This is a genomic window from Cryobacterium sp. MP_M3, assembly GCF_015752155.1.
In the GTDB taxonomy this organism is placed as follows: Bacteria; Actinomycetota; Actinomycetes; order Actinomycetales; family Microbacteriaceae; genus Cryobacterium.
The window spans coordinates 1-56673 of the sequence record NZ_JADOVI010000015.1 but is presented as its reverse complement, the minus strand read 5'-3'; the positions used below and the strand labels follow the sequence as shown (position 1 = coordinate 56673).

General features: G+C 69.2%; 51 protein-coding genes and 1 tRNA gene (1 of these 52 only partly in view). 38 read left to right on the top strand and 14 right to left on the bottom strand.

Annotated features, from left to right (window positions below):
• The 12 genes from IWX89_RS15150 to IWX89_RS15095 form a co-directional block, all read left to right on the top strand.
• On the top strand, positions 1-49 hold the 3' portion of the coding sequence (locus IWX89_RS15150; protein ID WP_196904376.1) for an MraY family glycosyltransferase. 1172 nt of this gene lie to the left of the window's left edge; 49 of the gene's 1221 nt are visible here — the last part of the coding sequence; its start codon lies off the left edge, out of view; the stop codon is at positions 47-49.
• Positions 46-519 (top strand): hypothetical protein, encoded by a 474-nt coding sequence (locus IWX89_RS15145; RefSeq protein WP_134510797.1) that lies wholly within the window; start codon positions 46-48, stop codon positions 517-519. The genes IWX89_RS15150 and IWX89_RS15145 overlap by 4 nt, the downstream gene beginning before the upstream one ends.
• A 175-nt stretch (positions 520-694) precedes the next feature.
• Positions 695-1483 carry a F0F1 ATP synthase subunit A gene (atpB, locus tag IWX89_RS15140; RefSeq protein WP_196904375.1) on the top strand — a complete coding sequence of 263 codons (789 nt, stop codon included), beginning with the start codon at positions 695-697 and terminating at the stop codon, positions 1481-1483.
• A gap of 48 nt (positions 1484-1531) precedes the next feature.
• A complete protein-coding gene (gene atpE / locus IWX89_RS15135) occupies positions 1532-1765 on the top strand; it encodes an ATP synthase F0 subunit C (protein WP_134510799.1) in 234 nt (77 codons plus the stop codon).
• A 29-nt stretch (positions 1766-1794) separates the two neighbouring features.
• On the top strand, positions 1795-2346 hold the full coding sequence (locus tag IWX89_RS15130) for a F0F1 ATP synthase subunit B (protein WP_134538035.1): 552 nt from the start codon (positions 1795-1797) through the stop codon (positions 2344-2346).
• Positions 2346-3143, top strand: a complete 798-nt coding sequence (locus IWX89_RS15125) for a F0F1 ATP synthase subunit delta (protein ID WP_196904374.1) — start codon at positions 2346-2348, stop codon at positions 3141-3143. Before IWX89_RS15130 ends, IWX89_RS15125 begins: the two co-directional genes overlap by 1 nt.
• 87 nt (positions 3144-3230) lie before the next feature.
• Positions 3231-4868 (top strand): F0F1 ATP synthase subunit alpha, encoded by a 1638-nt coding sequence (gene atpA, locus IWX89_RS15120; protein ID WP_196904373.1) that lies wholly within the window; start codon positions 3231-3233, stop codon positions 4866-4868.
• Positions 4869-4946: 78 nt separating this feature from the next.
• On the top strand, positions 4947-5849 hold the full coding sequence (locus IWX89_RS15115; protein ID WP_196904372.1) for a F0F1 ATP synthase subunit gamma: 903 nt from the start codon (positions 4947-4949) through the stop codon (positions 5847-5849).
• An 18-nt stretch (positions 5850-5867) separates the two neighbouring features.
• On the top strand, positions 5868-7331 hold the full coding sequence (gene atpD / locus IWX89_RS15110; protein WP_196904371.1) for a F0F1 ATP synthase subunit beta: 1464 nt from the start codon (positions 5868-5870) through the stop codon (positions 7329-7331).
• A gap of 2 nt (positions 7332-7333) precedes the next feature.
• Positions 7334-7597 (top strand): F0F1 ATP synthase subunit epsilon, encoded by a 264-nt coding sequence (locus tag IWX89_RS15105; RefSeq protein ID WP_196904370.1) that lies wholly within the window; start codon positions 7334-7336, stop codon positions 7595-7597.
• Positions 7598-7601: 4 nt separating this feature from the next.
• Positions 7602-8369: a YaaA family protein gene (locus IWX89_RS15100; protein ID WP_196904369.1), complete on the top strand. Its 768-nt coding sequence runs from the start codon at positions 7602-7604 to the stop codon at positions 8367-8369.
• Between the two features lie 46 nt (positions 8370-8415).
• Positions 8416-9387: a malate dehydrogenase gene (locus tag IWX89_RS15095; RefSeq protein WP_196904399.1), complete on the top strand. Its 972-nt coding sequence runs from the start codon at positions 8416-8418 to the stop codon at positions 9385-9387.
• 36 nt (positions 9388-9423) lie between these two features.
• On the opposite strand, the gene IWX89_RS15090 is transcribed toward IWX89_RS15095, so the two are convergent.
• From IWX89_RS15090 to IWX89_RS15080, 3 genes are all read right to left on the bottom strand, one after another.
• Positions 9424-10002: a DNA-3-methyladenine glycosylase I gene (locus tag IWX89_RS15090; RefSeq protein ID WP_196904368.1), complete on the bottom strand. Its 579-nt coding sequence runs from the start codon at positions 10000-10002 to the stop codon at positions 9424-9426.
• Positions 9999-10559: a methylated-DNA--[protein]-cysteine S-methyltransferase gene (locus tag IWX89_RS15085; RefSeq protein WP_196904367.1), complete on the bottom strand. Its 561-nt coding sequence runs from the start codon at positions 10557-10559 to the stop codon at positions 9999-10001. The genes IWX89_RS15090 and IWX89_RS15085 overlap by 4 nt, the downstream gene beginning before the upstream one ends.
• Before the next feature lie 102 nt (positions 10560-10661).
• The gene (locus tag IWX89_RS15080; RefSeq protein ID WP_196904366.1) at positions 10662-11780 is read right to left on the bottom strand and encodes a N(5)-(carboxyethyl)ornithine synthase; all 1119 of its coding nucleotides are present in this window, start codon (positions 11778-11780) and stop codon (positions 10662-10664) included.
• Between the two features lie 81 nt (positions 11781-11861).
• Here IWX89_RS15080 and IWX89_RS15075 point away from each other — a divergent pair, with 81 nt between their 5' ends.
• The 4 genes from IWX89_RS15075 to IWX89_RS15060 are packed head-to-tail and all read left to right on the top strand — an operon-like array spanning position 11862 to position 17207.
• Positions 11862-12824, top strand: coding sequence for an aldo/keto reductase (locus IWX89_RS15075; RefSeq protein WP_196904365.1), 963 nt, complete (start codon positions 11862-11864; stop codon positions 12822-12824).
• A gap of 43 nt (positions 12825-12867) precedes the next feature.
• Entirely contained in the window at positions 12868-13488 is a 621-nt protein-coding gene (locus IWX89_RS15070) for a TetR/AcrR family transcriptional regulator (protein ID WP_196904364.1), read from the top strand.
• Positions 13489-13497: 9 nt separating this feature from the next.
• Entirely contained in the window at positions 13498-15231 is a 1734-nt protein-coding gene (locus IWX89_RS15065) for an ABC transporter ATP-binding protein (protein ID WP_196904363.1), read from the top strand.
• On the top strand, positions 15228-17207 hold the full coding sequence (locus tag IWX89_RS15060) for an ABC transporter ATP-binding protein (protein ID WP_196904362.1): 1980 nt from the start codon (positions 15228-15230) through the stop codon (positions 17205-17207). Before IWX89_RS15065 ends, IWX89_RS15060 begins: the two co-directional genes overlap by 4 nt.
• Before the next feature lie 32 nt (positions 17208-17239).
• Here the strand turns inward: IWX89_RS15060 and IWX89_RS15055 are convergent, their stop codons facing one another.
• Positions 17240-17632, bottom strand: a complete 393-nt coding sequence (locus IWX89_RS15055; RefSeq protein WP_196904361.1) for a TraR/DksA family transcriptional regulator — start codon at positions 17630-17632, stop codon at positions 17240-17242.
• 119 nt (positions 17633-17751) lie between these two features.
• Positions 17752-19320: a molybdopterin-dependent oxidoreductase gene (locus tag IWX89_RS15050; RefSeq protein ID WP_196904360.1), complete on the bottom strand. Its 1569-nt coding sequence runs from the start codon at positions 19318-19320 to the stop codon at positions 17752-17754.
• Between the two features lie 191 nt (positions 19321-19511).
• On the opposite strand from IWX89_RS15050, the gene IWX89_RS15045 reads away from it, so the two are divergent.
• Together IWX89_RS15045 and IWX89_RS15040 are read left to right on the top strand one after the other, a co-directional pair.
• Entirely contained in the window at positions 19512-22025 is a 2514-nt protein-coding gene (locus tag IWX89_RS15045; RefSeq protein WP_196904359.1) for an RNA helicase, read from the top strand.
• A gap of 42 nt (positions 22026-22067) precedes the next feature.
• Entirely contained in the window at positions 22068-23117 is a 1050-nt protein-coding gene (locus tag IWX89_RS15040; protein ID WP_196904358.1) for a Gfo/Idh/MocA family oxidoreductase, read from the top strand.
• A gap of 37 nt (positions 23118-23154) precedes the next feature.
• Here IWX89_RS15040 and IWX89_RS15035 read toward each other — a convergent pair whose 3' ends face one another.
• The 3 genes from IWX89_RS15035 to IWX89_RS15025 form a co-directional block, all read right to left on the bottom strand.
• Positions 23155-23736, bottom strand: a complete 582-nt coding sequence (locus IWX89_RS15035; protein WP_196904357.1) for a LysM peptidoglycan-binding domain-containing protein — start codon at positions 23734-23736, stop codon at positions 23155-23157.
• Between the two features lie 119 nt (positions 23737-23855).
• Complete coding sequence (locus tag IWX89_RS15030) at positions 23856-25232, bottom strand: L-serine ammonia-lyase (RefSeq protein WP_196904356.1); 1377 nt, start codon at positions 25230-25232, stop codon at positions 23856-23858.
• A 63-nt stretch (positions 25233-25295) separates the two neighbouring features.
• Positions 25296-25916 carry a CoA-binding protein gene (locus IWX89_RS15025; protein WP_196904355.1) on the bottom strand — a complete coding sequence of 207 codons (621 nt, stop codon included), beginning with the start codon at positions 25914-25916 and terminating at the stop codon, positions 25296-25298.
• A gap of 122 nt (positions 25917-26038) precedes the next feature.
• Here IWX89_RS15025 and IWX89_RS15020 point away from each other — a divergent pair, with 122 nt between their 5' ends.
• Positions 26039-27214, top strand: a complete 1176-nt coding sequence (locus IWX89_RS15020; protein WP_196904354.1) for an FAD-dependent oxidoreductase — start codon at positions 26039-26041, stop codon at positions 27212-27214.
• Between the two features lie 41 nt (positions 27215-27255).
• Here the strand turns inward: IWX89_RS15020 and IWX89_RS15015 are convergent, their stop codons facing one another.
• From IWX89_RS15015 to IWX89_RS15005, 3 genes are all read right to left on the bottom strand, one after another.
• Complete coding sequence (locus IWX89_RS15015) at positions 27256-28245, bottom strand: YeiH family protein (RefSeq protein WP_196904353.1); 990 nt, start codon at positions 28243-28245, stop codon at positions 27256-27258.
• A 161-nt stretch (positions 28246-28406) separates the two neighbouring features.
• Positions 28407-29507: an acyl-CoA desaturase gene (locus IWX89_RS15010; protein ID WP_196904352.1), complete on the bottom strand. Its 1101-nt coding sequence runs from the start codon at positions 29505-29507 to the stop codon at positions 28407-28409.
• 203 nt (positions 29508-29710) lie between these two features.
• Positions 29711-31279, bottom strand: a complete 1569-nt coding sequence (locus IWX89_RS15005) for a phospholipid carrier-dependent glycosyltransferase (protein ID WP_307836583.1) — start codon at positions 31277-31279, stop codon at positions 29711-29713.
• 39 nt (positions 31280-31318) lie between these two features.
• On the opposite strand from IWX89_RS15005, the gene rsmI reads away from it, so the two are divergent.
• The 10 genes from rsmI (at position 31319) to IWX89_RS14955 (ending at position 43298) form a co-directional block, all read left to right on the top strand.
• On the top strand, positions 31319-32185 hold the full coding sequence (gene rsmI / locus IWX89_RS15000; protein WP_196904350.1) for a 16S rRNA (cytidine(1402)-2'-O)-methyltransferase: 867 nt from the start codon (positions 31319-31321) through the stop codon (positions 32183-32185).
• 115 nt (positions 32186-32300) lie between these two features.
• The gene (gene metG / locus IWX89_RS14995) at positions 32301-33863 is read left to right on the top strand and encodes a methionine--tRNA ligase (protein ID WP_196904349.1); all 1563 of its coding nucleotides are present in this window, start codon (positions 32301-32303) and stop codon (positions 33861-33863) included.
• 31 nt (positions 33864-33894) lie between these two features.
• Positions 33895-34851 carry a TatD family hydrolase gene (locus tag IWX89_RS14990; protein WP_196904398.1) on the top strand — a complete coding sequence of 319 codons (957 nt, stop codon included), beginning with the start codon at positions 33895-33897 and terminating at the stop codon, positions 34849-34851.
• A 311-nt stretch (positions 34852-35162) separates the two neighbouring features.
• The gene (rsmA, locus tag IWX89_RS14985) at positions 35163-35990 is read left to right on the top strand and encodes a 16S rRNA (adenine(1518)-N(6)/adenine(1519)-N(6))-dimethyltransferase RsmA (protein ID WP_231383365.1); all 828 of its coding nucleotides are present in this window, start codon (positions 35163-35165) and stop codon (positions 35988-35990) included.
• 4 nt (positions 35991-35994) lie between these two features.
• On the top strand, positions 35995-36930 hold the full coding sequence (locus IWX89_RS14980; protein ID WP_196904348.1) for a 4-(cytidine 5'-diphospho)-2-C-methyl-D-erythritol kinase: 936 nt from the start codon (positions 35995-35997) through the stop codon (positions 36928-36930).
• A gap of 143 nt (positions 36931-37073) precedes the next feature.
• On the top strand, positions 37074-38879 hold the full coding sequence (locus tag IWX89_RS14975) for an ABC-F family ATP-binding cassette domain-containing protein (protein ID WP_196904347.1): 1806 nt from the start codon (positions 37074-37076) through the stop codon (positions 38877-38879).
• A 177-nt stretch (positions 38880-39056) separates the two neighbouring features.
• A complete protein-coding gene (locus IWX89_RS14970; protein WP_196904346.1) occupies positions 39057-39956 on the top strand; it encodes a MetQ/NlpA family ABC transporter substrate-binding protein in 900 nt (299 codons plus the stop codon).
• 59 nt (positions 39957-40015) lie between these two features.
• Positions 40016-41062, top strand: coding sequence for a methionine ABC transporter ATP-binding protein (locus IWX89_RS14965; protein WP_196904345.1), 1047 nt, complete (start codon positions 40016-40018; stop codon positions 41060-41062).
• A complete protein-coding gene (locus tag IWX89_RS14960; protein ID WP_196904344.1) occupies positions 41062-41721 on the top strand; it encodes a methionine ABC transporter permease in 660 nt (219 codons plus the stop codon). Before IWX89_RS14965 ends, IWX89_RS14960 begins: the two co-directional genes overlap by 1 nt.
• Before the next feature lie 56 nt (positions 41722-41777).
• Complete coding sequence (locus IWX89_RS14955) at positions 41778-43298, top strand: CYTH and CHAD domain-containing protein (protein WP_196904343.1); 1521 nt, start codon at positions 41778-41780, stop codon at positions 43296-43298.
• 248 nt (positions 43299-43546) lie between these two features.
• Here the strand turns inward: IWX89_RS14955 and IWX89_RS14950 are convergent, their stop codons facing one another.
• Positions 43547-44041, bottom strand: coding sequence for a MarR family winged helix-turn-helix transcriptional regulator (locus IWX89_RS14950; protein WP_134510846.1), 495 nt, complete (start codon positions 44039-44041; stop codon positions 43547-43549).
• 100 nt (positions 44042-44141) lie between these two features.
• Here IWX89_RS14950 and IWX89_RS14945 point away from each other — a divergent pair.
• The 3 genes from IWX89_RS14945 to IWX89_RS14935 all read left to right on the top strand — a co-directional run bounded on the left by IWX89_RS14945 (position 44142) and on the right by IWX89_RS14935 (position 46687).
• Positions 44142-44213 (top strand) — tRNA-Gln (locus IWX89_RS14945).
• 71 nt (positions 44214-44284) lie between these two features.
• Entirely contained in the window at positions 44285-45709 is a 1425-nt protein-coding gene (glmU, locus tag IWX89_RS14940) for a bifunctional UDP-N-acetylglucosamine diphosphorylase/glucosamine-1-phosphate N-acetyltransferase GlmU (RefSeq protein ID WP_196904342.1), read from the top strand.
• Positions 45710-46687, top strand: a complete 978-nt coding sequence (locus IWX89_RS14935) for a ribose-phosphate diphosphokinase (protein WP_134510848.1) — start codon at positions 45710-45712, stop codon at positions 46685-46687.
• 134 nt (positions 46688-46821) lie between these two features.
• On the opposite strand, the gene IWX89_RS14930 is transcribed toward IWX89_RS14935, so the two are convergent.
• Positions 46822-47187 carry a hypothetical protein gene (locus tag IWX89_RS14930; protein WP_196904341.1) on the bottom strand — a complete coding sequence of 122 codons (366 nt, stop codon included), beginning with the start codon at positions 47185-47187 and terminating at the stop codon, positions 46822-46824.
• Positions 47188-47414: 227 nt separating this feature from the next.
• Here IWX89_RS14930 and IWX89_RS14925 point away from each other — a divergent pair, with 227 nt between their 5' ends.
• Entirely contained in the window at positions 47415-48374 is a 960-nt protein-coding gene (locus IWX89_RS14925) for a hypothetical protein (protein WP_196904340.1), read from the top strand.
• Between the two features lie 40 nt (positions 48375-48414).
• Here IWX89_RS14925 and gndA read toward each other — a convergent pair whose 3' ends face one another.
• The gene (gndA, locus tag IWX89_RS14920; RefSeq protein ID WP_231383361.1) at positions 48415-49818 is read right to left on the bottom strand and encodes an NADP-dependent phosphogluconate dehydrogenase; all 1404 of its coding nucleotides are present in this window, start codon (positions 49816-49818) and stop codon (positions 48415-48417) included.
• A 386-nt stretch (positions 49819-50204) separates the two neighbouring features.
• Between gndA and IWX89_RS14915 the strand changes: the two genes are divergently transcribed.
• The 5 genes from IWX89_RS14915 (at position 50205) to IWX89_RS14895 (ending at position 56582) form a co-directional block, all read left to right on the top strand.
• Positions 50205-50825 (top strand): 50S ribosomal protein L25/general stress protein Ctc, encoded by a 621-nt coding sequence (locus tag IWX89_RS14915; protein ID WP_196904338.1) that lies wholly within the window; start codon positions 50205-50207, stop codon positions 50823-50825.
• A gap of 38 nt (positions 50826-50863) precedes the next feature.
• A complete protein-coding gene (gene pth, locus IWX89_RS14910) occupies positions 50864-51445 on the top strand; it encodes an aminoacyl-tRNA hydrolase (RefSeq protein ID WP_196904396.1) in 582 nt (193 codons plus the stop codon).
• Positions 51446-51492: 47 nt separating this feature from the next.
• Positions 51493-55131, top strand: a complete 3639-nt coding sequence (gene mfd / locus IWX89_RS14905) for a transcription-repair coupling factor (protein WP_196904337.1) — start codon at positions 51493-51495, stop codon at positions 55129-55131.
• 47 nt (positions 55132-55178) lie between these two features.
• A complete protein-coding gene (locus IWX89_RS14900) occupies positions 55179-55943 on the top strand; it encodes a MazG family protein (protein WP_196904336.1) in 765 nt (254 codons plus the stop codon).
• A 105-nt stretch (positions 55944-56048) separates the two neighbouring features.
• Positions 56049-56582, top strand: coding sequence for a ferritin (locus tag IWX89_RS14895; protein ID WP_196904335.1), 534 nt, complete (start codon positions 56049-56051; stop codon positions 56580-56582).
• Positions 56583-56673 lie beyond the last annotated feature (91 nt).

Sequence of the window (56673 nt, the reverse complement as noted above, 5' to 3'; positions counted from 1 at the left end):
GCTCGACCCTCTCGACGAGGCGTCGGTCACGGCAGAGGAGAACGCATGAGCATCACGCCGCCCCGATCCACCCAGCCGACCTCGGTCCCCGTGTTCCGGCGGATCCTCGTGCTCGGCGGTTTCCTCGCCGGCGGCATCGGCGTGGTCGGGGCCGTGGTCGGCGGCCTGGTCGCCGGCGGCACGGGAGTCGTGAGCGCGCTCATCGGCACCGCGATGGCCGTGGTCTTCATGGGAATCACGGCAGGGAGCATCCTGCTCGCCAACCGCTTCGCCGGCAGCCAGGGGGCCGTCGGCGCGTTCTTCGCCATCGTCCTCGGTGGCTGGCTGGTGAAGTTCGTCGTCTTCCTCGTGCTCGTCGTGCTGCTCAAGGACCAGCCGTGGATCGCTCCCGTGGTGCTGTTCCTCAGCATCATCGCGGGGGTGATCGGTTCCCTCGCCGTCGACGCGATCGTGGTGCTGAAGAGCCGGATGAGCTATGCCAGCGACGTGACCCTGCCGGCCGCGTCCACCGAGGACTGAAATGTGCCGCCACGATTAGCCCGCCGGCCCCATTCCTTGGTAGGGTAATGACCGGTTCGCCCCGCGTTGCTCGTGCCTTCGTGCTGGGCAGCCCAGCCCACCATTCGTCATCGCGAGAGCAGAGCTCCCCGCCCCGAACCAGGAGAAAGCGCTGCTAGAAACCGCCGTAAGCCTGATGCTCCCGTCTGCCACCGGTGACGGTGAGTTCCACGGTCCGTCGATCAACGAATTCTTCCCTGAAGCTGTTCTGTTCGCGGGTTCCCCCTTCGAAATCAACCGCATCATGCTCATCCGCTTCCTCGCGGTGGCCGTGCTGCTCCTCGTCTTCTGGCTCGGCACCCGCCGGATGACGGTCATCCCGACCCGATTCCAGAGCATCGTCGAACTGGGCCTCAACTTCGCCCGGGTCAACATTGCCGAGGACATCCTCGGCAAGAAGGACGGCAAGCGTTTCCTGCCGCTGATCACGACGATCTTCTTCATGGTGCTGTTCATGAACATCACCGGCCCGCTGCCGTTCCTCAACATCGCCGGGACCAGCGTGATCGGCGTGCCGCTCGTGCTGGCCGTCATCGCCTACGTCGCGTTCATCTACGCCGGCGTCAAGAAGAACCCGGGCAACTTCTTCCGCAACGCCCTGTTCCCCCCAGGCGTGCCCCCGTTCCTGTACATCATCGTGACCCCGATCGAGTTCATCTCGACGTTCCTGGTCCGCCCGGTCACGCTGACGCTGCGACTGCTGATGAACATGATCGTCGGACACCTCCTCCTGGTGCTCTTCTTCAGCGCCACCCAGTTCTTCTTCTTCACCGCAGACGGCGGCTTCAAGCTCTTCGGAGCCGGCACCCTTGTCTTCGGGTTCGCGTTCACGCTCTTCGAAGTGCTGATCGCCCTCCTCCAGGCTTACATTTTCGCTCTGCTCACCGCTGTCTACATCCAGCTCGCGCTGGCTGAGGAACACTAAACCCGAATTCGGCACTCGCTGTTTTTGGCACTACGGAAGGAAACATACGTGGACGCAACATCCGTTCTCGCGGCAATCAACGGAAACATCGCGACCGTCGGTTATGGCCTCGCGGCCATCGGCCCGGCAATCGGCGTCGGCATCGTCGTCGGCAAGACCATCGAGGGCGTTGCTCGTCAGCCCGAACTGGCCGGCCAGCTCCAGGTCCTGATGTACATCGGTATCGCTTTCACCGAGGCGCTCGCCTTCATCGGTATCGCGACCTACTTCATCTTCGTTTAGTCCTCTTTTCTCTCTAGTCAGGAGGCACGATGTTTAACGCAGTGATTGCAGCTGCAGCGGAGACCGAGACGCGCAACCCGCTTCTCCCGGAGCTCTACGACATAATCTGGTCCGGTCTGATCTTCGTCGTGATTCTGTTCTTCTTCTGGAAGCTCGTTCTTCCGAGGATGCAGAAACTCCTCGACGAGCGCGCCGAAGCCATCGAAGGCAACATCGCCAAGGCAGACGACGCGCAGCGAAAGGCTGAAGCCGCTCTCGAGCAGTACACGGCCCAGCTTGCCGACGCTCGCGCCGAGGCCGGCAAGATCCGTGAGGTCGCCCGTGCGGACGGCCAGAAGATCGTCGCAGAGCACCGCGAACAGGCCGTTGCCGAAGCCGCCCGCGTCACCGCGAGCGCCAAGGTCCAGATCGAAGCAGAGCGTCAGGCGGCCGTCGTGTCCCTGCGTTCCGAAGTCGGTACCCTGGCCATCGACCTCGCGTCGGGTGTCATCGGCGAGAGCCTGACCGACGACGCGAAGGCCAGCGCCATTGTCGACCGTTTCCTGGCCGACCTTGAGGCCTCGGAGAAAGCAGCTAAGTAATGGGAAGCGCCACCAGAGAAGCTTTGGCCTCGTCGCGAGCGGCACTGGCCGCCCACGGCGGCACGGCCGATCTGGCGACCGGGGAAAGCCTGTTGAACGCGGGCCGCGTCATCGGAGAGTCCTCGCAGCTCCTGTCGGCGCTCGTCGACCTGGCAGCGGATGCCGCACCCAAGGCGGCCCTCGTCGCCCAGGTGTTCGGCCCCGCGGTCACGCCTTTCGCACTCGACCTGCTGCAAGCCGTGACCGCGGCGCGCTGGTCCAGTCACACTGACCTGCTCGCCGGGATCGAAGACCTGGGCCTGCGGTGCGCCGCATCCTCGGCCGCCGTCGCCGGAGTGGTCGAGGCCGAACTCTTCTCGTTCGGTGCGACCGTCGCCGCGAACGCGGAACTCGAGCTGGCTCTCGCGAGCAAGCTCGGCGCGCCGCGTGCCAAGGTCGGGCTCGTCGACTCCATCCTCACCGGCAAGGTGACCGACCAGACCCTCGTGATCGTGCGGCACCTCGTGCAGCAGCCGCGCGGACGCCGGATCGGCGAGTTGCTCCGGTACGCGGCATCCGTGGTGGCCGACCAGTCGGGCGCCTCGATCGCGACCGTCACGTCGGCGACTTCGCTGGCGCCGGCCCAGCTCGACCGGCTGCGCACCAACCTGTCCACGCGTTACGGGCGCAAGCTCACGATCAACCTGGTCGTGGACCCGTCGCTCGTCGGCGGGGTGCGCGTGCAGATCGGCGACGATGTCATCGATGGCAGCATCGCCACCCGCCTCAAGGATTTGAGACTCCAGCTTGCCGGCTGACCTACGGTCAACCGGAACGAAAACCTCGAAGCGGCAACGTTTCGTTTCAGACAGAACCTGTACACCCCGTACGGGAAAGGGAAGATGATGGCAGAACTAACGATCAGCCCCGATGAGATCCGCGACGCTCTCCAGGACTTCGTCAAGTCCTACGAGCCGAGCAAGACCGCCACGAACGAGGTTGGCTACGTCACCACGGCCGGCGACGGGATCGCCCACGTCGAGGGTCTTCCCAGCGTGATGGCGAACGAGCTCATCAAGTTCGCCGACGGCACCCTGGGCCTCGCCCTGAACCTCGACGAAGACGAGATCGGCGTCGTCGTTCTCGGCGAGTTCGCCGGAATCGTCGAAGGCATGGAGGTGCACCGCACTGGTGAGGTGCTCTCCGTTCCGATCGGTGACGGTTACCTCGGTCGCGTCGTCGACCCGCTCGGCGCCCCGATCGACGGCCTCGGCCCGATCGCGTCGGAAGGCCGCCGCGCGCTCGAACTGCAGGCTCCCGGGGTCATGGACCGCAAGAGCGTGCACGAGCCGATGCAGACGGGCATCAAGGCCATCGACGCGATGATCCCGATCGGCCGCGGCCAGCGACAGCTGATCATCGGGGACCGCCAGACGGGCAAGACCGCCATCGCGATCGACACGATCATCAACCAGAAGGCCAACTGGGCTTCCGGCGACGTGAACAAGCAGGTTCGCTGCATCTATGTCGCCATCGGTCAGAAGGGTTCCACGATCGCCGCCGTCAAGGGCGCGCTCGAGGACGCCGGAGTCATGGAGTTCACGACGATCGTCGCGTCCCCGGCCTCCGACCCGGCCGGCTTCAAGTACCTCGCCCCGTACACCGGCTCGGCCATCGGCCAGCACTGGATGTACCAGGGCAAGCACGTGCTCGTGGTCTTCGACGACCTGTCCAAGCAGGCCGAGGCCTACCGAGCCGTGTCGCTGCTGCTGCGCCGCCCGCCGGGACGCGAAGCGTACCCCGGCGACGTGTTCTACCTGCACTCCCGCCTGCTCGAGCGTTGCGCCAAGCTGTCCGACGCGCTCGGCGCCGGATCGATGACCGGTCTGCCGATCATCGAGACCAAGGCGAACGACGTCTCGGCGTACATCCCGACCAACGTGATCTCGATCACCGACGGCCAAATCTTCCTCCAGTCCGACCTCTTCAACGCCAACCAGCGCCCCGCCGTCGACGTGGGCATCTCGGTGTCGCGGGTCGGCGGCGACGCCCAGGTCAAGTCGATCAAGAAGGTCTCCGGAACGCTGAAGCTCGAACTGGCGCAGTACCGTTCGCTCGAGGCCTTCGCGATGTTCGCGTCGGACCTGGACGCGACAAGTCGTCGCCAGCTCGCGCGCGGCGCCCGCCTGACCGAACTGCTCAAGCAGCCGCAGTACTCGCCGTACCCGGTCGAAGACCAGGTCGTCTCGATCTGGGCCGGAACGAAGGGTAAGTTCGACGAGGTCCCGGTCGAAGACGTGCTCCGGTTCGAACGCGGCCTGCTCGACCACCTCGGTCGCAGCACCGACGTCCTGAAGACGCTGCGCGAGACGAACGTGCTCGACGACGCCACCGTCGCGACCCTCGAGCTCGAGGTCGACAAGTTCAAGCGCGAATTCCAGACCGGCGAGGGCAAGCCGCTCGCCTCGGTCGGCAAGGAAGAGTTCGAGGCGATTGCCGCCGAAGACGTCAACCAGGAAAAGATCGTGAAGCACCGGCGCTAAGCAGACTGGGGCCCTCCGGGGCCCCACGAACGGCCGCACCGGCACATTCACCCACAGACAAGGAAGCACAGGAGACACATGGGAGCGCAACTTCGGGTCTACCGGCAGAAGATCAAGGCTGCCCAGACGACCAAGAAGATCACTCGGGCCATGGAGTTGATCTCGGCCTCGCGCATCCAGAAGGCCAAGGCGCGAGTCGCGGCGTCCACCCCGTTCGCCCGATCGATCACCCAGGCGGTATCGGCCGTCGCAACGTACACCAACGTCGCGCACGTGCTCACCACCGAGCCGGAAAAAATCGAACGGGCCGCGGTGGTCATCTTCGCGTCCGACCGCGGACTTGCCGGGGCGTTCAGCTCTCAGGCCCTGCGCGAAGCCGAGTCCCTGACCCAGCTCCTGCTGGCCCAGGGCAAGGATGTCGTCTACTTCCTGGTCGGGCGCAAGGCTTCGGCCTATTTCAACTTCCGCCGCCGCCCGTCGGAACGGGTCTGGACCGGTTCCACCGACCAGCCTCAGTTCGAGACGGCCAAGGAGATCAGCGACGCACTGCTGGAAGCGTTCCTCAGGGACGCCGACGACGGCGGCGTCGATGAGATCCACGTGGTCTACAACCGGTTCGTGAGCATGGTCACCCAGGTGCCAGAAGTCGTCCGCCTGTTGCCGCTCGAGGTCGTCGAAGGTGTGGAGGAACCCAGCGAAGGCCAGGTCCTGCCGCTGTACGAGTTCGAACCCGACGTGGAAACGGTGCTCGACGCGCTGCTTCCCGTCTACATCGAGAGCCGCATCTTCAACGCCATGCTTCAGTCCGCCGCGGCGGAGCACGCCTCGCGCCAGAAGGCCATGCAGTCGGCCTCCGACAACGCGGACAAGCTCATCAAGGACTTCACCCGGTTGTCGAACAACGCCAGGCAGACCGAGATCACCTCGCAGATTTCCGAGATCGTGGGTGGAGCCGAAGCGCTCTCATCCGCCAAGAACTAACCCAGAGAAGAGAGAGCAATGACTGACACCGCAACCGCGCCAGTCCACGCACCGGTTGAGACCGTCGCCATAGGCCGGATCGCCCGCGTCACGGGCCCGGTCGTCGACATCGAGTTCCCGCACGACTCGATCCCGGGCATGTACAACGCGCTGAAGACCACCATCGTCATCGGCGATGTCTCCACCGTGATCACGCTCGAAGTTGCCCTGCACCTCGGTGACGACCTCGTCCGCGCCATCGCGCTGAACCCCACCGACGGCCTCGTCCGCGGCCAGGAGGTCCGGGACACCGGCTCACCCATCACCGTGCCCGTCGGAGACGTCACCAAGGGTCGCGTCTTCAACGCCATCGGCGAGGTGCTCAACGCCGAGCCCGGTGAGAAGATCGAGATCACCGAGCGCTGGCCCATCCACCGCAAGCCGCCGCCCTTCGACCAGCTCGAGTCCAAGACCCAGCTGTTCGAAACCGGCATCAAGGTCATCGACCTGCTCACCCCGTACGTCCTCGGCGGCAAGATCGGACTCTTCGGTGGAGCCGGCGTCGGCAAGACCGTGCTGATCCAGGAAATGATCCAGCGCGTCGCGCAGGACCACGGTGGAGTGTCCGTGTTCGCCGGTGTCGGCGAGCGCACCCGTGAGGGCAACGACCTCATCCACGAGATGGAAGAGGCGGGCGTCTTCGACAAGACGGCCCTCGTCTTCGGCCAGATGGACGAGCCGCCGGGAACGCGTCTGCGCGTCGCGCTCTCCGCGCTGACGATGGCGGAGTATTTCCGTGACGTCGCCAAGCAGGACGTGTTGCTCTTCATCGACAACATCTTCCGCTTCACCCAGGCCGGCTCCGAGGTGTCGACGCTTCTCGGCCGGATGCCGAGCGCCGTGGGCTACCAGCCGACCCTGGCCGACGAGATGGGCATCCTCCAGGAACGCATCACCTCGACCCGTGGCCACTCGATCACCTCGCTCCAGGCCATCTACGTGCCCGCCGACGACTACACCGACCCGGCCCCGGCGACCACGTTCGCCCACCTCGACGCGACGACTGAGCTGTCCCGCGAGATCGCGTCGAAGGGCCTCTACCCGGCCGTCGACCCGCTCACCTCGACCAGCCGCATCCTCGACCCCCGCTACCTGGGCGCCGACCACTACAACACGGCCGTGCGCGTCAAGGCGATCCTGCAGAAGAACAAGGAACTCCAGGAGATCATCGCGATCCTCGGTGTTGACGAACTCTCCGAGGAGGACAAGGTCACGGTTTCCCGTGCCCGCCGGATCCAGCAGTTCCTCTCGCAGAACACCTACATGGCGAAGAAGTTCACCGGCGTCGAGGGTTCGACCGTTCCGCTCAAGGACACCATCGAATCCTTCACCGCCATCGCCAACGGTGACTTCGACCACGTGGCCGAGCAGGCCTTCTTCAACGTCGGCGGCATCGCCGACGTCGAAGAGAAGTGGGCGAAGATCCAGAAGGAGAACGACTAACCATGGCTGCGGCCCTCAACGTCAGCGTCGTCTCGGCGGACCAGGAAGTCTGGTCCGGCGAGGCAACCATGGTCGTTGCCCGCACCGTGGAGGGTGAGATCGGCATCCTCGCCGGCCACGAGCCGATGCTGGCCATCCTGGCCAGCGGCGAGGTCCGCCTGACCCTGCCCGATGGGAAGAAGATCGTCGCCCAGGCGGCGGACGGCTTCCTCTCGGTGGCCAACAATGTGGTCACCATCGTCGCCCGCAAGGCGGGGCTCGTCTAACCGATTGCTAGTCCTGCTGCCGCCGTCCGAGACCAAGCGTCTCGGCGGCACCGGCGCACCGCTTGACCTGCGCACCCTCATGTACCCGTCGCTGCACTCCAGCCGGCGGGTACTTGTGCGTGCGCTGGTGGGTCTGGCGAAGCATCCGGATGCCATGATGGCCGCCCTCAAGCTCGGCCGCACCCAGGCGGCGGAGGTCGGTCGCAACCGCACCCTCGCGACGTCGGCGACGATGCCGGTGCTCGACCGGTACACCGGCGTGCTCTACGACGCCCTGGACTCCGCGACCCTGACCCCGTCCGCGCGGGCCTGGGCTGGGGAGCATGTGCGGGTGCAGTCCGCACTGTTCGGCCCGGTCGGCGCCCTCGACCTGATCCCCGCCTACCGGTTGTCGCACGATTCCCGGCTGCCGGAGCTCTCCCTGAAGAATCACTGGAGCGGGCCGGTCGGGAAGGCGCTGCGCGGTGACGGGCTCCTGCTCGACCTCCGCTCGGCCGGGTACGCGGCCCTCGGCCCGGCCCCGGTGCGGTCGGACTCGCTCTACCTGCGGGTCGTCACCCAGGCATCCGACGGCCGCACCCGGGCGCTCAACCACTTCAACAAGACCGCGAAGGGCGCGTTCAGCCGCGCCCTGATCGAGCAATCGGAGTCGTTCGACAGCGTGTCGGCGCTGCTCGACTGGGCCGAGTCGGCGGGCTTCACGCTGCGTCCCGGCGCGGCCGGGGAACTCGACCTGGTCGTCGACCAGCTGATCGGCGCGTCCCAGGGCTGACGGAGGCGCCATCCGGCCATAGGCTGGCATCGTGCCCACACCAGCGATGAACGTCACCGTCACCGGCGCAGCCGGCCAGATCGGCTATGCCCTGCTCTTCCGCATCGCGTCCGGACAGTTGCTCGGGCCGACGACTCCGGTCAACCTGACCATGCTGGAGATCCCCGAGGGGCTCGCCGCAGCGGAGGGCACCGCCCTCGAGTTGCAGGACTGCGCCTTCCCATTGCTGCGCGCCGTCACCGTCACCGCCGACCCCGTGCGGGCATTCGACGGGGTCAACATCGCCCTGCTGGTCGGCTCCCGGCCGCGGGCCGTCGGGATGGAACGGGTCGGCCTGCTCGAGAGCAACGGGCGCATCTTCGGCCCGCAGGGGACAGCCTTGAACGCCGGCGCGGCCGCCGACGTGCGGGTGCTCGTCGTCGGCAACCCCGCCAACACGAACGCGCTCGTCGCGAGCGCGTTCGCTCCCGACATCCCGGCCGAGCGGTTCACCGCGATGACCCGGCTCGACCACAACCGCGGGGTCGCGCAACTCGCGGTGAAACTGGGCGTGCATGTCGACCAGATCCGCGGGCTGAGCGTCTGGGGCAACCACTCCGCCCTGCAGTACCCGGACGTCAACCATGCGACCGTGGCCGGTACACCGGTCAGGGACCTCGTCGACCTGGCCTGGCTGGTGGACGAGTTCATCCCGCGGGTCGCGGGTCGCGGCTACGAGATCATCAAGGCCCGTGGGGCGTCGTCGGCGGCCAGCGCCGCGAGCGCCGCCCTCGACCACGTCTACGACTGGGTGAACGGCACGGGCGACCAGTGGACCTCGGCCGCGATTGTCTCCGACGGTTCCTACGGCGTTCCCGCCGGGCTGTTCTCCTCATTCCCCGTGCGCGCCGTCGACGGCCGCTGGGAGATCGTGCAGGGGCTGTCGATCAACGAGTTCGCCCGGGCCCGGATCGACGCGTCCGTCGCCGAACTGATCGAGGAGCGCGAACACGTGCGGGCGCTCGGACTGCTGCCCTGACCGAGGGCCGGTGCTCGACGGACCACCGCCGGGGGATCAGCCGGCGGCGCGGTGGCAGCCGATGACGTGGTCGTCGACCAGGCCGGCGGACTGCATGAGGGCGTAGACGGTGGTCGGCCCGACGAAGCGGTAGCCGCGGGCGCGCAGTTCCCGGCTGAGCGCCGTGGACTCCGGTGTGACCGCGGGGATGTCGCCGAGCCCGGACAACCTCTCGGTGCGGGGCGCGGGCGCGAAACTCCAGATCAGCGTGGCGAGGCTCTCGCCGAGGTCACGGGTGACCCTGGCGTTCCCGATGGTCGCCTCGATTTTGCCCCGATGGCGGATGATGCCGGCGTCGGTGACGAGTCGGGCGACATCCGCTTCGTCCATCGCGGCGACCCGGTCGACGTCGAAGTCGAAGAAGGCGGCGCGGAAGGCCGGGCGTCGCCGCAGGATGGTGAGCCAGGACAGGCCCGCCTGGAAACCCTCCAGGCAGAGCTTCTCGAACAGGAGCCGGTCGTCCCGGAGCGGGCGGCCCCACTCCTCGTCGTGGTACCGGCGGTACTCCGGGTCGGAACCGGCCCAGCCGCACCGGGGGAGCCCGTCGTCGACGACGGCGGGCGTGGGAGCGGTCATGCGTCGGTCTCCGAGGCGAGGGCGACGGTTCCCGGGGTCCCGGCTCCCACGGGCCCGGCTCCCACATGCGGGATGCCCTCATGGTCGAGCAGCCACGCCTTTGTCGGGATGCCGTTGCCGCCGCTGTAGCCCGTGATCCGCCCGTTGGAGGCGAGCACCCGGTGGCAGCCGATCAGGATCGGCACCGGATTGGCGCCGACTGCGCCGCCGATGGCCCGGCCGGAGCCCGGCCGCCCGATCGACGCACCCAGCTCGCCGTAGGAGATGACCTCGCCGAACCCGAGCCTGGCCAGTCCCTGCCACACACTCCGCTGGAAGGCGGTGCCGCCGGTGAGGCGAATCGGAAGGTCGAAGCCGGTGCGGGTGCCGGCGAAATACTCCGCGAGCTCGGTCGCCGCGCGCTCGAGCAGCGGTGACGGTGACTCCGGCGACTGCTCGAGCGGAAGGTGGCCGGCGCGTTCGATCGAGAGCGAGAGGATGCTCTCGGAATCGCCGGTGAGTTCGAGCCAGCCGATCGGGCTGGGGAGACGAATCAACGAGGGTGCGATGCTGGTCATGTCTCGACTGTAGTCGGCGCCGCCGACCTGTTCTGGCGGGTTTCGGACACGGCGGGAACGCGCCCGGGCCGGGCCTGGGGAGGGATGGCCGTCGCCGGGTGGTCAGTCCAGGAGCGGATGCGGGTAGTCACCGGAACGCCGCTGGAAGGCCAGGATGTCGGGGTTCTGGATGACCCCCTCGCGGATCTCGATCGCCCGCCGCAGGGTCTCGTTCGCGTCCCAGGCCGCGGCACCGCCGAGGAGTTCCGGGAGGTAGGGGAGCAGTGCCTCGCTGATCTCCCAGGTGGCGGAGTTCCACAGGTAGGAGGGACTGTGGTCGACGGCGTAGTAGGTCACGTTGTCACCGACCGGGAAGGTCGGGTGGTCGAACGACGTGGGCTTCGCCCAGGAGAAGCCCATGCCGGAGTCGCAGGAGACGTCGATGATCAGGGAGCCGGGCATGAGCAGCGGCAGGTCGTCGTCGGTCAGGAAGACGAGCGGGGCGTTCGGGTCCTGGAGCACGCAGTTGACGATGATGTCGTAGCCGGCGAGGTACTGCGGCAGGGGAACCCGGGCGCCATCGGGCAGGGCTGAGTTCTCGTGCGGGCCCGAGCCGTGTTCGAGCTGCACGATCTGCGCGGAGTGGATCGGGGAACTGACCGCAGTGACGTCGCGACTGGTCAGCACGGTCACGTCGTAGACGCCGAGGGCGTTCAGCGCCGTCACCGCGCCCCGGGCCGTTGCGCCGAAGCCGATCACCGCGGCCCGGAGCCGGCGGCCGTAGTCGCCGGTCGACCCGGTCAGCGCCAGGGCGTGCAGCACGGAGGAGTAGCCGGCCAGCTCGTTGTTCTTGTGCAGCACGTGCAGGTGGAAGTCGCCGCCGCCGGTCCAGTGGTTCATCGCCTCGAACGCGATCAGGGTCAGCCGCTTGTCGATGGCCAGCTGGGTGAGCGCGGCATCCTGCACGCAGTGCGGCCAGCCCCAGAGCACCTGCCCGTCGCGCAGCTCGGCGACATCGCGCAGCAGCGGCTTGGCCAGGAGGATGACGTCGCAGTCCCGGATGAGCTCGTCCCGGGTGCGCAGGCCGCCCACCAGCGGCGCGAGGTGGGCGTCGGACACGCCGAACAGCTCGCCGTAGCCGGCCTCGAGGAAGATCTGCCGGCGCACGGCAGGATCGATCCGCTCCAGGTGCTGCGGGTGCAGGGGCAGCCGGCGCTCGTTTGGCTTGCCGGAACGAGACATTACTCCGAGCGTGAGTGGACTCACTGGCACCCCTTTGATTGTTTCCTGTTTAGCACAGGCGTGCGGCCCTAGTCTGGGGTGATGGCAGAGATCGAGTACCGCTCCCTCGGAAAGTCCGGACTAATGGTGTCCACGATCGGCCTCGGCTGCAACAACTTCGGCCGGGCCGGAACCGCCACGGCCGGGCAGGCCGGCACCACCGCGGTGGTCGATGCCGCCATCGCGGCGGGCGTCACCCTGTTCGACACGGCCGACATCTACGGTGCCGAGCGGGGCCTCAGCGAGACCCTGATGGGCCACGCCCTGCGCGGCAACCGGGACAAGATCGTGCTCGCCACCAAGTTCGGGATGGACATGAACGGCCAGAACGGGCCGGACTGGAACGCCAGGGGCTCCCGCCGCTACATCCGCCGCGCCGTGGAGGGGTCGCTGCGGCGCCTGCAGACGGACTGGATCGACCTGTATCAGCTGCACCAGCCCGACCCGAATACGCCGATCGAGGAGACCCTCGACACCCTCGACGACCTGATCGTCGAGGGCAAGGTGCGCTACATCGGCCACTCCAACCTGGCCGGCTGGCAGATCGCCGAGGCCGAGTTCACGGCCCGGCTCGCGCAGCATCCGCGGTTCATCTCCGCCCAGAACGAATACAGCCTCCTGGTGCGTGACGCGGAGGACGAGGTGCTGCCGGCCGTCAACGCGTACGGCTTGGGGTTCCTGCCGTTCTTCCCGCTCTACAACGGGCTGCTCACCGGCAAGTTCTCCCGCGACGGGGGCCCGGCCGACAGCCGGATCATGATGATCCGGCGTCACCTGGTCGACGACGCCCCGTGGGACCTGATCGAGGCCTACCGGGACTGGTGTGACGAGAGGGACGTGACCATGCTCGCGGCCACCCTGGCCTGGCTGCTCGCCCAGCCCGGGCTGAGCAGCGTCATCGCGGGCGCCACCAGGCCGGAGCAGATCGAGCAGAACGCGGATGCCGCGACCGCCTGGCAGCCCAGCGCGGCCGAGGTCTCCTGGATCTCCGACCTTTTCGCCTGATCCAACCTTGTGAGTGAGCGCTCACTCATCTAAGATCGAGGGCATGGTCGTCAAACCCGCACGAGCGAAAGCGCTGTCCGTCGAGGACCGCCAGGCCATGCTGATCGACGCCGTCACGCCGCTCCTGCTCGAGCACGGGCAGGCCGTCACCACCCGGCAGATCGCGGACTGCGCAGGGATCGCCGAGGGCACCATCTTCCGCGCCTTCGGCAGCAAGGACGAGCTGATCCAGGCCGCCGTCGCCCGCCACCTCGACCCCGAGCCGTTCCGGCGGCAGTTGCGGGCGATCGACCCGCTCCTGCCGCTCGAGGACCGGCTCCGGGCGATCGTCGCCGTGATGCGCGCCCGGTTCACGACGCTGTTCACCCTGATGACCGCGCTCGGCCGGCACGGTCCCCCGCCCGGGCACGAGAAGGGGCACCACGTGGCCGGCGAATTCGCCGGGATCCTGGCCGGCATCCTCGCCGACGACCTCGAGCGGTTCCGGGTTCCGGCCGAACGGGTCGGCCAGATCGTCCGGATGGTGACGCTCGCGGCATCCGTGCCCCAGATCCGCGACGGCCCCGACTTCGACGACGCGGAGATCACCGCCCTGATCCTGCACGGCATCATGGGCGCGCCCGTCCAGCACCACTCCACCACGACCCCGCACCACGCCCCCTAGGAGAGCCCGATGTTGTGGAAACTGCTCGTGAAATACCTGCGGCCGTACCGCCGCCTGCTGGCGGCGGTCGTCGTCTTCCAGCTGGCGCAGTCGATCGCGTCGCTCTACCTGCCCACCCTCAACGCCGACATCATCGACGAGGGGGTCGCCAAGGGCGACACCGGCTACATCCTCCGCGTCGGCGGGATGATGCTGCTGATCACCTTCGCCCAGATCGTGTGCTCGATCATCGCGGTCTACTTCGGCGCGAAGGCGGCGATGGCGCTCGGGCGTGACCTGCGCGGAGCCGTCTTCTCCCGGGTCGGCGAGTACTCCGAGCAGGAGGTCACCCGGTTCGGTGCCCCGTCGCTGATCACCCGCTCCACCAACGATGTGCAGCAGGTGCAGATGCTCGTGCTGATGACCTCCACCCTGATGGTCTCCGCGCCCATCCTCTCCATCGGCGGGGTGATCATGGCGATCCGCCAGGACGTGCAACTCTCCTGGCTGATCGCGGTGAGCGTGCCCGTGCTCCTGATCGCCGTCGGCCTGATCATCGTGCGGATGGTGCCCCTGTTCCGGGTGATGCAGACGAAGATCGACACCATCAACCGGGTGCTGCGCGAACAGCTCACCGGCATCCGGGTCATCCGCGCGTTCGTGCGCGAGGACCGCGAGCAGGCCCGCTTCGCCGTGGCCAACGAGGACGTCACGGACTACGCGCTGCGCGCCGGCCGGCTGATGGCGCTCATGTTCCCGATCGTGATGCTCGTGCTCAACGTCTCCAGCGTGGCCGTGATCTGGTTCGGGGCGTTCCGGATCCAGGACGGTTCGATGCAGGTCGGCACCCTGATCGCCTTCCTGTCCTACCTGATGCAGATCCTGATGGCCGTGATGATGGCCACTTTCATGGCCGTGATGATTCCGCGGGCGACCGTCTCCGCCGACCGGATCAGCGAGGTGCTCAGCACAGCCTCGAGCGTGGTTCCCCCGGCCAACCCGGTGAACGCGACCGTCGGCCACGGTGAACTCGCCCTGCTCGACGTGGGCTTCGCCTACCCGGGAGCCGAGCAGCCGGTGCTGCGCAATGTGAGCTTCCTGGCCCGCTCCGGCCAGACCACCGCGATCATCGGCAGCACCGGCTCCGGCAAGACCACCCTGGTCAACCTGCTGCCGCGGCTCTTCGACGCCACGAGCGGCTCGGTGCTCGTCGACGGCGTCGACGTGCGCGAGCTTAACCCCGACCTGCTCTGGGGGCACATCGGCCTCGTGCCGCAGAAACCGTACCTGTTCTCCGGCACCGTGCGCAGCAACCTGGAATACGGCAAGCCCGACGCCACCGAGGAGGAACTCTGGCGGGCGCTCACCATCGCCCAGGCGAAGGACTTCGTCTCGGAGATGCCGGACGGACTCGACTCCCCGATCGCACAGGGCGGCACCAACGTGTCCGGCGGCCAGCGACAGCGACTCGCGATCGCGCGCGCCCTGGTCAAACGCCCGGAGATCTACATCTTCGACGACTCGTTCTCCTCCCTCGACCTGGCAACGGATGCCCGGCTGCGCGCCGCCCTCAAGACCGGCACCGACGGGGCGACGATGATCATCGTCGCGCAGCGCGTGTCGACCATCATCGACGCCGACCAGATCCTCGTGCTCGAAGACGGCCGCATCGTCGGCGCGGGCACCCACCAGGAGCTGCTCGACAGCAGCAGGACCTACCAGGAAATCGTGTCATCACAGCTCACAGCGGAGGAAGCAGCATGAGCGAGGCAACCAGGGAACGGCCCGCCGCGGACCGGCCGCCGGCCCGCGGACCCGGTGGCGGGCACGGCCCGTTCGGCGGCATGAGCGCCCCCGCCGAGAAGGCGATGAACTTCGGGCCCTCGGCCCGACGGCTGATCGGCAAGCTGAGGCCCGAACGGCTCTGGCTCCTGCTCGTGCTGGTGCTCGCCGTGGTCAGCGTCACCTTCTCGGTGATCGGCCCGCGGCTGCTCGGCCAGGGCACGAACCTCATCTTCTCCGGCATCGTGTCCAAGGCGCTCCCCGCCGGCGTCAGCCAGGCCGACGTCATCGCCGGCCTCCGCGCGGCGGGGGACACGGCCAAGGCGGACATGCTCAGCGGCATGACGCTCACCCCGGGGCTCGGCATCGACTTCGCCGCGCTGTCCGCCGTGCTGCTCTGGGCGATGATCCTCTATGTGCTGTCGTCCGCGTTCAGCTGGATCCAGGCCTATGTGCTCAACGGGGTCGTGCAGCGCACGGTGTTCCGCCTGCGGGACGAGATCGAGGCCAAGATCAACCGCCTGCCACTGCGCTACTTCGACTCCGTTCAGCGCGGCGAACTGCTCAGCCGGGTCACCAACGACGTCGACAACGTGTCGCAGAGCCTGCAGCAGTCCCTCAGCCAGATCGTCACCTCCCTGCTGACCGTGATCGGGGTCATCGTGATGATGTTCCTGCTCTCGCCGCTGCTGGCCGTGATCGCCCTGGTCACGGTGCCGCTCACCCTGGTGACCACGATGCTCATCGCCAAGCGCTCGCAGAAACTCTTCGTGGGGCAGTGGAAGAACACCGGCGAGCTCAACGGCCAGATCGAGGAGACCTTCACCGGGCACGCCCTGGTCAAGGTCTTCGGCCGCCAGAAGGAGGTCGAAGAACGCTTCAGGGTCAAGAACGAGGAACTCTACCAGGCCAGCTTCGGCGCCCAGTTCATCAGCGGCATGATCATGCCGGCGATGACGTTCATCGGCAACCTCGTCTACGTCGGCATCGCCGTCGTCGGCGGGCTCCAGGTGGCGTCCGGCGCGATGCAGCTCGGCGATGTGCAGGCCTTCATCCAGTACTCCCGCCAGTTCACCCAGCCGCTCGCCCAGCTCGGGTCGATGGCCAACCTGCTCCAGTCCGGCGTCGCATCCGCCGAGCGCGTCTTCGACCTGCTCGACGCAGAGGAGCAGAGCCCCGACCCGGAACCGGCCGAGACCCCGGCCACCGTGCACGGCCGGCTCGCCTTCGAGGACGTGTCGTTCCGCTACACCGCCGACAAGCCCCTGATCGAGCACATCAGCCTGGTCGCGGAACCGGGCCAGACGGTCGCGATCGTCGGGCCGACCGGCGCGGGCAAGACCACCCTGGTCAACCTGATGATGCGCTTCTATGAGCTGGATTCCGGCCGGATCACCCTCGACGGCGTCGACGTGGCGACGATGACCCGCGACGACCTGCGCGGTCGGATGGGCATGGTGTTGCAGGACACCTGGCTGTTCGGCGGCACCATCCGGGAGAACATCGCCTACGGGCGACCGGATGCCTCGGAGGAGGACATCCAGGCCGCCGCACGGGCGACCTACGTCGACCGGTTCGTGCACTCGTTGCCGGAGGGCTACGACACGGTGCTCGACGACGAGGGCGGCAACGTCAGCGCGGGCGAGAAGCAGCTGCTCACGATCGCCCGGGCGTTCCTGGCCAAGCCGAGCGTGCTCATCCTGGACGAGGCGACCAGCTCCGTCGATACCCGCACCGAGGTGCTCGTGCAGAAGGCCATGAGCGCCCTCCGCGCCGACCGCACCAGTTTCGTCATCGCACACCGCCTGTCGACGATCCGCGACGCTGACCTCATCCTCGTGATGGAGGCCGGCCGGATCGTCGAGCTGGGCACGCACGCGGAACTGCTCGCAGCCGGTGGCGCCTACCACGCGCTCTACAACGCGCAGTTCGCGGCCCCGGTCGCCGACGAGGTGTAGACGGGCCGAGGTAGTGGCGAACGGGTCGGCGGTCAGGCCCGCAGGCGCGCCTCCGCGTCACGGGCGCAGTCGATGCACAACTCGGCGGCGGGCCGGGCCTCGAGCCTGGCCCGCCCGATGGGCTCGCCTCCCCGCACGCACAGTCCGTAACTGCCGTCGCTGATCCGGGCGAGCGCCCGGTCGATCGTGGCCGCCTTCGCCTCGAACTCGCTGTGCACGCCGGAGATCCGCGACCACTCCATCGTGAGCGTCGGACCCTCGGGATCGTGCTCGTCGTCGGCGGTGCCGTTGTTCCGGGCTTCGATCACATCGTCGAGGGTGTGGGTGATCCGGCCGAGGGCGACGTCAAGGTCGCGGCGCTCCTCCAGCAGCAGACCCTCGAAGTGCCGCAGGTCAGCGGGGGAGAGCTTCGTCTGGGTGCGCATGGCTGTCCTTTCGAGCGGCTCGCTGCAGGGGCGGAAATGCCGCGTCGCGAGGATTGTGCTGTTGAGGATACGCCCGGCCGGCCGCCCTGTCGCGGGTCAGGTGGAGGCCCGTGGACAAATCAGCCGATCGTCACCGGCACCTGGTGCAGTCCCGTGGCCCCGTCGGGGATGACATCGCGCACGACCGAGGTCTGCACCAGCCCGGCGGCGTCGGTCGCCCGCACCCGGATGGTGTGCCGGCCGGTGGGGGCGGCCCACTGCCAGCTCCACTGGCGCCAGGTGTCGGCGGAGATCGCGTCGGCCAGGGCCGCGTCGTTCCAGGGGCCGTCGTCGACCTGCACCTGCACCGAACGGATGCCCACGTGCTGCGACCAGGCGACGCCGGCGACCGTGACCGGTCCGGCCGGTGCGCGGGTGCCCGCGCGGGGTACGTCGATCCTGGAGGACAGTTTCACCGGGCCGCGTTCGGTCCAGCCGCGGCTGGTCCAGTAGGCGGTCTCCCGGTCGAACCGGGTGACGTTCAGCTCGACCACCCATTTGGTGGCCGAGACGTAGCCGTAGAGGCCCGGCACGACCATCCGCACCGGATAGCCGTGCTCGAGGGGGAGCGGCACGCCGTTCATGCCGACGGCGAGGATCGCGTTGCGGTCATCGGTGAGGACCTCCAGCGGGGTGCTCGCGGTCCAGCCATCCTCGCTGCGCGAGAGCACCATGTCGGCGCCGGCCTGCGGTTTCGCCCGGGCGAGCAGCAGCCGGATCGGATAGCCCAGCCAGGTGGCGTTGCCGATCAGGTCACCGCCGACGGGGTTGGACACACAGGTGAGCGTCGTCGTGCTCTCCTCCAGCGGCAGGGCGAGGAGCTCCGCGAAGGTCAGCTCGACCTCGTTCTCGACCATCCCGGTGACCTTCAGCGTCCAGGCGGCCGGGTCGATCCGGGGGACCTGCAGCGCCGTGTCGATCCGGTAGAAGCCGAGGTTCGGCGTGATCACGGGGGAGAGGCCCTCGGTCCCGAGGTCGGCTCCCGCCGGGATGGATGCCGGGGCTCCGGCCGGGGCCGGCAGGGTGAACCGGGCGCGGGCGGCATCCGTGGCCCGGGTGCCCGCCGACACCAGCTGTCCGCCGATCACGGCCAGGAGGCCGAGTCCGGCGCTCCCGCCGGTCCAGGCCAGGAACGCCCTGCGGCCGACGCCGGAGGAGCCCGAGTCCGGGTCGATGGTGCGCGGCAGACGGGTGGTGAGCACCGTGAGCAGCACCGCCGCGACCACCATCGCACTGACCGAGGGCAGGGCGTCGAAGGTGGCGGAGCCGGACCGGGTCAGCACCGCGACCACCGCGAGTGCGCCCGCCGCGACGACGAGCGCCCGGCCGAACGGCGGGCGACGGGACTCGAGCACACCGGCGACGGCGGCCAGCACGAACGCCCCCAGGGCGACGCAGACGATCAGCACCGCCTTGTCGCCCGTGCCGAACAGGCCGATGACCAGCTCCTTGACCCAGCCAGGGACGAGATCGATCACGAGGGCACCGACGGCCAGGATCGGGCTGCCCGCCGGGGCGAGGAACGCGGCGACAAGCTCGGCCGCGCCCAGCCCGGCCAGCGCCGCGGCGACACCGGCCGCGGCGGGGCGCCACAGTGCGGACAGGCGCGTGCCGCTGCGGGAACGGAGAGGTTCGTCGGGGCTGGCCATCCGTTCAGCATAGGTTCGAGGGTGCCGGGGCGCGCCGGGGAAGTCCTTACGATTCGCTGCGGCTTTCGGCCGGCCGGCCGCGATCGGCAGCGCAGCGGATGTCTCCCCGCGCGCAGGCCGGGCCGGCGCCGGGCCTGCCGCGGCTCAGGCCGGAGCGGACGCCCAGTGGAATAGGGCAGGATCGAAGGATCATGGCTACTCTCACCGCGCTCCCGCACGTCACCGACCCGGACATCCTGTTCGAGGCGTTCGAACTCTGGGCAGGGGAGCAGGGCCTGACGCTCTACCAGGCCCAGGAAGAGGCCGTGATCGAGATCGTGTCGGGGGCGAACCTCATCCTGAGCACCCCCACCGGCACCGGCAAGTCGCTGGTCGCCGTCGGCGCGCACTTCGCCGCCCTGTCCGCGGGCAAGCGCACCTTCTACACCGCCCCGATCAAGGCGCTCGTCAGTGAGAAGTTCTTCGCCCTCGTCGAGATCTTCGGCGCCGAGAACGTGGGCATGATGACCGGCGACTCCTCGGTGAACTCCGACGCCCCGATCATCTGCTGCACGGCGGAGATCCTCGCGAACCTCGCGCTGCGCAGCGGCGAGGACACCCAGGTGGACCAGGTCGTCATGGACGAATTCCATTTCTACGGCGACCCCGACCGCGGCTGGGCCTGGCAGGTGCCCCTCCTGCTGCTGCCGCGGGTGCAGTTCATCCTGATGTCGGCCACCCTGGGCGACGTCGCGTTCATCGCCGCCGACCTCTCCCGGCGCACCGGTCGGCCCACCGCGGTCGTCACCGGTGTGGAGCGGCCCGTGCCGCTGCACTACTTCTACGAGACCACGCCCGTGCACGAGACCGTGGAAGACCTGCTCAAGACCGGGCAGGCTCCGGTCTACATCGTCCACTTCGCGCAGGCGGCCGCCCTGGAACGCGCGCAGGCGCTGAGCAGCGTGAAGGTGGCCACCAAGGAGCAGAAGGAGGCGATCGCCGAGCTGATCGGTGAGTTCCGCTTCACCACCAGCTTCGGCAAGACCCTGTCCCGGCTGATCCGGATGGGCATCGGCGTGCACCATGCCGGGATGCTGCCCAAGTACCGCCGGCTCGTCGAACAGCTCGCCCAGCGCGGCCTGCTCCGGGTGATCTGCGGCACCGACACGCTCGGCGTCGGCATCAACGTGCCGATCCGCACGGTGCTGTTCACCGCGCTCACCAAGTACGACGGCGTCAAGATGCGCCAGCTGAATGCCCGCGAATTCCACCAGATCGCCGGGCGGGCCGGCCGGGCCGGCTACGACACCGCCGGCACGGTGGCCGTGCAGGCGCCCGACCACGAGACCGACAACCTCAAGGCGACCCTGAAGGCCGGCGACGACCCGAAGAAGAAGCGCAAGATCATCCGCAAGAAGGCGCCGGAGGGCTTCGTCTCCTGGGGCGAGCCGTCGTTCCATCGCCTCGTCGCGGCCGAGCCGGAGACCATGCAGTCGAGCATGCAGATGACCGCGGCGATGCTGATCAACGTGATCGGGCGCGGCGGCGACGCGTACGCCCATGTCCACTCTCTGGTCTTCGACAACCACGAGCCGTGGAAGCGCCAGCTCGCGCACGCCCGGCGGGCGCTGGGGATCTACAAGACGCTGCGCGCGGCGGGAATCGTGGAGCAGAACGTCGACCCGCGGACCGGGCGCACGGACATCCGCCTCACCGTCGACCTGCAGCCGAACTTCGCGCTCAACCAGCCGTTGTCCCCGTTCGCGCTCGCCGCGTTCGACCTGCTCGACGTGGAAGACCCCGGCTATGCGCTGGACATGATCTCGATCGTCGAGGCGACCCTCGACGACCCGCGCCCGGTGCTGATGGGCCAGCAGTTCGCCGCGCGCGGTGAAGCCGTGAACGCGATGAAGCGGGAGGGGATCGAATACGACGAGCGGATGGCGCTGCTCGAGGAGATCACCTGGCCCAAGCCGCTCGAGGAACTGCTCACCTACACGTTCGACACCTACAAGGAATCGCAGCCGTGGATCGCGGACTTCGCCCTGCGCCCGAAGACGGTCGTGCGCGACATGTACGAGCGGGCGATGTCGTTCGGCGAGTTCATCGCCTTCTACAAGCTCGCCCGCAGCGAGGGCGTCGTGCTGCGCTACCTGTCGGACGCCTACCGGGCCGCCCGGCAGACCATCCCGGACGAGGCGAAGACCGAGGACCTGCTCGACCTGATCGAATGGCTCGGCGAGCTCGTTCGCCAGGTCGACTCGAGCCTGCTCGACGAGTGGGAGGAACTCATCCACCCCGACCTCGCCGTGCACGAGGCCGGGGCCCATTCGGTGCTGCCGCCGGCCCCGCGCCGCCTGACGACGAACACCCGGGCCTTCCGGATCCTGGTGCGCAATGAGCTCTTCCGCAGGGTGCAGCTGGCGGCGCTCGAGCACTACGACGAGCTCGGCGAACTCGACCGCGAACACGGGTTCACCGCGGATGCCTGGGCCGACGCCATGGACGGCTACTTCGCCGAGCACGACGAGCTGCTCGCCGGGGCGAATGCGCGCGGGGCGGGCCTGCTGATCCTCGACGAGGGCGCCACCGAATGGACCGCCCGGCAGATCTTCGACGACCCGGCCGGCGACCACGACTGGGGCATCAGCGCCACGATCGACCTGGCCGCCTCCGACGAACTCGGCGCGGCCGTGCTTCGGGTCACCGGGGTCAACCGGCTCTAGGACGCCCTCCGGCATCCGGTAGCACCGGAGTACGGTGGGGGCATGTCAACGACCCACGTTTCTGACGCCCCGATCCGCACCGGCCTGATCGGTTTCGGCACTTCCGGCCGGCTCTTCCACAGCCCGTTCATCGAGGCGAACCCCGAGTTCTCCCTCGACCTGATCGTGACGAAGGACCCGGCCCGGCGCGAACTGGCCGGGGAGCGCTATCCCCGGACCCGGCTGGTGGACGGCCCCGACGACCTCTTCGCGGAGGCATCGAACCTCGACCTGGTCGTGATCGGTTCGCCGTCGGCGACCCATGTGTCGCTCGCGCACGCGGCCCTCGACGCCGGGCTGGCCGTCGTGGTCGACAAGCCCTTCGCGGTGACGAGCAGGGACGGCCGGGCGCTGATCGAGAAGGCCAACCGGCTGGGCCTCCCGCTGACCGTGTTCCAGAACCGGCGCTGGGATGGGGACTTCCTCACCCTGAAGTCCCTGCTCGCCGCCGGGAAGCTCGGCACGGTGCGCCGGTTCGAGTCCCGGTTCGAATGGTGGAAGCCCGAACAGTCGAAATCCTGGAAGGCAGAGGCGACGATCAAGGAGGGTGGCGGCGTATTGTTCGACCTCGGCGCGCACCTGATCGACCAGGCCCTGGTGCTGTTCGGCCCGGTCGACGACATCTACGCCGAAACCCTCACCCGGCGCCCGGGCGGAACCGCGGACGACGACACCTTCGTAGCCCTGCACCACGGCTCAGGGGTGCGTTCCCACCTCTGGATGAACGGGATCGCGGCGCAGGCCGGCCCGCGGTTCCACGTGCTCGGCTCGGAATCCGGCTACACCAAGTGGGGCCTCGACGGCCAGGAGGAGGCGCTCAAGGCCGGCGCGCGGCCGACCGATCCCGGCTTCGGCGTCGACGACGAGTCGACCTGGGGAGTGCTCGGGATCGACGGCGCCCTCGCCCCGGTGCCCGCCGAGCGGGGCAGTTACGTGTCGTTCTACACCGGGCTGGCGGATGCCCTGCTCCGGGGAGCGCCGCTGCCGGTGGACCCCGAGGAATCGCTCAGGGTGATCAGCATCATCGAGCGGATCAACCTGCTCACGCACTAGGTGCTCACGTGCGGGACGCGGGCGCCCCGCCCGGGCGTCAGCGCTTGGCGGTCCAGTCGAGATTGATGATGTTCCTGATGTAGATGTTCTCGCCCAGGCCTGAGACTGACGGGTTCATCCGCAGCAGCTGCTGCACCGGCAGGTCGAAGCGCTGGGCGATGGCGAAGAAGTCGTCGCCCTCGACGACCGTGTACGTGCTCAGGTTGCCCGCGGCATCCGTGGCCGGGGCGCCGCGCGCGCCCGCCGTGGCACCCTGGTCGACCGCCGGCCCGTCCGGGAGCGGCACGGCCGGCCCGGCCTCGGCGTTCGGGGTCGTCTCCGGTGCCGGCGGGTTGGGGATGATCACCTCCGGAACCGTGGGCGTCGGCGTGGGAGTGGGTGTCGGGGTCGGCGTCGGCGTGACGAGCACCGTGGCGGTGACGACGGGCGCAGGGGGAGTGGAGCACCCGGCGAGGGCCGGGAGGAGAACCGCGACGGCGAGGCCGGCCAGCGCAACCCGGCCGAGCCGTTGGGCCGCGGTGCCCGGCCTGGGCTGCGACCGGCCCGGCCGGACGCGGCCGTCGTGGTCGTGCCTGTCGTTCCTGTTGTGCCTGCCCTGCAACAGCGTGATGGTGCCCATGTTCATCCCCCCGGAAAGAGGCCGGCGTCCCAGCCGGCGTCCGGCCAGTTTAGGCCGTCCGGGTCGGCAGCGGCTGACTCGGCCGCCGAGGCGGGCTGCTGAAGGCTGCTCTCAGTCGCTCAGCATTCGATCACGTTGACGGCGAGGCCGCCCTCGCTGGTCTCCTTGTACTTGGTCATCATGTCCAGGCCGGTCTGGCGCATGGTCTCGATCACGGTGTCGAGGGAGACGAGGTGGGTGCCGTCGCCGTGCAGGGCGAGCCGGGCCGCGGAGACGGCGGTCGACGAAGCGATCGCGTTCCGCTCGATGCAGGGCACCTGCACGAGCCCGCCGACCGGGTCGCAGGTGAGCCCCAGGTGGTGTTCCATGGCGATCTCGGCCGCGTTCTCGACCTGGCGGGGGGTGCCGCCGAGCACGGCGCAGAGGGCGCCGGCGGCCATGGCGCACGCGGAGCCGACCTCGGCCTGGCAGCCGCCCTCCGCCCCCGAGATGGAGGCGTTCGCCTTGACGAGGGAGCCGATCGCGACCGCGGTGAGCAGGTAGCGACGGATGCCGGCGGCGTTCGCCCCCGGCACGAACCGGAGGTAGTAGTGCCCGACCGCGGGGATGATGCCGGCGGCGCCGTTGGTCGGGGCCGTCACGACCCGCCCGCCGGAGGCGTTCTCCTCGTTCACGGCCAGGGCGAAGGCGTGCAGCCACTCCGTCGACGTGTCGCGTTCACGCACCGGCTGGCTCTCGTATTCCTCCAGCTGCATGCGAACGGCCGCGGCCCGCCGTTTGACCTTGAGACCGCCGGGCAGGATGCCGGTGGCGACCAGTCCGGCCTCCACGCACACGTGCATGGCGTCCCAGATCGCGTCGAGGCCCGCGTTGAGGCGATCGGGGCCGTGGATGGCCTCCTCGTTGGCGCGGGCGACCTCGCAGATGGAGACGTCGTGCAGGTCGCAGAGCGCCAGGAGCTCGCCGCTGGACGCGTACGGCATGGGGGCGGTGGCGAGCGTGCGCACCTGCGGCTGGTCGCCGTCGCGACGGATGAAGCCGCCGCCGATCGAATACCAGGTCTCCTCGAAGAGGGGCGCGGCATCCGTCTCGCCCCACGCCCGCAGGGTGAGCGCGTTCGGGTGGCCGGGCAGCCGGGTGCGCGGTTCGAAGCTGATGTCGTCGCGCCGGACCGGGATGGGGTGGCTGCCGGCGAGGAGGAGCGTGGCACCCTCGGCGAGGCCCGACCAGGCGTGGCGGACCGCCTCGGGGTCGCAGCTTTCCGGCTCGAGCCCCGCGAGGCCGGCCAGGATCGCGTCGGGCGTGCCGTGGCCGAGGCCGGTGGAGCCGAGCGACCCGTAGAGCGAGCAGCTGATCCGGGCGACGTCGCCCAGCCCGCCGGTCTCGGTCAGGTGGGTGGCGAAGGTGAGCGCGGCCCGCATCGGGCCGACCGTGTGGGAGCTGGATGGACCGATCCCGATGGAGAAGAGGTCGAGAGCCGAGACGTACGCTGTCATCCGACCATCGTACGGCGCGGGTCGGGCTTCGGCGGGAAGCGGTGGCGGGAACGGCGCCGGGCGTCAACCGGCTTCGGGCGCCTCTCGCGTGTCGCCGAGGAGCCGGGCATGCTCGATCTTGATGCAGCGGTCCATCACGACGGTGAGGCCCGCGGCCTCGGCGGTTTCGGCGGCGGCCTCGTTCCAGACGCCCAGCTGCAGCCAGACGGTGGACGCGCCGACCGCGATGGCCTCGTCGACGACCGGCGGGACGTCGTCGGCGCGCCGGAAGACGTCGACGATGTCGGGGACCTCCGGCAGCGACGCCAGGTCGGGGTAGGCCTTCTCGCCGAGGATGACGTCGGCCCGCGGGTTGACGAAATAGACCCGGTAGGCGCCGGTGCCCTGCAGGTACGCGCCGACCCCGTGGCTCGGCCGGTCGGGCCGCGGGGACGCCCCGACGATCGCGATCGAGGATGCGCCCCGCAGGATTCGGCGCACGGTGTCGTCGCCGGGTTCGGGCCAGGTGCGCTGGTCCGCGAGCAGCTTCGCGAGGGGCGAGTCGGCCGGCAGGCCGCAATTGGCGGCGTCCCGCGTGTCCACGGGGGTGCTCGCGCGTGCGTTCCCTGCCGGCGTGCTCCGGGCTGGGTCCGTGCTCTGGGCTGGGACCGCGCTGTCCCGGGCTGGGACTGGGCTCTGGGTCATGGTGTTCCTCCTCGTGCCGGCCGGACCGGACGGCGCTCGCCGATGTGCCGTGTCATCACCTGCAACGCCCGAGCCCGGGTCGCCCATTCCCATCCCGGCCGCGCGGCTGACAGGATGAGGGAATGGTGGAGACAGTGGACACGGTTGTCGTCGGCGGCGGGGCGATGGGGTCGGCGACCGCGTGGCAACTGGCCAGGCGGGGCCGCCCGGTGACGCTGCTCGAACGGTTCACGCCCGGGCACATCAACGGAGCGTCCCACGGCGCCTCCCGCAACTTCAACACCGCCTACTCCGACCCGACCTACGTGGCGATGCTGGCCGAGGCGCTGCCGCTCTGGCGCGAGCTGGAAGCCACGACCGGATCCCGGCTGCTGGAGCAGGTCGGTGTCGTCCATCACGGGCCGAACCGCGACTTCGACGCCGTGGCCAAGGCGCTGACCGGTGCGGGGCTCGGAGCCGGGTTCCTCTCGGCGGAGGCCGCGGCGGAGCGGTGGCCGGGCATCCGTTTCGACGGCAGGGTGCTGCACACCCCCGACGCCGGCCGGCTGAACGCGGATGCCGCGGTGACCGCCCTGCAGGCCGCCGCGGCCGGTGCCGGCGCCGACATTCGGCATGAGACCCGGGTGCTGCGCCTCGAGGTACTCGGGGACGACCGGGTGCGGGTGACCACCGAGGCCGGCGCGATCGAGGCACGGCGTGCCGTCGTGACCGTCGGCGCCTGGACGAGTTCGCTGCTGGGCGGAGTGCTCCCGGTGCCGCGGCTCCGGGTCACCCAGGAGCAGCCGGCGCACTTCGCCCTGCGTGACCGGTCGACGGATGCCGCGACCGCCGCCGAGACCGGGTGGCCCGGCTTCAACCACGCCTTCGACCCGGCCGATGCCCGCTACGGCTACTGGTATTCGCCGGTCTACGGCATGTACACGCCGGGCCAGGGCGTCAAGGCGGGCTGGCACGGCGTTGGGGAGGTCACCGACCCGGACGCGCGCAGCTTCCGGCCGGAGCCGGTGCAGCTCGCGGCCCTGCAGCGCTATGTGCGTGACTGGCTCCCGGGCGCCGACGCCGACGCCTGCGAACCGGTCAGCTGCACCTACACGACCACGGTCGACGAGGACTTCGTTCTCGACCGGGTCGGACCGGTCGTCGTCGGCGCGGGGTTCAGCGGGCACGGTTTCAAATTCACGCCGACGGTCGGCCGGATCCTCGCCGACCTGGCCACGGCCACTGCCGTAGTCCCGCCCCTGTTCGCTCTCTCCCGGGAGCCCGGCCCCGGCCCGGGAGGGTGGCTCGTGCGCCGCTGACGCGGCTCCGCACGGCTGGCGCCTCGCGAGAGTGCCCGGGGTCAGGCCAGGTGCACGGCGACCAGGGCGAGGGCCGCGATCAGGGTCCAGGAGAGCAGGCCGACCGCGAGGGCGCGGCCGCCGGTGCGGAGGATCGTGCCGAGGTCCACCGCCGCACCGAGGCCGAAGAGGGCGGTCGCGAGCAGGTAGGTCTGCAGGAGGTCCGCCCCGGCGAGCAGCCCGGCGGGGAGCGGCGCGAGCGTGCGCAGCAGCACCGCGGCGAGGAAGCCGGCCACGAACAAGGGCAGGAGCGGCGGCCGGGCGTCCGGGGCATCCGTCGCCGGGCCGCGCGCGTCACGGCGCCGCTCGCGCACCGCCACGGTCGCCACGATCGGAGCGAGCATGAGCACCCGGGTGAGTTTCACGACGACGGCCACGGCGAGGGCGGCCGGGCCGGCCACCTGGGCGGTTGCGACGACCTGGCCCACGTCGTGCACGCCCGCACCGACCCAATGCCCGAACTGCAGGTCGGTCAGGCCGAGCGGATGCCACAGCACCGGCAGCACGGCGATGGCCAGGGTTCCGCACAGGGTGACCAGGGCGATCGGGGTGGCGGTCTCCTCATCCTTCGCCTTGACCACGCCGCTCATCGCCCCGATCGCGGAGGCGCCGCAGATCGAGAACCCGGTCGCGATCAGGAGCGGCTGGTTGCCCGGCAGGCCGAGCCTCCGGCCGAGCCAGAGGGTGCCGAAGAAGGTGAGCAGCACGATCGCGACGGTGGTCGCGATCGTCAGCCAGCCGAGTCCGAGGATGTCGACCAGGCTGAGTTTGAGCCCGAGCAGCACGATGCCCAGCCGCATGATCCGGGTGGCCGCGACGGAGAGCCCCGGGGCCAGTACACCGGCCAGGGCCGGGCGCAGGGCAGGCAGCTGGCCGGCCGCGATGCCGAGCACGACTGCGACGGTCAGCAGCGGGAACCCGGGTAGGACCGCGTGGATGATTCCGGCGAGGACGGCGGCGGCGGCCGCGACGAGCACACCCGGCAGCCACATTTCTCCGAGCCTACGCCGCCCGGCCGCCCGCCCGGAACCGGCCTGGTGCCCGGCCCCCGCCCGCTGATCCTCGGCACCGCCTCCGCGATCCTCGCCGAGAGGTGAGAAAAGCCGTCTTTTCGCGAGGAAAAGGCGGCTTTGCTCTCAGTTCGGCCGAGTGGTCAGCGGTGGTGGAAGCGGGCGACCATGGGGCAGTCGAACGGGTCCCTGGCGGCGAGGCCGACCTTGTTGAGGTAGGCGATCACGATGCCGTAGGACTGGAACAGGCCCGTCTCGGTGTAGAGGATGTTGTGCGACTGGCAGTATTCCTTGGTGATCTCCTGCGCCTTCCGCAGGTGCGGGCGAGCCATGTTCGGGAACAGGTGGTGCTCGACCTGGTAGTTCAGGCCGCCCATGAAGGTGTCCATGAACGTGCCGCCGCGAATGTTCCGCGAGGTCAGCACCTGGCGGCGGAGGAAGTCCACCTTGCTCTCGTGCGGCAACTGCGGCATGCCCTTGTGGTTGGGCGCGAAGGACGCTCCCATGTACACGCCGAAGACGGCGAGCTGCACGCCGATGAAGGCGAAGGCCATGCCGAGCGGCAGGAAGTAGAAGATGACGGCGACGTAGAGGATGATCCGGGTCGACAGCATGCTGATCTCGAGCCAGCGCTTGTCCACCTTGCCGCGGCCGAAGACCGTCTTGAAGCCCTGCACGTGCAGGTTGAACCCCTCGGCCATCAGCAGCGGGAAGAACAGGTAACCCTGCTTGCGGGTGACGAACGAGCCGAGCCAGCTGACCTTCGCGGCGTCCTCCTCGCGGAAGACGATGAAGTCGGGGTCGATGTCGGGGTCCTTGCCGACCACGTTCGGGTTGGCGTGGTGGCGGCTGTGCTTGTTCATCCACCAGGCGTAGCTGATGCCGACGAACAGGTTGGCGAGGATGCGGCCGGCCCGGTCGTTCGCCGGACCCGACTGGAAGACCTGGCGGTGCGAGGCCTCGTGGGCGAGGAACGCGAACTGGGTGAGGATGATGCCGAGCACCGCGGCGATGATCAGCTGGTACCAGCTGTCGCCGAGCAGCACGAAACCGGTGGCGGCGCCGGCGGTGGCGAGCACGAGCAGAGAGAAGACGAACCAGTAGAACCCGGTCGCGCGCTTCAAGAGACCCAGGTTGCGCACGGTGTGCAGCAAGGAGGAGTACTCGGTCGTTGGATTCTTCGAGTCGCCACCCGGGCGGGTCTTGACGATGCGCACCGTGGGTGCGACGGTTGCTTCCGACATGAGGCCTTTGGTTTGGATCTGGACTTCTCAGTCGGTAGTGGAGCAAATACTCGTAAAACAGATAACGCAAGTGTACGGGCGGGACCCCGGCTGGCGGTGTGAATTCACACGTGTTTCCCAGTCGCTATATGCCATCCGAGGCATATCAAGGCGGGTTCAATGCGACTTTCGGAACCAAGGATCCGGGCCCGAATCCGTCCGCGTCAGCGCCAGCTGGGCAGCCAGATGTGCAGCTGCCAGAACAGGAACGACGTCTGAATCCCGGTCCAGAGCGGATAGAAGAAGGCGCTCACCATCGTGGTGGTGACGAGGTAACCGGCGAGGACGCGGATGCGGGTGCGCCGGCCGCTCGCTCCGTCAACAGGGTCAGCAGAGTCCTCCGCTTCCGCGGGGGCCCACTGACCCGGCCCGGGCACCAGGCCGAGGAAGATGCCGATCGCACAGGTCAGCCCGAGCAGCAGGTAGGGCTCGAACGCGATCGTGTAGAACTGGAACACGGTGCGCCCGAGGTACATCAGCCAGGGCAGGTAGCCGGCGACCATGCCCATCAGGATCAGGCCCACCCGCCATTCGCGGTAGCGCGCAAGCCGGTAGCCGAGGTAGAGGATCGCGGCCGTCGCGGCCCACCAGATCAGCGGGTTGGCGATCCCGGTGATCGCCTCCGAGCAGGTGCTGAAGTCGCAGCCGTTCTCGCCCAGCGACGTGCCCCGGTAGTACATGCTCGTCGGGCGGGTCATGAACAGCCAGGTCAGCGGGTTGGCCTGGTACGGATGCGGCGTGGCCAGGCCGACGTGATAGGTGTACGCGGCCACCTGGTAGTGCCAGAAGCTCTGCACCGAATCGGGCACCCAGGCCAGGGCCCCGGTCCAGGCGGCACCGGGGGAGGCCGCCCAGTTGCGGTAGAAGCCCTCGGAGGTGACGAACCAGCCGGTCCAGGAGAGCAGGAACGTGGTCACCGCGACGGGCACCAGCAGCAGGAAGGTGGCCGGCGCCTGTTTGAGAATCGCGGCGCTCCACCAGAACGGGACGCCCGCCCGCCGGCGGGCCAGAGCATCCACGACCACGAGGTAGACCCCGAACGCCGCGAGGAAGTAGAGGCCCGACCACTTGACGCTGCAGGTCAGCCCGAACGCGAGGCCGGCGGCGAGCAGCCAGGGCCGCCACCAAAGGGTCGGACCCCAGCCGGGCTCGTGCCCGGCCTCGCGGCGCCGGGCCATCCACTCGTCGAGCCGGCCGGCGTGCCAGTCCCGGTCGAGGAGCACGGCGCCGAAGCCGAGCAGTGCGAAGAACATGACCGAGTTGTCGAGGAGGGCGACCCGGGACATCACGATGGCGTTGCCGTCGATCGCGAACAGGAAACCCGCCAGCACCGCGAGCACCGTCGACCCGAACAGCTTCTTCGCGATCAGCATCAGGAGCACGACCGCGAGCACGCCGATCACCGCGGTCACGATCCGCCAGCCCCAGCTGCTGTCCGGGCCGAAGGCGGCCATCCCGAGCGAAATGAGCCACTTGCCCAGCGGCGGGTGCACGACGAAGGCCGGGTTCATCGTGTAGATGTCGGTGTGCCCCGACGCGAAAAGCGCATCCGCCTTGTCCGGCCACGTCGACTCGTAGCCGTTGTTGAACAGCGTCCACGCGTCCTTCACATAGAACGTCTCGTCGAAGACCAGGGAGTGCGGGCTGCCGAGGTTCCAGAGTCGCAGGACCGCGGCCAGCGCGGTCACTGCGAGGGGGCCGGCCCAGGAGAACCAGCGGCTATTGAGGAGCACCTGACCATCGTAGTGAGCAGCGACTGCGAGACTGGGAGCATGATCATCCTCGCTGCCACCCCGATCGGAAACCTCGGCGACGTCTCCCGTCGCCTCGTCGAGGCGCTCACGACCGCGACGGTGATCGCCGCCGAAGACACCCGCGTCACCGTGCACCTGCTCAAGGCCCTCGGCATTGAGAACCGGCCGAAACTGATCAGCCTGCACGATCACAATGAACGCGGCAAGGCCGCGGAGCTGGCCGAACTGGCCCGGGACACGGATGTCCTCGTGCTCAGCGACGCGGGGATGCCCACCGTCTCCGACCCTGGATTCCATCTCGTCGACGCGGCGGTTGCGGCCGGCGTGGTCGTCTCGGCGCTGCCCGGCCCGTCGGCGGTGCTCACGGCGCTCGCCGTGTCGGGGCTGCCGACCGACCGGTTCACCTTCGAAGGCTTCCTCCCGCGCAAGCACGGCGACCGGGTCACCGCGCTGCGCGAGGTGGCGGCCGAGCGGCGCACCATGGTCTTCTTCGAATCGCCCAACCGGCTCGCGGCATCCCTCACCGACCTCGGAGCCGTGCTCGGCACCGACCGCCGTGTCGTCGTCTGCCGGGAGCTGACCAAGTTCTACGAGGAAGTGAAACGGGGCACGGCGGCCGAACTGGCCGAGTGGGCCGCGGCGGGAGTCAAGGGCGAGATCTGCATCGTCGTCGCCGGCGCCGAGGCGCGCGTGCTCGACCTTCCGACCGGTGTCGCCGAGGTGCTCGCCCTGGTCGCGGCCGGCGCCCGGCTGAAGGAGGCCGCCGCGGATGTCTCCGCCGCGTCCGGCCTCGGCAAGCGCGACCTCTACGAGGCGGCGCTGCAGCAGAAGTCCGGCGGGAACGCCCCCGACAAGCCGGACTACTCGGACCTGCCGCTGGGCTGACCTGGCCCTGCCCCGACCGCGGCCGGACGGCGCGGAGCGGGCCGGTGAGCGCCGAGAGGAGGCCTGCCTCGTAACAGGGCAGGCGTCATCCGCTGCTCCCAGTAGGCTGGAGGGCATGTCCGACGGCTCATCCTTCTACATCACCACGCCGATTTTCTACGTGAATGATGTCCCTCATATCGGGCACGCCTACACCGAGGTGGCCGCCGACGTGCTCGCGCGCTGGCACCGGCAGGCCGGTGAAGACGCCTGGCTGCTGACCGGTACGGACGAACACGGGCAGAAGATCCTGCGCACGGCGACCGCCAACGGCGTCACGCCGAAGGAGTGGGCCGACCGCCTGGTCGAGACCGCCTGGAAGCCCCTGTTGCAGACCGTCGACATCAAGAACGACGACTTCATCCGCACGACCGACGAGCGCCACGAGGTGAACGCGCAGAAGTTCCTGCAGCACCTTTACGACGCCGGCCACATCTACACGGGCGAGTACGAGGGCTTCTATTGCGTGGGCTGCGAGGAGTACAAGCAGCCGAGCGACCTCATCGACGGCACCGGCGAGTTCGCCGGGCAGCAGGTCTGCGCGATCCACTCCTTCCCGGTCGAGTTGCTGCACGAGAAGAACTACTTCTTCCGGATGAGCACCTTCGCCGACCAGCTCCTCGCGCTCTACGAGGACAACCCCGATTTCGTGCAGCCCGCCGCCGCCCGCAACGAGGTCATCTCCTTCGTCAAGCAGGGCCTTTCCGACCTGTCCATCTCCCGCTCCAGCTTCGACTGGGGCATCAAGGTGCCCTGGGACGACAGCCATGTCGTCTACGTCTGGTTCGACGCGCTGCTCAACTACATCACCGCCGCGGGCTACGGCCACGACGACGAGAAGTTCAGCCGCCTCTGGCCCGCCACCCACATCGTCGGCAAGGACATCCTCCGTTTCCACGCCGTGATCTGGCCGGCCATGCTCCTCGCGGCCGGAATCGAGGTTCCCCGCCGGGTCTTCGGCCACGGCTGGCTGCTGGTCGGCGGCGAGAAGATGAGCAAGTCCAAGCTCACCGGCATCGCCCCGAGCCAGATCACCGATACCTTCGGCTCCGACGCGTTCCGCTACTACTTCATGCGCGCGATCAGCTTCGGCCAGGACGGGTCGTTCTCCTGGGAGGATCTTTCCGCCCGCTACCAGTCCGAACTCGCCAACGGGTTCGGCAACCTCGCCTCCCGCGTGATCGCCATGGTCGTGCGCTACTGCGACGGGGAGATCCCGACCCCCACGGTGTTCTCCGAGGACGACGACCTGATCCGCGCCACCGAGAAGCGGGCCACGGATGCCGCGGGCGAGGCCATCTCCCGCCTGGCCATCCACGAGGCCATCGCCGCGATCTGGGAACTGGTCGACGAACTCAACGGCTACATCACCAGCCAGGAGCCCTGGGCCCTCGCCAAGGACCCGGCCAACCGCGCCCGGCTCGAGGCCGTGCTGTTCACCGCCGTGCGCGGGCTCGGCACCCTGGCCGTGCTGCTCTCCCCGGTCGTGCCCCAGGCCACCGCGAAGCTCTGGCAGGCGCTCGGCGGCACCGGCGAGCTCACCGACGTGCGCATCGACCAGGCCTGGCAGTGGACCGGTGGCACCCACGTGTCCCCGCTCGAGGCCCTCTTCCCCCGCATCGAGGCCACGGTTGGCTGACCACCCGGTGTCAGCCGGCGAGCCGGTCCCGGTGACCGACCGGGGCTCGGCCACCGAACCGGTGCGCCGCCGGGAGCAGACCGCGGGCCGCGACCTGCGCTACCCGCCCCTGCCGGAGCCGCTCGTGGTCCCGGTCTACGACAACCACACCCACCTCGAAATCGCCGACGGCGACGAGGGGCTGAGCGTGGCCGAACAGCTGGACCGGGCCTCCAGCGTCGGCATCCGCGGCGTCATCCAGGTCGGCGGGGACCTGGCGACGTCGCGCTGGTCGGCGGCGGCCGCAGCCGCCGAGCCGCGCATGCTCGCGGCCGTCGCCATCCACCCCAATGAAGCCCCGGTCTATGAGGCCGCCGGCACCCTGGACGACGCCCTGGCCGAGATCTCGGCCCTCGCCGCCCTGCCCCGGGTCGTCGCCGTCGGCGAGACCGGCCTGGACTTCTTCCGCACCGGTCCGGAGGGGCGAGCCGCCCAGCACCGGTCGTTCGAGGCACACATCGAGATCGCGAAGCAGCACGGCCTTGCCCTGCAGATCCACGACCGCGACGCTCACGCCGACGTCATCGAGACCCTGCTCCGGGTCGGCGCCCCCGAACGCACCGTGTTCCACTGCTTCTCCGGCGACGCCGAGATGGCCAGGATCTGCGCCGACAACGGCTGGTACCTCTCCTTCTCCGGCACCGTGACCTTCAAGAACGCGGACGACCTGCGGGGCGCCCTCGCCGCGATACCGCGCCGGCTGATCCTGGTCGAGACGGATGCCCCGTTCCTCACCCCCGTGCCCTTCCGCGGCCGCCCGAACGCCCCCTACCTTCTGCCGCACACGCTCCGCGCCATGGCCGACCACCTCGAAACGGACGTCACCATGCTCGCCGCCCAGATCTCCTCGAACACCGAACTCGTCTACGGGCGGTGGGACGCCGAACCGGTGACCGCGCCCGACGCCGTGTCCTCCACCCGGACCACTCCCCGGGGAGGCATCGCGTGACCGAACCCAGGCACGGCTACGCGGCGGGCGAGGAACCCGCGGCGCCTTCGTTCGGCCCGCAGGCCGGGACCGCGGGCGCGGACCCCGACGCGGACCGCGTCCGCGGCCGTCACGCCGCCCCGGTCGAGTCGGAGCCGGTCGCCGAGGAATCCGTCGCCAAGGAATCGGTTGTCGAGGAGCCTGTCGACGAGAATCCGGTGATCGAGCCTGTCGAGATCCCCGTCTCGACAGGCTCGACGGGCTCGACGACCGGCGCGAGCCCGGCGCCCCGCAGCCTGCTCGGCCCCGCTGAGATCCGCGACCTCGCCGAGATGCTGGGCGTCAACCCCACCAAGAAGCTCGGCCAGAACTTCGTCATCGACGGCAACACCGTGCGCCGGATCGTCAAGGTCGCCGCGATCACCGCCGCCGATACCGTCGTGGAGGTCGGTCCCGGCCTCGGTTCCCTCACCCTCGGCCTGCTCGAGACCGGTGCCCGGGTCGTGGCCGTCGAGATCGACGAACGTCTCGCCGAGCAGCTGCCGCTCACCGTCGAGCTCATGCACGAGGGCGCGCCGCTGACCGTCATCCGTGCCGATGCGCTCAAGATCACCGAGATCCCCGACGCGCCGACCCGGCTGGTCGCCAACCTGCCCTACAACGTGTCCGTGCCGGTGCTGCTGCACCTGCTCGAGCACTTCGCCTCGATCCGCGCCGGCGTGGTGATGGTGCAGGCCGAGGTCGGCGAACGCCTCGCCGCCCCGCCCGGCTCGAAGGTCTACGGCAGCCCGAGCGTCAAGGCCGCCTGGTACGGGCAGTTCCGCACCGCGGGCAAGGTCAGCCGCCAGGTGTTCTGGCCGGTGCCGAACGTCGATTCGATCCTGATCGCGTTCGAACGCCGCGCCGAGCCGCTCGAAATCGAAGACCTGCGCCTGGCCACCTTCGCCCTCGTTGACGGGGCCTTCCAGCAGCGCCGCAAGATGCTGCGGCAGTCGCTGTCCAGCGTGCTCGGCGACTCGGCGACAGCGTCGGCGATCCTGGCCGAGGCCGGGATCGACCCCACCGAGCGCGGCGAACAGCTCACCGTCGACGACTTCCTCGCGATCGCCCGCGCCTGGCGTTCCGGGGCACGAGAAGCCGATGCGGCTGGGCTAGGTTAGTCACATGACCAACGCGGCCGCATCTCCCATGGTGCACGCGAGGGCACCGGGCAAAATCAACGTCTTCCTCAAGGTCGGCGCCGTGCTCGAAGACGGCTACCACGAGGTGGCAACCGCCTACCAGGCGGTCTCCCTCTACGAAGACGTGCGCGCCTACCCGGCCGACGACTTCTCGGTCGAGTTCAGCGGATCGATCGACACCTCCGGCCTGGCCGTCGACGGCAGCAACCTCGCGATCAAGGCCGCCCGGGCGCTGGCCCGCAAGGCGGGCTTCCGCGGCGGCGTGCGCCTGGACATCGAGAAGAACGTCCCGATCGCCGGCGGCATGGGCGGCGGGTCAGCGGATGCCGCGGCCACCCTCCTCGCCTGCGACGCCCTCTGGGGAACCGAGGCGACCAGGGAGGACCTGCTCGGCATCGCGGCCACCCTCGGCGCCGACGTCCCGTTCTCCTTCACCGGCGGCACCGCGATCGGCACCGGCCGCGGCGACCGGCTGAGCCCGGCCCTGGCGAAGGGCCAGTTCCACTGGGTGCTCGCCCTGGCCGAGTTCGGCATGTCGACGCCCGCGGTCTACAGCGAACTCGACCGGCACCGCGAGCGGCACGCCCAGGACATCTTCCCGGCCCAGCTCCAGCCCACCGTCGACGCCAACGTGCTGCAGGCCCTCCGCGCCGGCGACCCTGCCATGCTCGCCGAATCGCTGCACAACGACCTGCAGGCACCGGCGCTGCACCTCGCTCCCGGACTGGCCCGGGTGCTCGAACTCGGCGAGGCGAACGGGGCGCTGGCGGGCATCCTCTCGGGCTCCGGCCCCACCGTGGCGTTCCTGGTGCAGGATGCCGACAGCGCGCTCGAGCTGCAGGTCGCGCTCAGCGCCTCCCGGCTGCACGTGGTGCGTGCCACCGGCCCGGTGCACGGCGCCCGCATCATCCACGACTAGCTTCCGTTTGCCGCGACAGTTGCCGGGTCGGACATCTGTTGCCGGTCTGCCGGCAACATATGTCCGACCCGGCAACAGTCAGGTCGCCGGGCGCGAAACCGGGCGCGCGGGGCTCACAGCCACGCCAGCTAAACTCGAAAGCTATGGCACATTTGCTCGGGGCCGAGTCCCTGCACCTTGAATTTCCCACCCGCGTCATCTTCGACTCCGTCACCGCCGGTCTCAACGAAGGCGACCGCATCGGCGTCGTCGGCCGCAACGGCGACGGCAAGTCCACCCTCATGCGTCTGCTGGCCGGTCGGATGGAACCCGATTCCGGCCGCGTCACCCGTCGTCGCGGCGTGACCATCGGCATGCTCGACCAGGCCGACGACCTCGCCTCCGGCCAGACCGTCGGCCACACAATCGTCGGCGGGATCGACGAGCACGTCTGGGCGGGCGACTCCAAGGTGCGCGACGTCATCTCGGGTCTTGTGCGGGACATCCCCTGGGACGCCCTCGTCGACGACCTCTCCGGTGGCCAGCGCCGCCGGGTGGCCCTGGCCGCCGTGCTGATCGGCGACCACGACGTCATCTTCCTCGACGAGCCCACCAACCACCTCGACGTGGAAGGCATCTCCTGGCTGGCCGGCCACCTCAAGACCCGGTGGGCGACCAACTCCGGCGGCCTCGTGGTCGTCACCCACGACCGGTGGTTCCTCGACGAGGTCTGCAACATGACCTGGGAGGTGCACGACCGCCTGATCGAACCGTTCGAGGGCGGCTACGCGGCCTACATCCTCCAGCGGGTCGAACGCGACCGGATGAGCGCGGCCTCCGAGTCCAAGCGGCAGAACCTGATGAAGAAGGAACTGGCCTGGCTGCGCCGCGGCGCCCCCGCCCGCACCGCGAAGCCCAAGTTCCGCATCGACGCCGCCAACGAACTGATCGAGAACGAGCCGCCGCCCCGCGATACCGTCTCGATGCAGTCGATGGCGATGCAGCGCCTCGGCAAGGACGTCGTCGACCTGATCGACATCTCGGTCAAGTTCGGCGAGAAGACCGTGCTGAACGACATCACCTGGCGGATCGCACCGGGGGAGCGCACCGGCATCATGGGCGTCAACGGCGCCGGCAAGTCCACCTTGCTCAACCTCGTCGCCGGCACGCTCCAGCCGACCACGGGCACGGTCAAGCGTGGCAAGACCATCAAGGTCGCCGTGCTCACCCAGCAGCTCTTCGAACTGGACGACATCCAGAACGACCGGGTCAGCGAGGTCATCGGCCGCCAGAAGACGAGCTACATCGCCGGCGGCAAGGAGATCACCCCCGGCCAGATGCTCGAGCGGATGGGCTTCATGAGCGCCCAGCTGACCACCCAGGTCAAGGACCTCTCCGGCGGCCAGAAGCGCCGCCTGCAGCTGCTGTTGATCGTGCTCGACGAGCCCAACGTGCTCATCCTCGACGAGCCCACCAACGACCTGGACACCGACATGCTCGCGGCGATGGAGGACCTGCTCGACTCCTTCCCCGGAACCCTGCTCGTGGTCTCGCACGACCGGTATCTGATCGAACGCGTCACCGACAACCAGTACGCCGTGACGGAAGGCGCGTTCCGGCACCTCCCCGGCGGCGTCGACCAGTACCTGGAGATGCGCAAGCGCCAGGTCAGCGGCAACGACAAGCCGGCGGCCGCGAACGCGGCGAACACCTCGGGCGGCAAGGCGACCCGCAAGCTCGCCATCGGCGGCGCCGACCTGCGCAACGCCCAGAAGGAGCTCGCGTCGATCGACCGGAAGGTCGCGAAGCAGAACGCGCGGATCGCGGCGCTGCACGAGAGCCTCGCCACCCACGACCAGGCCGACTACGACGGACTCGGCGCGCTCGGCACCGAGCTCCAGGGACTGGAGACCTCCATCGCCGGCTTCGAAACCCGCTGGATCGAACTCTCTGAGCTGATCGAGGGCTGAATCGCAGATGCTGTTACCGCGTGTGTCGCAGCGGCCCGCGCGGTGCAGCATCCGTCGATAGCCTAGAAGTGTGCCTCGCAATGCAGCGGCACAGACTCCCCACCTCGCCCGACGTGGTTTCCCTGTGCCCGAATTGCCCCGGCAGAAACTTCGAACACAGCAAAAGGGGAACCCATCGTGAAAAAGAAACTTCTGGCCGCCCTCGCGGTCCTTCCGCTCGTCGCCCTGCTCGCCGCCTGCTCAGGCGGCGCAGCGGACGCGTCCGGCTCCGCGGCATCCGGTGGCGACAAGGTCGTGAAGATCGGCGTCGTCGGGGCCAGCGACCCGTACTGGGCCGTGTACACCAAGGCCGCCGCGGCCGAGGGGATCAAGGTCGAGATCGTGGACTTCGCCGTGTTCGAGCAGCCCAACCCGGCGCTCTCCGCGGGCGAGCTCGACCTCAACCAGTTCCAGCACATCGTCTACCTGGCCGACTACAACGTGTCCAGCAAGCAGGACCTCGTGCCGATCGGCGCCACCGCGATCTACCCGCTCGGCCTCTACTCGACCAAGCACAAGAAGGTCAGCGAGATCAAGAAGGGCGACACCATCGCCGTGCCGAACGACGCGAGCAACCTGGCCCGCGCCCTGCTCGTGTTGCAGTCGGCCAAGCTCGTGACGCTGAAGGACGGCGGCACGATCTTCTCCACCCTCGACGACATCGACACCGGCAAGTCCAAGGTCACCGTCACCGCGCTCGAGGCCTCGCTCACCGCGACCTCCCTGCCCGACGTGGACGGCGCGGTCATCAATAATGACTTCGTCGAGAAGGCCGGCCTCAAGTTCAGCGACGCCCTCGCCCAGGACGACCCGGCCGACCCGAACTCGCTGCCGTACGTGAACGTCTTCGCGGCCCGCGCCGAGGACAAGGACAACCCGACCTACCAGAAGCTCGTCAAGATCTACCAGACCACCAAGGCCGTGCAGGATGGCGTGCTCAAGGTGTCCGGCGGTTCGGCCGAGCTCGTGCAGACCCCGGTCGCCGACCTCGTCTCCTCCCTCGCCAAGGTCGAGAAGGACACCAAGGCCCAGAAGTAGCCCCGCCCGGACCCCGGTCCGGTCGCGAGCCCGTTCCCCGCACGCCAGTTAGGACTCCCATGCCTGCCCCCAGCCCCGTCGTCGAGCTCCGTGACGTGAGCAAGGTGTACCCGCCCACGGTCAAGGGCGGTGCCGAGGTCGTCGCGATCGACGGCGTCAGCCTCACGGTCGACGCCGGCGACGTCTACGGCATCATCGGGTACTCCGGTGCCGGCAAGAGCACCCTCGTGCGCCTGATCAACGCCCTCGAGCGCTCGACCAGCGGGGAGATCCTCGTCAACGGGCAGGACATCGCCCGGCTCCCCGAGCGGGACCTGCGCCCGGTGCGGCTCGGCATCGGGATGATCTTCCAGCAGTTCAACCTGCTCGGCTCCCGCACCGTGGCCGCGAACGTCGGCTACCCGCTCGAGGTAGCCCGCCAGCCGAAGGACACGCGCCGGGCGCGCGTTGCCGAGATGCTCGACTTCGTCGGCCTCAGCGACAAGGCCCGCGCCTACCCCGACCAGCTCTCCGGCGGGCAGAAGCAGCGGGTGGGCATCGCCAGGGCCCTCGCGACCCAGCCGGGCATCCTGCTCGCCGACGAGGCCACCAGCGCGCTCGACCCGGAGACGACGCACGAGGTGCTCGACCTGCTCGGCCGGGTGAACAAGGAGTTCGGGGTCACCATCGTCGTCATCACGCACGAGATGGATGTCATCCAGACCCTGGCGACAAAGGTCGCGGTGATGGACCAGGGCCGGGTGATCGAACACGGCGACGTGTTCGACGTCTTCTCGAACCCGCAGCAGCCGGCATCGGCCCGCTTCGTCTCCACGGTCGTGAAGGGGCTTCCCTCGGCGGGGGAGCTGGCGGTGCTGCGTCAGCGCCACCCGGGCCGGATCGTCACGCTGGCGTTCCGCGACAGCAGCGTCGACCAGGCCAGGGTGTTCGGCGAGTTCGCCGCCGCCGGCGTCACCTTCGAGGTCGTCTACGGCGGGATCAACGAGATTCAGGGCCGCTCCTTCGGGCACCTCACCCTGGCCCTGACCTCCGCCGGCGGGGATAGCACCATCGACGCCGTGCTCGACCGGGTGCGAACGCTCACGACCGTCACGGAGGTGCGCTGATGGATTCCCTGATCGATCTGATGCCCGAATTCTGGAAGGCCGCGGGGGAGACCCTGTACATCGTCGGTTTCACGCTCTTCTTCGGCGGTCTCGGCGGGCTGCTCGTCGGCCTCGGCCTCTACCTGACCCGGGCCGGCAGCATCCTCGCCAACAAACCCGTCTTCGTGGTGCTCAACCTGTTCGTGAACATCGTGCGCCCGATCCCGTTCATCATCTTCCTCGCCGCGGCGCAGCCCCTCGCCCGGATGGTCGTCGGCACCGGCATCGGCAACAACGCGATCATCTTCACCATCTCGCTCGCGGCCTCCTTCGCGATGGGGCGCATCGTGGAGCAGAACCTGCTCACGGTGACGCCCGGGGTGATCGAAGCCGCCCGCAGCGTGGGGGCCGGGCCGTTGCGGATCATCTTCACGGTGCTGCTGCCGGAGGCGCTCGGCCCGCTCATCCTCGGCTACACGTTCATCTTCGTCGCCCTCGTCGACATGTCCGCGGTCGCCGGCTACGTCGGTGGCGGCGGCCTCGGAAACTTCGCCCTGCTCTACGGCTACCGCCAGTTCAACCCGGTCGTCACCTGGGCGGCGGTGCTGCTGATCATCGTGCTCGTGCAACTCGTGCAGTTCCTGGGCAACTGGCTGGCCCGGAAGGCTTTCCGCCGCTAGCCACAACCCGGCGCGCGCCGCCGGGATCCGCTGGGCGGGCCGAAGTAGACTGGACCATGACTTCCGAGGGCTTTGCAGAGATCGAGCGCAAATTCGACGTGAACCCGGCGACGCCGTTGCCGCCCTTGCACGACCTTCCCGGTGTGACCCACGTCGCCCCGCCGGTCGAACACCACCTCGACGCCCTCTACTTCGACACCGCCGACCTGGCGCTCGCCGGCCGCCGGATCACCCTGCGCCGGCGTGCCGGCGGCGATGACGCCGGCTGGCACCTCAAACTCCCCGTCGCGGCCGACGAACGCCGTGAGATGCGCGAACCGGTCGGGGCCGACCCTGACGTGATCCCCGAGGCCATCCTCCGCCTTGTGCGGGTGTACCTGCGCGGCCGACCGCTGATGCCCGTCGTGCGGCTCCGCACCCTGCGGGTCGTGCACCACCTCGTCGGCCGGGACGACGCCGTGCTCGCCGAGGTCTGCGACGACTCGGTGCAGGCCGAACGGTTCGGCTCCGAGCCGCTGAACCAGGCCTGGCGCGAATGGGAGATCGAACTCGTCGACGGGTCCCGCGCCCTGCTCGACGCGGCCCAGGAACGATTGTCGACCGTCGGAGTCGAGCCGGCGGCAAGCCCGTCCAAGCTCGCCCGAGCCCTGGGCGACCTGGCCCCGGCCCCGGCAGCCCAGGAGCCGGTCCAGGCGGGCCCCGGCAGCTCCGCCCGGGACGTGCTGCTGGCCTACCTGCGGGCGCAGGTCGCGGCCGTCACGGCCGAAGACCCGTTCGTGCGGGAGGGCAACGAAGAAGCGGTGCACCGGATGCGCGTGGCGACCAGGCGGTTGCGGTCGGCCCTGTCCACCTACGGTCCGCTCCTCGACGCGGGGGTCGCCGACCCGCTCCGGGTCGAGCTGCGCTGGATCGCGGGCGTGCTCGGCGGAGCTCGCGACGCCCAGGTGATGCGCCGGCGCCTCACGCACCGGCTGGACCTGGAGCCGGCGGGCCTCACCGCCGGGCCGGTCGCCCCGCGGATCGACGAGCATTTCTCCACCGTCGTGCGGATCAGTGAGGCGGACACCCGGTCCGCCCTCGAGTCCGACCGCTACTTCCGGCTCCTCGACACCCTCGACGAGCTGCTCGCGTCCCCGCCGCTGTACCGCACGGCCGACAAGCCGGCGCGGAAGGTCGTCCCCGGCCTGGTCCGCGCCGACTGGAAGCACCTCCGCGCGGCAGTGCGCGCGGCCCGCCGCACCGCGGCCGGCACCGAACGCGACGCGGCCCTGCACGAGGCGCGCAAACGCGCCAAGCAGTTGCGCTACGCGGCGGAGACGGCCGCCCCGCTCCGGAGCAAGCGGGCTTCGCGTCTCGTCGCGGCCGCCCGGCAGTTGCAGGAGATCCTCGGCGACCACCAGGACAGCGTCGTCGCGCGCGGCGAACTGCTCGGCCTGGGCATGAAGGCGTTCCTGTTCAACGAGAACGCCTTCACCTACGGGCGGATGCACGCGGTCGAGGAGGCCGGCGCGGCCGGCACCGAGGCGCGCTTCTTCACTGCCTGGAAGGACTTCCCCTCCGCCTCGATCGACAAATAGGACCCCCGCACCTCGAACCTCTGCCGAATTCATCTGTGCCGAATTCAGGTGAACAGCCCGAATCCGGTCGCGCGGCAGGCATCCGTCGCACTGTTCCGGGCTCTGCACCTGAATTCGGCACGTGCCGGTGCTGGGGTCACGGGTGGCACAGCCGCCGGGCACAGCCGCCGGGCATAGCCGCCGGGCTCACGCGCCGGGCTTCACGGCCGGGCACAGGCGCCGGGCTCACGCGCCGGCGGGGAACGTGGTCAGTCGAAGTCGAGGCTGAGCTTGCGCAGCAGTCCGGCGAGCCGGTCCTGGTCGCTCGCCGAGAGGGTCGACAGCAGCTCGGCCTCCGCGTCGACCAGCCGGGTGATCGCGGCATCCACCCGGGTCAGGCCGGCCGGATTCATCCCGACGAAGATGCCCCGCCCGTCGTTGGGGTCGGTGCGGCGGGTGACCAGCCCGCGCTCGACCAGGCGGTCGATCCGGTTGGTCATCGTGCCGCTGGAGACCAGGGTCTGCTGCAGCAGGGCCTTCGGGCTCAATTCATAGGGCGCTCCGGCCCGCCGCAGGGCCGAGAGCACGTCGAACTCCCAGGACTCCAATTCGGAGCGGGAGAACGCTGTTCGCCTGGCCCGATCCAGGTGCTTGGAGAGCCGGCCGACCCGGGACAGGACCTGCAACGGCGCGAAGTCGAGGTCGGGGCGTTCGCGCAGCCAGGCGTCTACGATCCGGTCGACTTCGTCATGGGCAGGCATCATTCCATTATCCGGCCTCAGGGCGGCCGCGGTTGCTCGCTGCGCGGCGGGCACGATACTTCTGGCAGACTTGACACCGTTGGTCGGCCCCGGGCCGGCGAATTCCGCCGTGGTGTAATGGCAGCACGACAGCCTTTGGAGCTGTTAGGTCCAGGTTCGAGTCCTGGCGGCGGAGCACTGGTTGCAGACCAGTGGAGCTTCTCCGGTCTCCCCGGCCGGCAACACGAAAAGCAAAGAGGAAACCACGTGACCGATTCCCGACTCGCTATCGTCGTGCTGGCCGCAGGCCAGGGCACCCGCATGAAATCCAGCACGCCGAAGCTGCTGCACCAGCTCGCCGGGCTGCCCATTCTCAGCCATGTCCTCGCCACCTCGCGTGCGCTGGACGCGGCCCACGTCGTCACCGTCGTGCGCCACGAACGTGACCTGGTCGCGGCACTCGTGGCCGAGGACCTGCCCGAGAGCCTGATCGTCGACCAGGACGAGATCCCCGGCACCGGGCGTGCCGTGGAGCTCGCCGTCGCGGCCCTGCCCGAGGACTTCGAGGGTGACGTGCTCGTCGTCTCCGGCGATGTTCCGCTGCTGAACTCCGCCACCCTGGCCAGCTTCGTCGCCGCGCACCGCGAGCGCGAGGTCTCCGCCACCGTGCTCTCCTCGTTCCCCGAGGACTCCACCGGCTACGGCCGCATCGTTCGTTCCGATGCGGGCGGCTTCGACCGCATCGTGGAACAGAAGGATGCCTCGGCCGAGGAACGCCAGATCGCCGAGACCAACGCGGGCGTCTACGCGTTCAGCGTCGCCGAACTGCGCGAGCAGCTCGCGCGCCTCACCACCGACAACGTGCAGGGAGAGAAGTACCTCACCGACGTGATCGGGCTCCTCCGCGACGCCGGCTCGTCCGTGCGGGCCGTGCCCGTCGCGGATGCCTGGCTCGTCGCCGGCATCAACGACCGCGCCCAGCTCAGCGAGACCGCCCGCCAGCTCAACGGTTTCATCGTGCACGGCTGGCAGCTGGCCGGCGTCACCGTTCAGGACCCGGCCACCACCTGGATCGACCTCAAGGCGCAGCTCGCGCCGGACGTGACCATTCTGCCCGGCACCCAGATCCGCGGCGCGACGGTGATCGAGACCGGCGCCGTGATCGGCCCGGACACCACCCTGGTGGACTGCGAGGTCGGTGAGAACGCGGTGGTGAAGCGCACCGACGCGACGCTCGCGGTGATAGGCGCCGGGGCATCCGTCGGACCGTTCTCCTACCTGCGGCCCGGCACCATCCTCGGCGCGGACGGCAAGATCGGGGCGTTCGTCGAGACCAAGAACGCCACCATCGGCGCCGGCAGCAAGGTGCCGCACCTGAGCTATGTCGGCGACGCGACCGTAGGCGAACAGTCCAACATCGGGGCCGGCACCATCTTCGCCAACTACGACGGCGTGGACAAGCATCGCAGCGAAATCGGGTCGCATGTGCGCACCGGGTCGCACAACGTGTTCGTCGCGCCGATTAGGATTGGGGACGGGGCATACACGGGAGCCGGCACAATCGTCCGCAAGGACGTACCTGCCGGGGCGTTGTCCCTGAGTGTTGCTCCACAACGCAATATGGAGGGCTGGGTCGAAACCCACCGTCCAGGAACCGACGCGGCGGTGGCCGCGGCAAAGAGCGGAGACTAGGTGTCTGGAATCAAGACCAGCGGCGAAAAGCGACTTGTATTGGTTTCGGGGCGAGCTCACCCGCAACTGGCACTGGACATCGCCACGGAGCTTGGTACCGAACTCGTCCACACGGACGCCCGCACCTTCGCGAACGGGGAGATCTACGCCCGCTTCGACGAGAGCGTGCGCGGGAGTGACACCTTCGTCATCCAGTCGCACACCAACCCGATCAATGAATGGCTGATGGAACAGCTGATCATGGTCGACGCGCTCAAGCGGGCCTCCGCCAAGCGGATCACCGTGGTGGCGCCGTTCTACCCCTACGCCCGCCAGGACAAGAAGGGCCGCGGCCGCGAGCCGATCTCGGCCCGCCTCGTCGCCGACCTGTTCAAGGTCGCCGGCGCCGACCGGATCATGGCGGTCGACCTGCACGCCGCCCAGATCCAGGGCTTCTTCGACGGCCCCGTCGACCACCTCTTCGCCATGCCGGTGCTGCTCGAGCACTTCAAGGAGAAACTCGACCCGGCCACCCTGACCGTCGTCTCGCCCGACATGGGCCGCGTGCGCGTCGCCGATATCTGGAGCGACAAGCTCGGCGCCCCGCTGGCGATCATCCACAAGCGTCGTGACCCGCTCGTGCCGAACCGTGTTTCCGTGCACGAGATCGTCGGCCAGGTCGAGGGCCGCGTCTGCCTGATCGTCGACGACATGATCGACACCGGCCGCACGATCGTGCTCGCCGCCGAGGCTCTGCGCAAGGCCGGCGCCATCGGCGTCGTCGTCGCCGCGACCCACGCCGTGTTCAGCCACCCGGCGCTCGAACTGCTGCAGAACCCGGCGATCTCCGAGGTCGTCGTCACCGACACCCTGCCGATCCCGATGGAGAAGCGCTTCCCGACGCTCACCGTGCTGCCGATCGCGCCGCTGCTGGCGCGCGCGATCCACGAGGTGTTCGACGAGGGTTCCGTCACGTCGATGTTCGAGGGCGCCGCGTAAGAGCACCGAACGGCCACCGGCCGGTCGTCGACGGATGTCGGTGGCCGGCCATCGGTTTGTCCGGGCTCGGTCGCGGGTTCGGTCGCGGGTTCGGTCGAGGGGGAGCCGGCACCCGTGTTCTGCGCCGCCCGGGCTTACGCGGGGATGCCGGTCTCCGCGGCCCGCGGCGCGGCGGGGATGATGCCGAGAGGGAGCACGTAGGTCTCCCGTTCGTTGCGGTCGACCGCGTAGCACTGCCAGCCGAGTCCGCCGGGCCCGGTCAGCTCGAAGCGGGCGTCCGAACCGACCGAATACGGGTAGAAGTGCTGGGTTGCCACCCGGCAGGTGTTCGCGGCGGTCGTCGTCGCGACCTGCAGCGTGGTCAGGATGCCGGGCACGACCAGCGCCACGAGCCCCAGCACGACGACGATGCGCATGAGCGTGAGGGCGCGCCGACTGCGCAGGGGCCGGTCGGCATCCTGCGGTTCGTAGCCGGAGAGTTCGGGGTGTTCGTCGCTCATGATCCGTCCCAGTATCCCAAACTCGGCTCCGGTGCGCTGCCAGTCCCAAGCCGACTCGAAATGTTGCCCGAGCGGACGACTGTTGCCCGCACACCGGCGACAGTCGTCCGCTCCGGCAACGAATGCCCCGGCAGGAACTCCCCCTCCCCAGGGGCCCAGGCCTGGGCAGGCCCCACAGAATCCGGGGAGAGCGGCCCCGGCCCGACGCAGGCTGTGAACCTCTCCGGATGGCTGACGAGGACATCGACGAGCACACCGGGCTGTACCTCTCGGGCGGGGCAGCCGCCACCGAGTCAACCGGCCGGCAGTTTCGGCGCGAGGCGCAAGGCGCGGGGCGCGCCATACGGCTGCGCCGCGGCGTCTTCAGCACTACCGAGCATTGGGCGGGGCTCCCACCGGCACAGAGGCACCTCGCGGAGACCCGGGCCGTCGTCGCGACTCGAAAGCGGGACCCGCTGATCAGCCACCAATCGGCGGCGGTCCTGTGGGGGATTCCGCTGGCCGACTCCTGGCCGAGCACGGTGCACGTGCTGGCCCCGCCGGACTCCCGGGCACGGAGCAAGAACGGTGTCATGGTCCACCGCAGCGACATCCCCGACGGGGACGTCGTCGAAATCGACGGGATGCTCGTGACCAGCCCCGCCCGCACCCTCATCGATCTGGCGCGCACGGTGAGTTTCGCGACCGCCGTCGTTGCGATCGACCATGCCCTCAATCCGCGGAACGCAGCCCCGGAGGTCTTCCTGACTGCGGAGGTGTTGAGCGAGAAACTCCACGAGTGCGCCTCGGCCAGGGGAGCCGTGAGGGCGGGCCGGGCCATCGCCTTCGGCCGGCCCCATGCGGACAACCCCGGTGAATCGATGAGCCGAGTGGCGATCTTCGAACTGGGCTTCCCCGATCCGCTCCTCCAGACGTGCCATCCCAACCCCCGCGGCGGCTTCTACTTCACCGACTTCGAATGGCCGGCCTACCGCCTGGTCGGGGAGTTCGACGGGAAGGGCAAGTACCTGAAAGACGAGTACCTGCGGGGACTGACCCCCGGGGAGGCGGTCCATCGGGAGAAGGTTCGCGAGGACGACCTCCGCGCGGAAGGCAATGGCGTGGCGCGCTGGGGTCCATCCGATGTCCGCCGGCGCCAGTCGCTGCTGCGCATCCTCACGACCGCCGGGCTCCCGGTCATTCGCTGACCGGCCGGCTGGCAACAGTTGCCGCCGGAGTGTGGTGCTGCTAGTGCGAGGAGCCCTCGGTCTCGACCTCGCTGCGGTCGCCCGACCACAGGGTGTGGAAGGTGCCGGGCATGTCGACACGCTTGTAGGTGTGCGCTCCGAAGAAGTCGCGCTGGCCCTGCACGAGCGCGGCGGGAAGCCGCTCGCTCGCGAGCGAGTCGAAGTAGCTCAGCGCCGACGCGAACCCGGGAACCGGGATGCCGGAGAGCGCCGCGGTCGACACGACCCGGCGCCAGGCCGACTCGCCGTCGGCGACGGCCTTGGCGAAGTACGGGTCGACGAGCAGGGTCGGGATCGAGGGGTCGTTCGCGTAGGCGTCGACGATCCGGTTGAGGAACTGGGCGCGGATGATGCAGCCGCCGCGCCAGATCGTGGCGATGGCGCCCTTGTCGATCTTCCAGCCGTACTTCTCGGCGCCGGCGATGATCGCGTCGAAGCCCTGGGCGTAGGCGACGACCTTGGAGGCGTAGAGCGCCTGGCGCACGTCGTCCTGGAAGGTGTGGCCGACAACGGCGATCTCCGGGCGGGCGTCGAGGGCCGCGCGGAGCGGCACGCGCTGTTCCGGGTGGCTGGACACGGCGCGGGCGAAGACGGCTTCGGCGATGCCGCCGACGGGCACGCCCAGGTCGAGGGCGTTCTGCACGGTCCAGACCCCGGTGCCCTTGGAACCGGCCTCGTCGAGCACGATGTCGACGAACGGCAGCCCTGTCTTCGCGTCGACCTGCCGGAGCACCTCGGCGGTGATCTCGATCAGGTAGCTCTCGAGGTCGCCGGCGTTCCAGTCGGTGAACACGTCGGCGATGGCGGCGGGGGAGTGCCCGCCGACCTTGCGGAGCAGGTCGAAGGCCTCGGCGATGAGCTGCATGTCGGCGTATTCGATGCCGTTGTGGATCATCTTGACGAAGTGACCGGCGCCATCCGTGCCCACGTGCGTGACGCAGGGCACACCGTCGACGACGGCCGCGATCGACTCGAGGATCGGGCCGAGGGTCTCGTACGCCTCGACGGAGCCGCCGGGCATGATGCTGGGGCCCTTGAGGGCACCCTCCTCGCCGCCGGAGATGCCGGCGCCGACGAAGTTCACGCCGGTCGCGCGGACGGCCTTCTCCCGGCGGATGGTGTCCTGGAAGTCGGCGTTGCCGCCGTCGACGATGATGTCGCCGGGCTCGAACAGGGCGGTCAGCTGGCTGATCACGGCATCCGTGCCCTTGCCGGCCTGCACCATGATGATCGCGGTGCGCGGCTTCTGGAGCGACGCGGCGAACTCCTCGATCGTTTCGGAGGCGACGAAGTTCGCCTCCGGGTGTTCGCCTGTGAGCAGGCGGGTGCGCTCGGGGGAGCGGTTGTACACCGCCACCGTGTTCCCCGCGCGGCTGGCGAGGTTGCGGGCCAGATTCGACCCCATCACCGCCAGCCCCACTACGCCAATGTTTGCCTGTGCTGCGCCGGATTCGGCCACGTTTGCTCCTTCAGGTGATTGATCTCAAACCTCCGTCAAGGCTACTGCGTCGGCCTGAACGGTTACGTGGCGTGACCGGCGCCACCTCGGGCGACGGATGCCGGGCGCCCGGTTCGCCCCGGCCCGCCCGCTCCGCTAGACTCACTAGTTGAACTTCGGCGAGGGCTGTCGGCGGCGGGTAACCGTTCACCGGCATCCGTTATCGACGCGGCGGGATGCTTCACGGCCTTTCCTCACGCGCACACGCGTTCGAGTTGAACCAGTACCCACGATTCCCGGGCTTCGGTCCGCGAAACCAGACTGGGCCGTCCAGGCCCGCAAGGAGAAACATCATGGCTGAGGCCAAGAAGAAGGTTGTCGCAGACAACAAGATTGCCGCCGACCTGCGCGTCAAGTTCGGCAAGGGCGCTGCCCGCAAGCTGCGCGTGCTGGGCAAGATCCCCGCCGTCATCTACGGCCACGGCACCGACCCGGTCCACGTCGCCCTCCCGGCCCACCAGATCGGCCTGCTGCTGCGCCGCGCCAACGCCGTGCTCGAGCTTGACGTCGAAGGCACCACCCACCTCACCCTGGTGAAGGATGTTCAGAAGGACCCGTTCCTGCAGATCATCGAGCACCTCGACCTCATCGTCATCCGCAAGGGTGAGAAGGTCCAGGTCGAGGTTTCCGTGCACCTGACCGGCGAGGCCGCATCCGGCACCATCGCCGACCTGGACTCGAAGGTCCTCATGCTCGAGGTCGAGGCCACCAGCATCCCGCAGAACGTCGTCGTCTCCATCGACGGTCTCGAAGACGGCGCCCAGATCCACGCGAAGGACGTCGTGCTCCCCGAGGGCGCTTCGCTCATCTCCGACCCCGACGCCGTTGTGGTCTACGTGCACCTGCCCGCCGAAGAAGAAGAGGAAGAGCCGGCCGAAGCCGAGGCTGCCACCGAGGCTCCTGCCGCCGAGTAGTCTTCCCCACCTGGCTTCGTCGACCGCGGAGGAATTCCCTGGACGAGAATCTCTGGCTCGTAGTCGGGCTCGGTAACCCCGGGCCCGGCTACGCCGGCAACCGACACAACGTCGGCCACATGGTCGCGGCCGTGCTCGCCGACCGTCTGTCGGCGAACTTCAAGAACCACAAAACCACCTCGGCCGTCGCCGAGGGCCGCAGCTTTCCCGGCGGACCCAAGCTGGTGCTCGCCAAGCCGAGCACCTACATGAACGTGTCCGGTGGCCCCGTCGCCGCGCTCCTGCGCTTCTACTCGCTCGAGCCCGAGCGGCTGATCGTCATCCACGACGACCTCGACCTTCCCTTCGACACGATCAAGATCAAGGTCGGCGGCGGCCACGGCGGTCACAACGGCCTCCGCGACATCATCGCGGCGACCGGCACGAAAGAGTTCGTGCGGATCCGGATCGGCATCGGCCGCCCGCCCGGGCGCCAGGACGCCGCCGACTTCGTGCTGCACGATTTCAGCAAGGACGAGCGGGCGATCCTGCCGAACCTGCTGACGGATGCCGCCGACGCGATCGAACTGATCGCGGACGAGGGCGTCACCGCCGCCCAGCAGAAGGTCCACTCCCCGTAGCCCGTCCGGTCTCCCGGCCTGCGCCGGCGGCTGCGTAGACTTGACCGGTGACTCTTCAGGGCTTAATTGCCACACTTTCGCGCGCCTCCACATTCGACAACGCCCTCACCTTCGCAAACCGCGACGCGGACTTCTCGCTCACCGAGGGCCTGCGGGCACCGCTGATCGCGGCCATGCTCGAGCAGCGCGGCCGGCTGGAGAAGGCCCAGGCCCTGCTCGTCATCACCGCGACCGGGCGTGAGTCGGAGTCCCTGCACGAGAACCTGACCTGCTTCACCGACGGCGCCGAGATCGTCGACTTCCCCGCCTGGGAGACCCTCCCGCACGAACGGCTCAGTCCCGGCGCGGAGATCGTCGGCAAGCGCCTCTACGCGCTCCGGCGGATGCGGGACTGGGAGGAATCCGACCCCGCCGCCCGGCGCCCGCTGATCGTCATCGCCTCAGTGCGGGCCGCCCTGCAGCCGGTGGCCGACAACCTCACCGACTACGAGCCGATCGAACTGGCCGCCGGCGGGCGCGGCCACGACCTCGGCGCCATCGCCCGGGAACTCGTCGGCCTCGCCTACACCCGGGTCGACATGGTCACCCGCCGGGGCGAGTTCGCCGTGCGCGGCGGCATCCTCGACGTGTTCCCGCCGGTGGCGCCGCATCCGTACCGGGCGGAGTTCTTCGGCGACGAGGTCGAGCAGATCCGCGCCTTCTCGGTCGCCGACCAGCGTTCCCTGCCCGAGCCGATCGAGCGGGTATCCCTGCCGCCGAGCCGCGAGCTGCTGCTCAGTCCGGCCGTGCGCCAGCGCGCCCGGGAGATGCAGCACGAGTTCCCGAGCCTGGCGGGGCTGCTCGCCAAGATCGCCGAGGGAATCCCCGTCGAGGGGATGGAGAGCCTCGCGCCCGCGCTCGTCGACCGGCTCGTTCCGATCACGCACTATCTTCCCCGCGAGGCGGCCGTGGCCGTGATCTCGCCCGAACGGGTCGCCTCCCGGGCGATCAGCCTCGCCGAGACGAACCGCGAGTTCCTCGGCGCCGCCTGGAGCGCCGCGACCGCCGGCGCGGAGGCGCCGATCGACCTGGAGTCGGGGGACTTCCTCACCCTCGGCCGGCTGCGCGAATCGGTCACGTTCAGCGCGCCGGGCGCCCAGCCGTCCGCGCACGCCTGGTGGACGTTCAGTTCGTTCCAGGCGGCGCCGACGGATGCCCCGGTGCTCCCCGAGCACCGCGAACTCGACGAGCTGCTCACCGTGCGCGTCGACGGCGACGCCGTGCCGAGCTTCCAGGGCAGCGTCGAAGGCGCCGTCGGGCACCTCGCGGCCCGGCTGAAGGATGGCTGGACCGTCGGGATCGTCGCCCAGGGCGCCGGGCTGGTCGAGCGCGCCGCCGACGTGCTCGCCGAGCGAGAACTCCCCGCCCGGATCGTCACCGAATGGCCGGCCGTTCCGGAACCCGGCATCGCCTACCTACTCAAGGCATCCGTGGACCACGGCTTCGAAATCCCGGAGACCAAACTCACACTGGTCAGTGAGTCCGAGTTCTACGGCCGCGTCGTCGGCTACGACGCCCGCCAGGTCAAAAAGCTGGCCAGCCGCCGCAAGAACGTCGTCGACCCGCTCCAGCTCAAGGCCGGCGACCACGTCGTGCACCAGACCCACGGCATCGGCCGGTTCGTCGAACTGACCCAGCGTGAGGTTTCCAGCGGCGGCCGCAACCCGGTCAAGACCAAGCGCGAGTACCTGGTGCTTGAATACGCCCCGTCGAAGCGCGGGCACCCCGGGGACAAGCTCTACGTGCCGACCGACCAGCTCGACCTGGTCAGCCGGTACGTCGGCGGGGAGGCCCCGGCGCTCAGCAAGATGGGCGGCAGCGACTGGTCCGCCGCGAAGACCAAGGCCCGCAAGGCCGTGCGCGACATCGCCGTCGAACTGGTCAAGCTGTACTCGGCGCGGATGGCCAGCAAGGGCCACGCGTTCGGGCCGGACACCCCATGGCAGCGCGAACTGGAGGAGGCGTTCCCGTTCGCGGAGACGCCTGACCAGCTCACCACCATCGACGAGGTGAAGGCCGACATGGAACGGCCCATCCCGATGGACCGGCTGCTCTCCGGCGACGTCGGCTTCGGCAAGACCGAGGTGGCCGTGCGCGCCGCGTTCAAGGCGATCCAGGACGGCAAGCAGGTCGTCATGCTCGTGCCGACGACCCTGCTCGTGCGCCAGCACATGGAGACCTTCCAGGAGCGCTTCGCCGGGTTCCCGGTGCACCTGCGCGCGCTCAGCCGGTTCCAGACCGAGAAGGAGTCCCGCGAAACCATCGCCGGGATGCTCGACGGCACCGTGGACCTCGTGATCGGCACCCACCGGCTGCTCTCCGAGTCGATCGTGTTCAAGGACCTCGGCCTCGTCATCATCGACGAGGAGCAGCGGTTCGGGGTGGAGCACAAGGATGCGCTGAAGAAGCTGAAGACGAACGTGGACATCCTCGCGATGAGTGCCACCCCGATCCCGCGCACGCTGGAGATGGCGGTCACCGGCATCCGGGAGATGTCGACCCTGGCCACCCCGCCGGAGGACCGGCACCCGATCCTCACCTTCGTCGGCCCGTACTCCGACCGGCAGGTGGCGGCGGCGATCCGCCGCGAGCTGCTGCGGGAGGGCCAGATCTTCGTCGTGCACAACCGGGTGTCGAGCATCAACCGGGTCGCCGCGAAGCTGGCCGAGCTCGTGCCGGAGGCGCGGATCGCCGTGGCGCACGGCCAGCTGCCGGAAGCCCAGCTGGAACAGGTCGTCGTGGACTTCTGGGAACGCAAGTTCGACGTGCTCGTCTCGACGACGATCATCGAGACCGGCCTGGACATCGCCAACGCGAACACGATCATCATCGACCGCGCCGACAAGTTCGGGCTGAGCCAGCTGCACCAGCTGCGGGGGAGGGTCGGCCGCGGCCGGGAGCGCGCCTACGCCTACTTCCTCTACGACGAGAACAAGCCGCTCACCGAGATCGCCCACGACCGGCTGTCGACGATCGCCGCGAACAACGAGCTGGGCGCCGGCATGCAGGTGGCGCTCAAAGACCTCGAGATCCGCGGCGCCGGCAACCTGCTCGGCGGTGAGCAGGCCGGGCACATCGCCGGGGTCGGCTTCGACCTCTACCTGCGCATGATCGGCGAGGCCGTGAGCACCTTCCGCGGCGACGTCGCCGAGGGCCAGACCGAGCTGCGGCTCGAATTGCCCGTCGACGCGCACATCCCCGAGGACTACGTCGACAGCGAGCGGTTGCGCCTCGAGGCCTACCAGAAGCTGTCCGCCGCCAGCTCGCCGACGGCCGCGAAGGACCAGATCGACCTGGTCCTCGACGAACTCACCGACCGCTACGGCGAGCCGCCGCAGCCGGTGCAGAACCTCATCCTGGTCTCCCGGCTGCGCTGGCTGGCGCAGCAGGCCGGCCTGGGCGAGGTCGTCGCGATGGGCTCCAACCTCCGCGTCTCCCCGGCGAACCTCGCCGATTCGATGCAGGTGCGGCTGCAACGGATGTACCCGGGCTCGCGCTACTTCACCCAGAACGGGTCGCTGACCGTGCCGATGCCCCGGATCAACGGTGAGCCGCTCGGCGACGCGGCCCTGATCGCCTGGGCCGGCTCGCTGTTGGACGCGATCTTCCCTCGGCCGGTCGACGCGGTCGCGGCGCCGTCCGCGTGACGCCCGGACCCGCCGCCTACGATGAGACCGAACCCCAGGAGGCCCGCATGACCCAGCCCAGCCAGCTCGACATCCTGATCGAGACCGTCGCCCGGCTCCGTGCGCCCGGCGGCTGCCCGTGGGACGCGGACCAGACCCACGAGTCCCTCGTGCAGTACCTGATCGAGGAGAGCCACGAGCTGATCGACGCGATCGAGGCGGGCGGCCGCGAGGAGATGATCGAGGAACTCGGCGACGTGCTCTACCAGGTGCTCTTCCACGCCGACCTCGCCGCGCACACCAGCGGCGAGGACTTCGACATCCAGGACGTCGCCGCGCAGATGACCGCGAAAATGGTAGGGCGGCATCCGCACGTCTTCGGTGACCTGTCACTGGCGACCGCCGATGACGTCGTCGCGGCGTGGGACGATTTCAAGGCCGCGGAGAAGCCGCACCGCACCAGCGTGCTCGACGGGATCCCCCAGGGGATGCCGGCCCTCGCCCTCGCCGACAAGGTGCTCGGGCGGGCGCAGAAGATCGGCCTTCTCGGCACGGAGTCCGCCTTCCCGCTGCCGATCGAGAGCGAGGACGAGCTCGGGCCGCTGCTGCTGGCCATCGTGTCCGCCGCGAAGGCTCAGGGGCTCGACTCGGAGCGTGCTCTCCGGACCGCGCTCCGCGGGTTGCAGGATGAGATCCGCGCAGCCGAAGGCGAGGGCGAGGGCGCCGGGCCGGATGCCGGGCCGGCCTCCGGCGGGGACGCCGACTCCGGCGACTTCCCCGGCGACTTCTCCGACGCCGGCATCATCGGCCGGCCGGCCCCGTCGCTCGACTGACCGTCGCGCGAGAGCCTCGGCGGCCGCTACTCCTCGTCAGCCGCAGGCCTCGTTAGCCGCACGCCCCGGCTGGCGCGGCACGGCCCTGCCGGGTACCGTCAGAGCATGAGCCAGACTTCCTTCAGCGAACTCCTTTCCCTTCAGATCGGCAACGAGTTTGCCGCGTCGCAGCAGTACATCGCCATCGCCGTCTGGTTCGACAATCAGGCCCTGCCCCGGCTCGCCGCGCACTTCTACGCCCAGTCGGTCGAGGAGCGCAACCACGCCATGATGCTGGTGCAGTACCGGCTCGACCGCGACCTCGGAGTCGAGATCCCGGGAATCCCGGCCGTGCAGAACAACTTCACCCTCGCCGTCGAGCCGATCGCGCTCGCCCTGGCCCAGGAGAAGCAGGTCACCTCCCAGATCGAGGCGCTCTTCCGCGCGGCCCGCGCCGACGGGGACGCCCTCGGCGAACAGGCGATGCTCTGGTTCCTCAAGGAGCAGGTCGAAGAGGTCGCATCGATGTCCACCCTGCTGACGATCGCGCAGCGAGCCGGCGACAACCTGTTCGACATCGAGAACTACATCGCCCGGGAAACGGTCGCAGGCGGCCCGGTCGACTCAGACGCCCCCGCGGCAGCGGGCGGCGCCCTCTAGGAGCGCGCTGATTAATCTGGCGTATTAAGGCGCGCCTCTGCATGGATTTGTGGGCGTGGTTAAGACTTGGTTCATGCAGGGACATGATGAT

What these genes read in the sequence shown, in the direction of transcription:
- IWX89_RS15015 (WP_196904353.1), bottom strand. Translation starts at nt 28,245, where the DNA reads ATGTGGCTGCCGGGTGTGCTCGTCGCGGCCGCCGCCGCCGTCCTCGCC.
- IWX89_RS15035 (WP_196904357.1), bottom strand. Translation starts at nt 23,736, where the DNA reads ATGGGCACCATCACGCTGTTGCAGGGCAGGCACAACAGGAACGACAGG.
- IWX89_RS15045 (WP_196904359.1), top strand. Translation starts at nt 19,512, where the DNA reads ATGGCTACTCTCACCGCGCTCCCGCACGTCACCGACCCGGACATCCTG.
- IWX89_RS15080 (WP_196904366.1), bottom strand. Translation starts at nt 11,780, where the DNA reads ATGTCTCGTTCCGGCAAGCCAAACGAGCGCCGGCTGCCCCTGCACCCG.
- rsmA (WP_231383365.1), top strand. Translation starts at nt 35,163, where the DNA reads ATGCTGGGCGTCAACCCCACCAAGAAGCTCGGCCAGAACTTCGTCATC.
- IWX89_RS15055 (WP_196904361.1), bottom strand. Translation starts at nt 17,632, where the DNA reads ATGCGCACCCAGACGAAGCTCTCCCCCGCTGACCTGCGGCACTTCGAG.
- IWX89_RS14930 (WP_196904341.1), bottom strand. Translation starts at nt 47,187, where the DNA reads ATGAGCGACGAACACCCCGAACTCTCCGGCTACGAACCGCAGGATGCC.
- atpB (WP_196904375.1), top strand. Translation starts at nt 695, where the DNA reads ATGCTCCCGTCTGCCACCGGTGACGGTGAGTTCCACGGTCCGTCGATC.
- IWX89_RS15145 (WP_134510797.1), top strand. Translation starts at nt 46, where the DNA reads ATGAGCATCACGCCGCCCCGATCCACCCAGCCGACCTCGGTCCCCGTG.
- rsmI (WP_196904350.1), top strand. Translation starts at nt 31,319, where the DNA reads ATGATCATCCTCGCTGCCACCCCGATCGGAAACCTCGGCGACGTCTCC.
- IWX89_RS14965 (WP_196904345.1), top strand. Translation starts at nt 40,016, where the DNA reads ATGCCTGCCCCCAGCCCCGTCGTCGAGCTCCGTGACGTGAGCAAGGTG.
- metG (WP_196904349.1), top strand. Translation starts at nt 32,301, where the DNA reads ATGTCCGACGGCTCATCCTTCTACATCACCACGCCGATTTTCTACGTG.
- IWX89_RS15030 (WP_196904356.1), bottom strand. Translation starts at nt 25,232, where the DNA reads ATGACAGCGTACGTCTCGGCTCTCGACCTCTTCTCCATCGGGATCGGT.
- IWX89_RS15010 (WP_196904352.1), bottom strand. Translation starts at nt 29,507, where the DNA reads ATGTCGGAAGCAACCGTCGCACCCACGGTGCGCATCGTCAAGACCCGC.
- IWX89_RS15020 (WP_196904354.1), top strand. Translation starts at nt 26,039, where the DNA reads ATGGTGGAGACAGTGGACACGGTTGTCGTCGGCGGCGGGGCGATGGGG.
- IWX89_RS14980 (WP_196904348.1), top strand. Translation starts at nt 35,995, where the DNA reads ATGACCAACGCGGCCGCATCTCCCATGGTGCACGCGAGGGCACCGGGC.
- IWX89_RS15105 (WP_196904370.1), top strand. Translation starts at nt 7,334, where the DNA reads ATGGCTGCGGCCCTCAACGTCAGCGTCGTCTCGGCGGACCAGGAAGTC.
- IWX89_RS14925 (WP_196904340.1), top strand. Translation starts at nt 47,415, where the DNA reads ATGGCTGACGAGGACATCGACGAGCACACCGGGCTGTACCTCTCGGGC.
- IWX89_RS15065 (WP_196904363.1), top strand. Translation starts at nt 13,498, where the DNA reads ATGTTGTGGAAACTGCTCGTGAAATACCTGCGGCCGTACCGCCGCCTG.
- IWX89_RS14900 (WP_196904336.1), top strand. Translation starts at nt 55,179, where the DNA reads ATGACCCAGCCCAGCCAGCTCGACATCCTGATCGAGACCGTCGCCCGG.
- IWX89_RS15130 (WP_134538035.1), top strand. Translation starts at nt 1,795, where the DNA reads ATGTTTAACGCAGTGATTGCAGCTGCAGCGGAGACCGAGACGCGCAAC.
- IWX89_RS15090 (WP_196904368.1), bottom strand. Translation starts at nt 10,002, where the DNA reads ATGACCGCTCCCACGCCCGCCGTCGTCGACGACGGGCTCCCCCGGTGC.
- IWX89_RS14975 (WP_196904347.1), top strand. Translation starts at nt 37,074, where the DNA reads ATGGCACATTTGCTCGGGGCCGAGTCCCTGCACCTTGAATTTCCCACC.
- IWX89_RS15095 (WP_196904399.1), top strand. Translation starts at nt 8,416, where the DNA reads ATGAACGTCACCGTCACCGGCGCAGCCGGCCAGATCGGCTATGCCCTG.
- IWX89_RS15125 (WP_196904374.1), top strand. Translation starts at nt 2,346, where the DNA reads ATGGGAAGCGCCACCAGAGAAGCTTTGGCCTCGTCGCGAGCGGCACTG.
- IWX89_RS15070 (WP_196904364.1), top strand. Translation starts at nt 12,868, where the DNA reads ATGGTCGTCAAACCCGCACGAGCGAAAGCGCTGTCCGTCGAGGACCGC.
- IWX89_RS14895 (WP_196904335.1), top strand. Translation starts at nt 56,049, where the DNA reads ATGAGCCAGACTTCCTTCAGCGAACTCCTTTCCCTTCAGATCGGCAAC.
- IWX89_RS15115 (WP_196904372.1), top strand. Translation starts at nt 4,947, where the DNA reads ATGGGAGCGCAACTTCGGGTCTACCGGCAGAAGATCAAGGCTGCCCAG.
- atpA (WP_196904373.1), top strand. Translation starts at nt 3,231, where the DNA reads ATGGCAGAACTAACGATCAGCCCCGATGAGATCCGCGACGCTCTCCAG.
- IWX89_RS15075 (WP_196904365.1), top strand. Translation starts at nt 11,862, where the DNA reads ATGGCAGAGATCGAGTACCGCTCCCTCGGAAAGTCCGGACTAATGGTG.
- IWX89_RS14915 (WP_196904338.1), top strand. Translation starts at nt 50,205, where the DNA reads ATGGCTGAGGCCAAGAAGAAGGTTGTCGCAGACAACAAGATTGCCGCC.
- gndA (WP_231383361.1), bottom strand. Translation starts at nt 49,818, where the DNA reads ATGGGGTCGAATCTGGCCCGCAACCTCGCCAGCCGCGCGGGGAACACG.
- atpD (WP_196904371.1), top strand. Translation starts at nt 5,868, where the DNA reads ATGACTGACACCGCAACCGCGCCAGTCCACGCACCGGTTGAGACCGTC.
- IWX89_RS15025 (WP_196904355.1), bottom strand. Translation starts at nt 25,916, where the DNA reads ATGACCCAGAGCCCAGTCCCAGCCCGGGACAGCGCGGTCCCAGCCCAG.
- IWX89_RS14955 (WP_196904343.1), top strand. Translation starts at nt 41,778, where the DNA reads ATGACTTCCGAGGGCTTTGCAGAGATCGAGCGCAAATTCGACGTGAAC.
- IWX89_RS14960 (WP_196904344.1), top strand. Translation starts at nt 41,062, where the DNA reads ATGGATTCCCTGATCGATCTGATGCCCGAATTCTGGAAGGCCGCGGGG.
- IWX89_RS15060 (WP_196904362.1), top strand. Translation starts at nt 15,228, where the DNA reads ATGAGCGAGGCAACCAGGGAACGGCCCGCCGCGGACCGGCCGCCGGCC.
- IWX89_RS15040 (WP_196904358.1), top strand. Translation starts at nt 22,068, where the DNA reads ATGTCAACGACCCACGTTTCTGACGCCCCGATCCGCACCGGCCTGATC.
- IWX89_RS15050 (WP_196904360.1), bottom strand. Translation starts at nt 19,320, where the DNA reads ATGGCCAGCCCCGACGAACCTCTCCGTTCCCGCAGCGGCACGCGCCTG.
- IWX89_RS15085 (WP_196904367.1), bottom strand. Translation starts at nt 10,559, where the DNA reads ATGACCAGCATCGCACCCTCGTTGATTCGTCTCCCCAGCCCGATCGGC.
- IWX89_RS14950 (WP_134510846.1), bottom strand. Translation starts at nt 44,041, where the DNA reads ATGATGCCTGCCCATGACGAAGTCGACCGGATCGTAGACGCCTGGCTG.